The organism is Mesorhizobium sp. SARCC-RB16n (genome assembly GCF_008520305.1).
Taxonomy (GTDB): domain Bacteria; phylum Pseudomonadota; class Alphaproteobacteria; order Rhizobiales; family Rhizobiaceae; genus Mesorhizobium.
Genome location: NZ_ML703285.1, coordinates 1 through 56,357, shown reverse-complemented (window position 1 = coordinate 56,357; position 56,357 = coordinate 1). Strand labels below are relative to the sequence as shown.

At 62.2% G+C, this 56,357-nt stretch carries 54 protein-coding genes (1 of these 54 running past the window's edge); 22 read left to right on the top strand and 32 right to left on the bottom strand.

Annotation, left to right across the window (positions count from 1 at the left end; genetic code table 11):
* The 3 genes from C7I87_RS27315 to C7I87_RS27305 form a co-directional block, all read left to right on the top strand.
* Nucleotides 1-71 carry the end of a mannonate dehydratase gene (locus C7I87_RS27315; RefSeq protein ID WP_149907140.1) on the top strand. 1,045 nt of this gene lie to the left of the window's left edge, so 71 of the gene's 1,116 nt are visible here — the last part of the coding sequence; the start codon falls outside the window, past its left edge; the stop codon is at nt 69-71.
* Nucleotides 71-772: an RraA family protein gene (locus tag C7I87_RS27310; protein WP_149907139.1), complete on the top strand. Its 702-nt coding sequence runs from the start codon at nt 71-73 to the stop codon at nt 770-772. The genes C7I87_RS27315 and C7I87_RS27310 overlap by 1 nt, the downstream gene beginning before the upstream one ends.
* 125 nt (nt 773-897) lie before the next feature.
* The gene (locus tag C7I87_RS27305; RefSeq protein ID WP_149907138.1) at nt 898-1,647 is read left to right on the top strand and encodes a DUF1236 domain-containing protein; all 750 of its coding nucleotides are present in this window, start codon (nt 898-900) and stop codon (nt 1,645-1,647) included.
* 153 nt (nt 1,648-1,800) lie between these two features.
* On the opposite strand, the gene C7I87_RS27300 is transcribed toward C7I87_RS27305, so the two are convergent.
* Nucleotides 1,801-2,406, bottom strand: a complete 606-nt coding sequence (locus tag C7I87_RS27300) for an alpha-ketoglutarate-dependent dioxygenase AlkB (protein WP_149907137.1) — start codon at nt 2,404-2,406, stop codon at nt 1,801-1,803.
* Nucleotides 2,407-2,573: 167 nt separating this feature from the next.
* Here C7I87_RS27300 and C7I87_RS27295 point away from each other — a divergent pair, with 167 nt between their 5' ends.
* Nucleotides 2,574-3,011: a GFA family protein gene (locus C7I87_RS27295; protein WP_149907136.1), complete on the top strand. Its 438-nt coding sequence runs from the start codon at nt 2,574-2,576 to the stop codon at nt 3,009-3,011.
* Between the two features lie 44 nt (nt 3,012-3,055).
* On the top strand, nt 3,056-3,280 hold the full coding sequence (locus C7I87_RS27290; RefSeq protein WP_306440519.1) for a KTSC domain-containing protein: 225 nt from the start codon (nt 3,056-3,058) through the stop codon (nt 3,278-3,280).
* Between the two features lie 18 nt (nt 3,281-3,298).
* Here the strand turns inward: C7I87_RS27290 and C7I87_RS27285 are convergent, their stop codons facing one another.
* The 9 genes from C7I87_RS27285 to cyoA form a co-directional block, all read right to left on the bottom strand.
* On the bottom strand, nt 3,299-4,561 hold the full coding sequence (locus tag C7I87_RS27285) for a DUF763 domain-containing protein (RefSeq protein WP_149907135.1): 1,263 nt from the start codon (nt 4,559-4,561) through the stop codon (nt 3,299-3,301).
* A gap of 92 nt (nt 4,562-4,653) precedes the next feature.
* Nucleotides 4,654-5,262: a cysteine hydrolase family protein gene (locus C7I87_RS27280; protein WP_149907241.1), complete on the bottom strand. Its 609-nt coding sequence runs from the start codon at nt 5,260-5,262 to the stop codon at nt 4,654-4,656.
* Nucleotides 5,263-5,490: 228 nt separating this feature from the next.
* Nucleotides 5,491-6,027, bottom strand: a complete 537-nt coding sequence (locus tag C7I87_RS27275) for a response regulator transcription factor (protein WP_149907134.1) — start codon at nt 6,025-6,027, stop codon at nt 5,491-5,493.
* The gene (locus C7I87_RS27270; RefSeq protein ID WP_149907133.1) at nt 6,017-7,369 is read right to left on the bottom strand and encodes an ATP-binding protein; all 1,353 of its coding nucleotides are present in this window, start codon (nt 7,367-7,369) and stop codon (nt 6,017-6,019) included. The genes C7I87_RS27275 and C7I87_RS27270 overlap by 11 nt, the downstream gene beginning before the upstream one ends.
* Entirely contained in the window at nt 7,366-8,181 is an 816-nt protein-coding gene (locus C7I87_RS27265; protein WP_149907132.1) for an SURF1 family protein, read from the bottom strand. The genes C7I87_RS27270 and C7I87_RS27265 overlap by 4 nt, the downstream gene beginning before the upstream one ends.
* Nucleotides 8,178-8,555: a cytochrome o ubiquinol oxidase subunit IV gene (cyoD, locus tag C7I87_RS27260; RefSeq protein WP_149907131.1), complete on the bottom strand. Its 378-nt coding sequence runs from the start codon at nt 8,553-8,555 to the stop codon at nt 8,178-8,180. The genes C7I87_RS27265 and cyoD overlap by 4 nt, the downstream gene beginning before the upstream one ends.
* A complete protein-coding gene (cyoC, locus tag C7I87_RS27255; RefSeq protein WP_149907130.1) occupies nt 8,552-9,178 on the bottom strand; it encodes a cytochrome o ubiquinol oxidase subunit III in 627 nt (208 codons plus the stop codon). The genes cyoD and cyoC overlap by 4 nt, the downstream gene beginning before the upstream one ends.
* Nucleotides 9,179-9,187: 9 nt before the next feature.
* Nucleotides 9,188-11,185, bottom strand: coding sequence for a cytochrome o ubiquinol oxidase subunit I (gene cyoB, locus C7I87_RS27250; protein ID WP_149907129.1), 1,998 nt, complete (start codon nt 11,183-11,185; stop codon nt 9,188-9,190).
* Nucleotides 11,186-11,195: 10 nt separating this feature from the next.
* Nucleotides 11,196-12,377: a ubiquinol oxidase subunit II gene (gene cyoA, locus C7I87_RS27245; protein ID WP_149907128.1), complete on the bottom strand. Its 1,182-nt coding sequence runs from the start codon at nt 12,375-12,377 to the stop codon at nt 11,196-11,198.
* 207 nt (nt 12,378-12,584) lie between these two features.
* Here cyoA and C7I87_RS27240 point away from each other — a divergent pair, with 207 nt between their 5' ends.
* On the top strand, nt 12,585-13,907 hold the full coding sequence (locus tag C7I87_RS27240; RefSeq protein WP_149907127.1) for an MFS transporter: 1,323 nt from the start codon (nt 12,585-12,587) through the stop codon (nt 13,905-13,907).
* A gap of 77 nt (nt 13,908-13,984) precedes the next feature.
* Here C7I87_RS27240 and C7I87_RS27235 read toward each other — a convergent pair whose 3' ends face one another.
* Entirely contained in the window at nt 13,985-16,054 is a 2,070-nt protein-coding gene (locus C7I87_RS27235) for an oxidoreductase (RefSeq protein WP_149907126.1), read from the bottom strand.
* 225 nt (nt 16,055-16,279) lie between these two features.
* Here C7I87_RS27235 and argE point away from each other — a divergent pair, with 225 nt between their 5' ends.
* On the top strand, nt 16,280-17,437 hold the full coding sequence (argE, locus tag C7I87_RS27230) for an acetylornithine deacetylase (RefSeq protein WP_149907125.1): 1,158 nt from the start codon (nt 16,280-16,282) through the stop codon (nt 17,435-17,437).
* Between the two features lie 15 nt (nt 17,438-17,452).
* On the opposite strand, the gene C7I87_RS27225 is transcribed toward argE, so the two are convergent.
* Genes C7I87_RS27225 through C7I87_RS27205 form a run of 5 tightly spaced genes read right to left on the bottom strand, consistent with a single transcriptional unit; the run spans nt 17,453 to nt 22,382 of the window.
* Complete coding sequence (locus C7I87_RS27225; RefSeq protein ID WP_027144830.1) at nt 17,453-18,388, bottom strand: LysR family transcriptional regulator; 936 nt, start codon at nt 18,386-18,388, stop codon at nt 17,453-17,455.
* A 49-nt stretch (nt 18,389-18,437) separates the two neighbouring features.
* Nucleotides 18,438-19,928: an aldehyde dehydrogenase gene (locus C7I87_RS27220; protein ID WP_149907124.1), complete on the bottom strand. Its 1,491-nt coding sequence runs from the start codon at nt 19,926-19,928 to the stop codon at nt 18,438-18,440.
* 20 nt (nt 19,929-19,948) lie between these two features.
* Nucleotides 19,949-20,623 (bottom strand): DUF1028 domain-containing protein, encoded by a 675-nt coding sequence (locus C7I87_RS27215; protein ID WP_149907123.1) that lies wholly within the window; start codon nt 20,621-20,623, stop codon nt 19,949-19,951.
* Nucleotides 20,620-21,063 (bottom strand): RidA family protein, encoded by a 444-nt coding sequence (locus C7I87_RS27210; RefSeq protein ID WP_149907122.1) that lies wholly within the window; start codon nt 21,061-21,063, stop codon nt 20,620-20,622. The genes C7I87_RS27215 and C7I87_RS27210 overlap by 4 nt, the downstream gene beginning before the upstream one ends.
* 44 nt (nt 21,064-21,107) lie before the next feature.
* Nucleotides 21,108-22,382 carry a flavin-containing monooxygenase gene (locus C7I87_RS27205; protein ID WP_149907240.1) on the bottom strand — a complete coding sequence of 425 codons (1,275 nt, stop codon included), beginning with the start codon at nt 22,380-22,382 and terminating at the stop codon, nt 21,108-21,110.
* 388 nt (nt 22,383-22,770) lie between these two features.
* On the opposite strand from C7I87_RS27205, the gene C7I87_RS27200 reads away from it, so the two are divergent.
* Complete coding sequence (locus C7I87_RS27200; RefSeq protein ID WP_149907121.1) at nt 22,771-24,390, top strand: GMC family oxidoreductase; 1,620 nt, start codon at nt 22,771-22,773, stop codon at nt 24,388-24,390.
* A 118-nt stretch (nt 24,391-24,508) separates the two neighbouring features.
* Here C7I87_RS27200 and C7I87_RS27195 read toward each other — a convergent pair whose 3' ends face one another.
* From C7I87_RS27195 to C7I87_RS27185, 3 genes are all read right to left on the bottom strand, one after another.
* Nucleotides 24,509-25,267, bottom strand: a complete 759-nt coding sequence (locus tag C7I87_RS27195; RefSeq protein WP_246696428.1) for an ABC transporter ATP-binding protein — start codon at nt 25,265-25,267, stop codon at nt 24,509-24,511.
* 122 nt (nt 25,268-25,389) lie between these two features.
* A complete protein-coding gene (locus C7I87_RS27190) occupies nt 25,390-26,193 on the bottom strand; it encodes an ABC transporter permease (RefSeq protein WP_149907119.1) in 804 nt (267 codons plus the stop codon).
* Nucleotides 26,194-26,286: 93 nt separating this feature from the next.
* The gene (locus C7I87_RS27185) at nt 26,287-27,270 is read right to left on the bottom strand and encodes an ABC transporter substrate-binding protein (protein ID WP_149907118.1); all 984 of its coding nucleotides are present in this window, start codon (nt 27,268-27,270) and stop codon (nt 26,287-26,289) included.
* 441 nt (nt 27,271-27,711) lie between these two features.
* Between C7I87_RS27185 and C7I87_RS27180 the strand changes: the two genes are divergently transcribed.
* Together C7I87_RS27180 and C7I87_RS27175 are read left to right on the top strand one after the other, a co-directional pair.
* On the top strand, nt 27,712-28,128 hold the full coding sequence (locus C7I87_RS27180) for an HD domain-containing protein (RefSeq protein WP_149907117.1): 417 nt from the start codon (nt 27,712-27,714) through the stop codon (nt 28,126-28,128).
* Nucleotides 28,129-28,390: 262 nt separating this feature from the next.
* A complete protein-coding gene (locus tag C7I87_RS27175; protein WP_149907116.1) occupies nt 28,391-28,648 on the top strand; it encodes a hypothetical protein in 258 nt (85 codons plus the stop codon).
* Between the two features lie 47 nt (nt 28,649-28,695).
* Here C7I87_RS27175 and C7I87_RS27170 read toward each other — a convergent pair whose 3' ends face one another.
* Nucleotides 28,696-28,932 carry a DUF6894 family protein gene (locus C7I87_RS27170; RefSeq protein ID WP_149907115.1) on the bottom strand — a complete coding sequence of 79 codons (237 nt, stop codon included), beginning with the start codon at nt 28,930-28,932 and terminating at the stop codon, nt 28,696-28,698.
* Between the two features lie 200 nt (nt 28,933-29,132).
* Here C7I87_RS27170 and C7I87_RS27165 point away from each other — a divergent pair, with 200 nt between their 5' ends.
* Nucleotides 29,133-29,852, top strand: coding sequence for a Crp/Fnr family transcriptional regulator (locus C7I87_RS27165; protein ID WP_149907114.1), 720 nt, complete (start codon nt 29,133-29,135; stop codon nt 29,850-29,852).
* Nucleotides 29,853-30,118: 266 nt separating this feature from the next.
* Here C7I87_RS27165 and C7I87_RS27160 read toward each other — a convergent pair whose 3' ends face one another.
* The 4 genes from C7I87_RS27160 to C7I87_RS27145 all read right to left on the bottom strand — a co-directional run bounded on the left by C7I87_RS27160 (nt 30,119) and on the right by C7I87_RS27145 (nt 33,296).
* Entirely contained in the window at nt 30,119-30,322 is a 204-nt protein-coding gene (locus C7I87_RS27160) for a hypothetical protein (protein ID WP_246696425.1), read from the bottom strand.
* A gap of 90 nt (nt 30,323-30,412) precedes the next feature.
* Entirely contained in the window at nt 30,413-31,762 is a 1,350-nt protein-coding gene (locus C7I87_RS27155; RefSeq protein ID WP_188394013.1) for a PQQ-dependent sugar dehydrogenase, read from the bottom strand.
* Nucleotides 31,759-32,190 carry a DUF2231 domain-containing protein gene (locus C7I87_RS27150; RefSeq protein WP_149907113.1) on the bottom strand — a complete coding sequence of 144 codons (432 nt, stop codon included), beginning with the start codon at nt 32,188-32,190 and terminating at the stop codon, nt 31,759-31,761. Before C7I87_RS27150 ends, C7I87_RS27155 begins: the two co-directional genes overlap by 4 nt.
* Nucleotides 32,191-32,546: 356 nt before the next feature.
* Nucleotides 32,547-33,296 carry a Crp/Fnr family transcriptional regulator gene (locus C7I87_RS27145; protein ID WP_149907112.1) on the bottom strand — a complete coding sequence of 250 codons (750 nt, stop codon included), beginning with the start codon at nt 33,294-33,296 and terminating at the stop codon, nt 32,547-32,549.
* Nucleotides 33,297-34,459: 1,163 nt separating this feature from the next.
* Between C7I87_RS27145 and C7I87_RS27140 the strand changes: the two genes are divergently transcribed.
* The 6 genes from C7I87_RS27140 to C7I87_RS27115 all read left to right on the top strand — a co-directional run bounded on the left by C7I87_RS27140 (nt 34,460) and on the right by C7I87_RS27115 (nt 40,720).
* The gene (locus tag C7I87_RS27140) at nt 34,460-35,128 is read left to right on the top strand and encodes a helix-turn-helix domain-containing protein (RefSeq protein ID WP_149907111.1); all 669 of its coding nucleotides are present in this window, start codon (nt 34,460-34,462) and stop codon (nt 35,126-35,128) included.
* A 127-nt stretch (nt 35,129-35,255) separates the two neighbouring features.
* A complete protein-coding gene (locus C7I87_RS27135) occupies nt 35,256-36,803 on the top strand; it encodes an ABC transporter substrate-binding protein (protein WP_149907110.1) in 1,548 nt (515 codons plus the stop codon).
* Nucleotides 36,804-36,820: 17 nt separating this feature from the next.
* Nucleotides 36,821-37,837: an ABC transporter permease gene (locus tag C7I87_RS27130; RefSeq protein WP_149907109.1), complete on the top strand. Its 1,017-nt coding sequence runs from the start codon at nt 36,821-36,823 to the stop codon at nt 37,835-37,837.
* Nucleotides 37,837-38,721, top strand: a complete 885-nt coding sequence (ddpC, locus tag C7I87_RS27125; protein WP_149907108.1) for a D,D-dipeptide ABC transporter permease — start codon at nt 37,837-37,839, stop codon at nt 38,719-38,721. The genes C7I87_RS27130 and ddpC overlap by 1 nt, the downstream gene beginning before the upstream one ends.
* Nucleotides 38,718-39,713 carry an ABC transporter ATP-binding protein gene (locus C7I87_RS27120; protein ID WP_149907107.1) on the top strand — a complete coding sequence of 332 codons (996 nt, stop codon included), beginning with the start codon at nt 38,718-38,720 and terminating at the stop codon, nt 39,711-39,713. Before ddpC ends, C7I87_RS27120 begins: the two co-directional genes overlap by 4 nt.
* Complete coding sequence (locus C7I87_RS27115) at nt 39,710-40,720, top strand: ABC transporter ATP-binding protein (RefSeq protein ID WP_149907106.1); 1,011 nt, start codon at nt 39,710-39,712, stop codon at nt 40,718-40,720. The genes C7I87_RS27120 and C7I87_RS27115 overlap by 4 nt, the downstream gene beginning before the upstream one ends.
* Before the next feature lie 202 nt (nt 40,721-40,922).
* On the opposite strand, the gene C7I87_RS27105 is transcribed toward C7I87_RS27115, so the two are convergent.
* Nucleotides 40,923-41,531, bottom strand: coding sequence for a TetR/AcrR family transcriptional regulator (locus tag C7I87_RS27105; RefSeq protein ID WP_149907105.1), 609 nt, complete (start codon nt 41,529-41,531; stop codon nt 40,923-40,925).
* Nucleotides 41,532-41,607: 76 nt separating this feature from the next.
* Here C7I87_RS27105 and C7I87_RS27100 point away from each other — a divergent pair, with 76 nt between their 5' ends.
* Entirely contained in the window at nt 41,608-42,522 is a 915-nt protein-coding gene (locus C7I87_RS27100; RefSeq protein WP_149907237.1) for an SDR family oxidoreductase, read from the top strand.
* A 115-nt stretch (nt 42,523-42,637) separates the two neighbouring features.
* Here the strand turns inward: C7I87_RS27100 and C7I87_RS27095 are convergent, their stop codons facing one another.
* Nucleotides 42,638-44,107, bottom strand: a complete 1,470-nt coding sequence (locus C7I87_RS27095; RefSeq protein WP_149907104.1) for a M81 family metallopeptidase — start codon at nt 44,105-44,107, stop codon at nt 42,638-42,640.
* Between the two features lie 151 nt (nt 44,108-44,258).
* Between C7I87_RS27095 and C7I87_RS27090 the strand changes: the two genes are divergently transcribed.
* A complete protein-coding gene (locus tag C7I87_RS27090; RefSeq protein ID WP_149907103.1) occupies nt 44,259-45,518 on the top strand; it encodes an amino acid deaminase in 1,260 nt (419 codons plus the stop codon).
* A 137-nt stretch (nt 45,519-45,655) separates the two neighbouring features.
* Here the strand turns inward: C7I87_RS27090 and C7I87_RS27085 are convergent, their stop codons facing one another.
* The 5 genes from C7I87_RS27085 to C7I87_RS27065 all read right to left on the bottom strand — a co-directional run bounded on the left by C7I87_RS27085 (nt 45,656) and on the right by C7I87_RS27065 (nt 52,171).
* A complete protein-coding gene (locus C7I87_RS27085; protein WP_149907102.1) occupies nt 45,656-46,453 on the bottom strand; it encodes a M55 family metallopeptidase in 798 nt (265 codons plus the stop codon).
* A gap of 117 nt (nt 46,454-46,570) precedes the next feature.
* Entirely contained in the window at nt 46,571-48,241 is a 1,671-nt protein-coding gene (locus tag C7I87_RS27080; protein ID WP_149907101.1) for a serine hydrolase domain-containing protein, read from the bottom strand.
* Between the two features lie 17 nt (nt 48,242-48,258).
* The gene (locus tag C7I87_RS27075) at nt 48,259-49,131 is read right to left on the bottom strand and encodes an ABC transporter permease (protein ID WP_056570727.1); all 873 of its coding nucleotides are present in this window, start codon (nt 49,129-49,131) and stop codon (nt 48,259-48,261) included.
* Nucleotides 49,128-50,135: an ABC transporter permease gene (locus C7I87_RS27070; protein ID WP_246696422.1), complete on the bottom strand. Its 1,008-nt coding sequence runs from the start codon at nt 50,133-50,135 to the stop codon at nt 49,128-49,130. Before C7I87_RS27070 ends, C7I87_RS27075 begins: the two co-directional genes overlap by 4 nt.
* Before the next feature lie 101 nt (nt 50,136-50,236).
* Complete coding sequence (locus C7I87_RS27065) at nt 50,237-52,171, bottom strand: ABC transporter substrate-binding protein (RefSeq protein ID WP_246696421.1); 1,935 nt, start codon at nt 52,169-52,171, stop codon at nt 50,237-50,239.
* A gap of 110 nt (nt 52,172-52,281) precedes the next feature.
* On the opposite strand from C7I87_RS27065, the gene C7I87_RS27060 reads away from it, so the two are divergent.
* The 3 genes from C7I87_RS27060 (at nt 52,282) to C7I87_RS27050 (ending at nt 55,360) form a co-directional block, all read left to right on the top strand.
* A complete protein-coding gene (locus C7I87_RS27060; RefSeq protein WP_246696420.1) occupies nt 52,282-53,247 on the top strand; it encodes a LysR substrate-binding domain-containing protein in 966 nt (321 codons plus the stop codon).
* A gap of 239 nt (nt 53,248-53,486) precedes the next feature.
* The gene (locus tag C7I87_RS27055; protein WP_149907100.1) at nt 53,487-54,413 is read left to right on the top strand and encodes an ABC transporter ATP-binding protein; all 927 of its coding nucleotides are present in this window, start codon (nt 53,487-53,489) and stop codon (nt 54,411-54,413) included.
* Nucleotides 54,410-55,360, top strand: a complete 951-nt coding sequence (locus C7I87_RS27050) for an ABC transporter ATP-binding protein (RefSeq protein WP_149907099.1) — start codon at nt 54,410-54,412, stop codon at nt 55,358-55,360. The genes C7I87_RS27055 and C7I87_RS27050 overlap by 4 nt, the downstream gene beginning before the upstream one ends.
* Before the next feature lie 426 nt (nt 55,361-55,786).
* Here the strand turns inward: C7I87_RS27050 and C7I87_RS27045 are convergent, their stop codons facing one another.
* Entirely contained in the window at nt 55,787-55,975 is a 189-nt protein-coding gene (locus C7I87_RS27045) for an FAD-binding protein (protein ID WP_210250655.1), read from the bottom strand.
* Nucleotides 55,976-56,357 lie beyond the last annotated feature (382 nt).

Sequence of the window (56,357 nt, the reverse complement as noted above, 5' to 3'; positions counted from 1 at the left end):
TGGTGCAGAACGCCGCCGCGCTCGGGCCTTCCCGCACCACCCAATCCCCTGACTTTCGGAGGCTAGCCTGATGACCGGATCGACTCGCCTCTATGCCGACGACGCCGAAATGTATCGCCTGTTCGAGAGGGAACTCTTTGTCGCCGTGGTTGGCGACGTGATGGATACGCTCGGGCTGCAGCACCAGTTCCTGCCGCCCGTGTTCAAGCCGGTCGACGACAGGACGCGGCTGCTCGGGCGGGCCATGCCGGTGCTTGAAACAGACATTTTCCTGTCCGATGAACCGACACGCAATCCGCTGATGACCAAGCCGTTCGGGCTGATGTTCGAGGCGCTGGACGATCTCAAACCCGGCGAGATCTACGTCGCCAGCGGCGCCTCGCCGCGCTACGCCCTGTGGGGCGAACTGATGTCGACCCGCGCCAAAATCCTCGGCGCGCATGGCGCGCTGGTGGACGGCTTCGCCCGCGACACCGACGGCATCAAGGCGTTGGGTTTCCCGTGCTTCTGCACCGGCTACTATGCACAGGACCAAGGCGTACGCGGCAAGGTCATCGACTATCGCTGCGCGCTCGAAATCGGCGGTGTACGGATCGAGCCGGGAACGCTGCTGTTCGGCGACAAGGAAGGCGTTCTTGTCATCCCACGACAGGCCGAGGAAGACGTGGTGCGGCTGGCCTTGGAAAAAGTGCGTGGCGAAAAGCTCGTCGCCAAGGCGATCCGAGAAGGCATGAGCGCGGTGGAAGCCTACAGGACGTTCGGCATCATGTAATCGGTCCCGGAAGCCCGGGTCCTATCAGCATGGGGTGGTGGCATTAACGCAGCCAGTTCGGAACAAACTTTTTTGGTCGAAGTTTTACCCCTTGAAGGGACAAACCTCTCCGAAGGAGATTTCCTATGAAACATGTTCTCATTACCAGCATGCTTGCGATCGGGCTCGGCTGCGGGACGGCGATGGCTCAGACGCAGCAGCCCGCCGACAGCCAATCAGGAGCGGACACAAATTGCGCTTCCGGCACAACCAACTGCCAGAAGGGCTCGAAGATGAAAGAGCAGGCCCAGGGTACCAAGTCCCAGACTGACCAGCAGGCTCAGGGCAAGGCCAAGGCCAAGACGGACGAGCAGGCCCAGGGCAAGGCCAAGGTCCAGACGGACCAGCAGGCCCAGGGCAAGGCCAAGGTCCAGACCGATCAGCAGGCCCAGGGCAAGGCCAAGGTCCAGACCGATCAGCAGGCCCAGGGCAAGGCCGGCACCAAGATGGACCAGCAGGCCCAGGACAAGACCAAGGTCCAGACTGATCAGCAAGCCCAGGGCAAGGCCGGCGCCACGACGGACCAGCAGGCTCAGGGCAAGGCCTCCACACAGGATAAGACCTCGACGGCTTCCATCAACAATGTGACGGTTGAACAGAAGACCCAGATCACTCAGGTGATCAAGGAAACCAAGGTCGAGCCGGTAGCCAGCGTCGACTTCGACGTCTCCGTCGGCATCGAAGTTCCGCGGCACAAGATCAGGCTGCATCGTTTGCCGGCCCGCATCGTCAAGATCGTCCCGGCGTACGAGTCCTACGACTATTTCGTTCTTGCCGATGGCCGGATCGTCATCGTCGATCCGGATACGTACAAGATCGTGCTGATACTGACCTAGAGCAATTCCAGGAAAAGCGCGTAGCGGTTTTCCGTCCGGAATCGCTTAAAAACAATGGGATTGCTCAACCCACCTCGCCGCGCGCGGGGCGGGTTGAGCAATGCTGCGGACAGCTTTGCCGATCCTGGGAACGTCAGCGCATGCTCGGGGATTCTAGGACCGCAATGTCCGCAAGGTAATCGAGTAGCGGTGCTCGGCAAGCGGCGGGATGCTGTGCTCCCATTGCGACCGGGAAGGGCCCGTCATGAGATAGGCGGATCTCGGCTCGACAATGATGGTCTGGCGGTCCCATCCAGACCCATTCTTGCGTCGGAGGCGGAAATCGCAGGGCACCAGCAGCGAAACGCCCGCAACGTCTTCGAAATGAGGCTTGTCGCGGTGCCACCCGATGCCGGCGCCGGGCCGGTATTCATTGATCAAGACCTGCGCGAAGGCCTCGGCGGGCCGGCGTGCAAAGGCCGCGACCTTTTCGCGCAAGGGCAACAGAAAATCAGGTATCGGCGGTGCCTCGACGACTTCGCGCCGGTCATAATCGTAGCGAAGGCCAAAACCGACGACATGCCGGTTCGCCAGATGGCCGTGGAAGTCGAAGGCCTTGAAGGGCAGTCCTTCAAGCTGCCGGACGAGTTCGATTTCCTCTTGCGGCGTGATCAGTCCGGGCTGGTAGGCGAAACCGTCCGGCAGATCATCGTGAGCGGCGCCGAAGAGATCGTACTGGGGCGCGAGCCCGTGGCCGGCTGTTTTCGGTTTGAGTGACATTGTGCCTAGATGGTAAGGGCAGGATCACAAGGCAATACGGGAACCGCGCTTGCTGGCCTTGGACGCATCGCAAAAACGGGGCAACGGAACACCGAAGCGGCGTGATGGTTTAGGAAGCGGCGGCTCGGGCGGAGACCGCCGGACATGCTCGAGCCTTGGAGTGCCAAATGCCGCGCGTTGAAACGGGGGCCTGCTTTTGCGGGGCGATCGCCGCCGCCATGGACGGTGAGCCCTTCTGGATATGCTACGATCACGACGATGATTGCCGACGGGCGATCGGCAGTCCGCTCACCATCTGGGTAGGATATCGGCCGAGCCAGTTCCGCCTTTTGAAGGGAACGCCAAGGGGGTTCTCCAGGACGCCGGGCGTCGTCCGCACTTTCTGTTCCGACTGCGGGAGCTCGATGGGTTACAGCGACGAAGGCCTGCCGGACGAGCTCTATCTGACAATCGGCTTCTTCGACCGACCCGAAAGGCTGCCGCCCCAGGCCCATGCCTATTGGGACCTCAAGCTGCCCTGGATAGACTTTGCCGACAGACTACCGCGAATCGATCGATATTCGAGGCAGCGCGACGCGAAGTTCGGCAATCCACGCGACAGGTAGCGACTTCGGGCGGCACGGAACCGGACCATGCCTGGCGGGTTTATGTGGCTGAGCCGTCAGGTGCCACCATGCCGTCGACCGCGATCCGAAACACACAATACGATCCTGCGACCAGGACGCTCTCCGTCTGGTTCGTACCGAGCGGCAATCGCTACGACTATGCGGAAGTCGCACCGGCAACCTATGCCGCTTTCAGGAAGGCTTCCTCGAAGGGACGCTTCTTCAATGAATTCATCCGGGATCACTACAGCTACCGTCGCGTGGCGTGATGCGGTGCCAGCGGCCCGTCACGCCTTCTTGTTCTGCTCATCGGTCACCGCATCCGGTGCGGGTTCCCAACCAAGGACACTGCGGCCGCCAAGCAGATGCGACTGGTCGAACTCGCCGGCGACGATTTCCTTGAGGCTGGGGCCGGTGACGTAGCGCTCGACCTGTCGCGACTGATCGTCGAGCCGCTTCAATGCACCGATTTCCTCTTCGCGACCAAGCCTGGCCTTTTGCACGGCGGATTTCAGCACGCCGATCGTCTCGTCATAGACCTTGAGCGGAACAGGGAACGGATGCCTGTCCTTGCCGCCATGCGCCAGCGAAAAACGGCCCGGATCCGAGAAACGGCAAGGCGCGCCATGCACCACTTCGGCAACGAGGGCCAGTGCGCGCACCGTGCGGGCACCCACGCCGGGTACCAGGAGAAGCTCGGCAAAATCGGCGGGACCGCGTTCGGTGGCGGCCGCCATGTTGCCGTGAAGGCGATGCATCACGACATCGCTTTCACGAACATCATGGTGAGCCGGCATGACCAGATGCGGCAGCAATGGCTGCTCCGGAGCCGGTCTAGTAACGGGTTCCAAAGCGACGAGTTCCCGAAGGATGCGGTCCGGCCCAAGATCCTGAAGCAGGTTAAGCTGTCCCCGGCGCGACGCCTCGGCGCGCCGGTCGGTCAGGTTGACGATCTCACCCTGGTTGGCGCCTTCGATGGCGGCATGCGGCTGGTCGACGAAACTCTTCAAACCTTCGGACAGCCAATGGTAGCGGCGCGCCACCTTGCTGTCGCCGTTCATGCCTTGCTGCACCACCACCCAGTCACCATCGTCGGTGACGATGAAGCCGTGCAAATAGAGGTCGAAACCGTCCTGAACGGCGGCGCTGTCCACCTTGGCGACAAGCCGGCTGGCGGTTGCCAGACGCGCGCCGTCGAAGCCGATACGCTCGCCGATGGCGGCAAGCTCATGCGGGGTCTTGCGCGAATGCGCGCCACGGCCGCCGCAGACATGAATGCCAAGCTCGCCCGACAGCGGTGTGAGACCACGTTTCAAGGCGCCGACGACGCTGGTCGTGATGCCGGACGAGTGCCAGTCCATGCCCATGACGGCGCCGAACGACTGGAACCAGAACGGATGCGCCAGGCGCCGCAGCAATTCATTGCGGCCATAGTGATGGATGATCGCCTCGCACATGACGGCGCCGAGACGCGTCATGCGATCGCCCAGCCATTTCGGCACACGCCCGCCATGAAGGGGAAGATCAGCACTGCCCGATCGTTGCGCCACGTTTGTTGCCTGTTCCGGTTCCGCGATTGCAAGGAGATAAGTACTACAGACCCATCAGGGAAGGTTGAGCGTTACCGTCAGCGGCGAGCGCCTCAAGTCCAGTTCGAGAGAACCGTCTCCATCTCGACCGTCTCGACCTGCTGCGCGAACCGCTGGTGATAGACAGTAAGCAGCGCGTCATGCGTTGCGTCGGAAGAACTGCACAGCGCGTCGGTGACCAAAACCACGCGATAGCCGAAATCGATGGCGCCAAGCACGGTGGCCAGGACGCAGACATCGGTTTCGCCTCCCGTGATCACCAGCGTGTCGATATCGCGTTCCACCAGGAAGGCCCTCAGGTGCCCTTCAAACCAGGGTGAATAGATATGCTTGTCGATGACTGTCGCCGGCGGACAGCATGCGGCCAGTGCCGGCAACAGCTCGACCATCTCCGGACCGATATTGTCGATCGTCATCGGGGCCCAGCGCTCATAGTAGCGCTTCCATGTCCCTGCGCCCTGCCCCGGTTTTTGCGCGGGCAGGAATCGCGTGAAAACCGTTTGTGGCGCACGCCTTTCCACAAGCCTCTCGATCTGCGGAAGAACACGGGGGATCCAGGGCATCGCCCAAGGCGACGGTTCGGCGAACAGCCGCTGCATATCCACGCAGACATGCATGCACCGATAACCCAGTGGGCCGTATGCCAAGCCTGGCATGGACATCAAGGCCTCTCCGACCGGCGGTGTTTTCTCTTGGCTGCTCGCATTGCCGTCCCGGACATGGAACGCCGCATCCAAGGAACCGTTCCTGAGCGGCTGGCAGGAACCGCGCAGATTGTCGACGTTCCGCAGCCGTGAACGGAGGCGCTCACATGAGACTGTCGGGAGCTGTACGGCTGTATTTTCCAGGGTTGTGCCGAGAACGGCACCGTGGCTCGCCGAACCTTCCTGCTATCGCACCACACGCTTCTCGAGCTTGCGGGCCAGAGTGCGCCGGTGCAGGCCAAGCCGGCGCGCCGTTTCCGATATGTTGAAGCCGGTTTCGACCAGCGTCTCGTGGATGCGCTCCCATTCGAGGTTCTTGATCGAAGTGGGCCGGCTGGTGAGCGGTACGGAAACGTCGCCCTCGGCACGACCGAAGGCGTCTTCGATGTCATCGGTGTTGGCCGGTTTGGCCAGGTAATGGCTCGCGCCGAGCTTGATCGCCTCGACAGCCGTGGCGATGCTGGCAAACCCCGTCAGCACGACGATCCTGATCGAAGCATCGCGCGCGCTGAGCAGCTTGACGCATTCCAGCCCGGAGCCGCCAGCCCCAAGCTTGAGGTCGACGACGGCGTAAGCCGGAACAGCTGTTTCGAGGGCGCCGAGCAATGCTTCCCTGTCGTGGCAGACGACGACGTCGTAGTCACGCTTTTCGAAGGAGCGCTTCAACGTTTTCGCGAAGGTCGCGTCGTCCTCGACGATAAACAGCGATCGATCAGGCCTCACGATCTTCTCCGTCGGTCAGTGCCGCGAGCGGCAACGAAAGGATAACACAGGCGCCCTTCTCCATGTTGCGCGCCGAAAAATCGCCTCCCAGTTTCCGGACCACGTTGACGACGAGAAACAGGCCAAGGCCGCCGCCGGGCCGCCCCTTGCTCGACATATAGGGTTGGCCAAGTGCCGCCAGAATACCCTCGTCGAAACCCGGACCGCGATCGCGCACGGAGATCATCAGCTTGTCGCCCTGCCGCTCGGCAGTGACGCCGACCCAATCCTGCGACGCTTCCTGGGCATTGTCGAACACGTTGAAGATGACCTGCTTCAGCGCCGTATCGGACACGATCTGCTCGTCCGGGTCGAAATCGTTCTTGTAGTCCAGCTTGAACGGCTGGCGACTGATGCGCCATTCCTCGACCAGATCGTCGAGAAAACCGCGAATGGTCGTGCGTATCGTTCCCTCGCCTCTCGCCTGGCCGGAAGACATCAGGATCCCGGACACGATGCGTTTGCAGCGCTCGATCTGCGCCTGCATTTCGGCCACGTCGGCCGCCAGTTCGCGGTTGCGCGCAAGGGTGCGCATCTGGCGCCAGTCGGACAGGATGACGGATATCGTGGCAAGCGGCGTGCCGAGTTCGTGCGCGGCGCCGGAGGCCAGCAGGCCCATGCGAACGATGTGGTCCTCCTCGGCCGAGCGCTGGCGCAGGTCGGCGAGATAGGCGTCGCGCTCGCGCAGATTGCGGTTGATGCGCGTCATGAAGATCACGATCAGTCCGGCCGCCAGCACAAAGCAGATGAACATGCCCCTGATATGGAGGGACAGGAGATCGCTGCCGCCATGATGCGGGATCGCGATCGGCTGGAAGAGGAAGATGAGGAAGACGAAGCAGGCCGAGGCAGCCGCGACGAGTATCCAGGTAAACGCCGGCGTCAGCAGCGCCGCGCCGAGCGTGATCTGCAAGAGATAGAGCGATACGAACGGATTGGACGCGCCGCCGCTCAGGTAAAGCTGCGTCGTCAGTGCCGCCATGTCGAAGATGAGCGCGACGAAGAGCTGGGTGTTGCTGATAGGACTGATACCGCGCAGGACCAGCAGGCTGAAGATGTTGAGGCCCACCAGGAAAAGCACCACGCCGGCCATCTGCGCCAGCGGCAGCGGAATATCGAACCAGTATTCCGTTGCCAGAATGGTGAGCACCTGGCCCGCCACCGCCAGCCAACGCAGTTGGATGAGCAGGAGCAGGTTCTTCCTGTTCGTTGCATCGGGATGCGACACCGCCCCGTTCTTGCCGGCAAGGGACGCCGCCACCAGGGATTTGTCATGACCAAGCGCTTGCGTGGGAACGCTCATCTCGCGGGTCCTTGCCGTCGGCGGCGGCCGATGATCGGCCGGGCCAGGGCAATGGCGAGCATGGCAGCGAGCGCGAACCAGGTCAAAGCATAGACCAGGTGGCTGTTGCGGAAAGTCACGACCGTCAGGCCGCCGCGCGGCCAGCCATCGACGCTGGACGCTCCCGCATCGACGAAATAGGGAGCGGCGTCCGTCAGGCCGCGCGCGCGTGCGATGGCGGCGACGTCCCGCGAATACCAACGATTGCCGGCGGCGTCGTTGCTGCGCAGGAAACCGCCGCCGGGCTCGCTCATGCGCAACAGCCCATCGACGGCGGCCGGCGCGGTGAAACCACCGCTCTCCCGTTCGAACTCCGCCTTGCGCTCCTGGGGGATGAACCCTCGGTTGACCAGCACGACGAAGCCACGGTCGGTCCGCATCGGTGTCAACACCCAATAGCCGCCGCCAAGCTCCGTCACCGCCTGCACCAGCGTGTTGGCGCCGCCCAGATAGCGTCCCGCCAATCGCACATGGCTGTATTCGTAACCGGCAGCGGTAATGCCGTTCCAGCTCCGCGGGCCCGGCGCATCGACGATCGGCGCATGAATGCGTTGGTCGACACGGGCAATCAGGTCGAGCTTCCAGACCCGCCTTTCCAGCTGCCATATGCCGAGCCCGACAAATACCAGCACGCCGAGAAGCCCGAGCAGCACCAGGACAAGACGCGATGCGGACGATCTGCCGGCGCCCTCTTGCGGGGCGGGGCGCGGACCGATGCCGGCCTGCCCGATCGCCTCGATGGTGGTCCTCCCAGAGCCCGCCGCCGGGCTCATGGCATCTCGCGCATGTCGTGAATGCCCGGCATCATGTTGGCGTTCAGATGGTACATCACCCAGAGCGAGCCGGTCAGCACGATGACGACCAGGATCAGCGTGAAGATCAGCGCCAGCATCGACCATCCTCCCTCCGAGGTGGTGTTCATGTGCAGGAAGAAGACCATGTGGACCACGATCTGCACCGCCGCGAAGGCCATGACGACGATAGCCGTGGCCTGCTTGTCGTCGATGGCGCCGGTCATGACCAGCCAGAATGGGATGGCGGTCAGGATCACCGACAGGACGAAGCCGATCAGACAGCCCCTCAGCGATCCGTGCGCGGCTCCGCCATGCGCGTGGTCGTGATCGGCGGCATGATCATGAGCGCTCATCGCAACATTCCCATCAGATAGACGAAGGTGAAGACGCCGATCCAGACGACGTCGAGGAAGTGCCAGAACATGCTGAGGCACATCAGCCGGCGGCGGTTCGCCTCGATGAGGCCAAATCTCGCCACCTGCACCATCAGCGTCACCAGCCAGACGGTACCGAAGGTGACATGCAGGCCGTGCGTTCCCACCAAGGTGAAGAAGGACGACAGGAAGGCGCTGCGCTGCGGCGTGGCGCCTTCGTGGATCATGTGCGCGAATTCGTAGAGCTCGATGGACAGGAACGCCAGGCCGAACAGGCCAGTCACGGCAAGCCAGGCTTGCGTCGCCGCCACCCGGCCCTTGTCCATGGTCAGCATGGCAAAGCCATAGGTGATCGAGGAGAAAAGCAGCATGGCGGTGTTGACCGCCACCAGATCGAGGTCGAACAGGTCCTTGGGCGCCGGCCCGGCCGCGTAGTTACCGCCGAGCACGCCATAGGCGGCGAACAGCATCGCGAAGATGAGGCAGTCGCTCATCAGGTAGAGCCAGAAGCCGAGCATGGTGGAGCCGCCTTCGGCGTGCGCGTGCTCTTCTTCCAGGTGAAAGACCGGCCCGATGCCGGCGACGGTTGCTGTCGATGCCATGTTCAAACCCTAGCCCTGAGCGGCGAGGAGCGTCGTCCTCGCCTTTTCCGTCCGCGTGACTTCGGCTGCCGGAATGTGGAAGTCGCGATGATAGTTGAAGGTGTGGCCGATCGCGGTGGCGATGAGGCAGACGAAGCTCAGCGCCGCCAGCCACCAGATGTACCAGATCAGGCCGAAGCCGAGCGCCACGCTGAAGGCGGCCAGGATGATGCCGGTGCCGGTGTTGCTGGGCATGTGAATCGGCTTGAATCCGGCAAGCGGCCTGATGTAGCCGGCCTGCTTCATGTCCCACCAGGCATCGTTGTCGCGAATGACCGGCGTGAAGGCGAAATTGTAGGCGGGCGGCGGCGAAGAGGTCGACCATTCGAGCGTGCGGCCGTCCCAGGGATCGCCGGTGGGATCGGCAAGCGCCTCGCGCCTGCGGATGGAGACGAAGATCTGGATCAGGAAGGCGGCGATGCCGCAGGCAATCAGCACCGCGCCGAAGGCGGCGATGACGAACCATATCTGCAGCGAGGGATCATCGAACACACGCATGCGGCGCGTCACGCCCATCAGGCCGAGGATGTAGAGCGGCATGAAGGCGAACCAGAAGCCGACCACCCAGCACCAGAACGAAACCTTGCCCCAGAACGGATCAAGCTTGAACCCGAAGGCCTTGGGCCACCAGTAGGCAATGCCCGCGAAGAGGCCGAACAGCACGCCGCCGATGATGACGTTGTGGAAGTGCGCGATCAGGAACAGGCTGTTGTGCAGCACGAAATCCGCCGGCGGCACGGCAAGCAGCACGCCGGTCATGCCGCCGACGGTGAAGGTGAGCATGAAGGCCACCGTCCACATCATGGGCAGTTCGAAGCGGATGCGGCCCCGGTACATTGTGAACAGCCAGTTGAATATCTTGGCTCCCGTCGGGATCGAGATGATCATCGTGGTGATGCCGAAGAAGGAATTGACGCTTGCGCCAGAACCCATGGTGAAGAAATGGTGCAGCCAGACGAGATACGACAGGATGGTGATGACCACCGTGGCGTAGACCATCGAGGTGTAACCGAACAGGCGCTTGCCGGAGAAGGTCGACGTGACTTCGGAAAAGACGCCGAACAGCGGCAGGATGAGGATGTAGACTTCCGGGTGACCCCATATCCAGATGAGATTCACATACATCATCGGGTTGCCGCCGAAGTCGTTGGTGAAGAAGTTGGTGCCGACATAGCGGTCGAGCGCCAGCAGCGAGAGCACCGCCGTCAGCACCGGGAAGGAGGCGACGATCAGCACGTTGGTGCAGAGCGACGTCCAGGTGAAGACCGGCATGCGCATCATCGTCATGCCGGGCGCGCGCATCTTGATGATCGTGCATATCAGGTTGATGCCCGACAGCGTCGTGCCGACGCCCGCCACCTGCAGCGCCCAGATATAGTAGTCGACGCCGACGTCGGGGCTGTAGCCGATGCCGGAGAGCGGCGGATAGGCGAGCCAGCCGGTGCGGGCGAATTCGCCCACGAACAACGATGCCATGACGAGGATGGCGCCGCCGACCGTCATCCAGAAACTGAAATTGTTGAGGAAAGGGAAGGAGACGTCGCGCGCGCCGATCTGCAGCGGCACGACGAAATTCATCAGCCCGGTGACGAAGGGCATCGCCACGAAGAAGATCATGATGACGCCATGGGCGGTGAAGATCTGGTCGTAGTGATGCGAATTGAGGTAGCCCTCGGAGCCGTTGAAGGCGATGGCCTGCTGGAGCCGCATCATGATGGCGTCCGAGAAGCCGCGCAGCAGCATCACGAGGCCGAGCACCATGTACATGATGCCGATCTTCTTGTGGTCAACGCTGGTGAACCACTCGCGCCACAGATAGGTCCAGAGCTTGAAATAGGTGATGACGCCGAGAAGCGCGATGCCACCGAGCGCCACCGCGATGAAGGTGGCCACGACGATCGGCTCATGCAGGGGCAGGGATTCCCAGGTGAGGCGGCCGAAAATGAATTTGGTCAGCGTATCGGGCATCAGCTGTCTCTCACAATTCGCGCCGCAGCAGGCCGAGCGACGGTGCATCCGCCTCGGCGCGGCGGCTCTCGGTCCCGGGCCTGAGCAGCCCCGCCCCGCGCAGCGGGGAAAGATTCTTCGCCGGCCAATTCGCCGGCGTGGCATCGCTGGCCGCGCGCGAGACGGCAGCGGCCTCCTCAGCCGTGCAGATGCTGGCGACATAGGACGGATCGTTGCCGAACACCGCGCCGCGCCGGGCGACCTTGTCGTATTGCAGGGGCAAGGTGTTGCGCACACCCGCAAGACCGAGACCACCCTTGGCGTCGATCGACATCATCTCGTTCATGCACATCTTGCCTCGCTCGACGCACAGATTGAGGATGGCGCCGTAGAGATCGGGATCGACGGAGGCGTAGTGGCGGACCGGTTCGTTCTCGCTCGGCTTTTCGAGTTCGAGATAACTGTCGCGGCTGAGCGCCGCCGACGCGGTCCTGGCCTGTGCCACCCATTGGTCGAATGCCTGGTCGGACAGGCCGTGGAACGCGAAGCGCATGCCCGAAAAGCCGGCACCGCTGTAGTTGGCCGAGAAGCCGCTATAAGTGCCTGGCCGGTTGATGACGGCGTGCAGCTTCGTCTCCATGGCCGGCATCGCATAGATCTGGCCGGCAAGGGCCGGGATATAGAAGGAGTTCATCACCGCGGACGAAGTGATGCGGAAATCGATCGGCTGATTGACCGGCGCCGCCAGCTCGTTGACGGCGGCGATGCCGTAATCCGGATAGATGAAGAGCCATTTCCAGTCGAGCGCCACGACCTCGACCCTGAGCGGCTTGTGCAGCTGGGTGACGGGCTGGCCGGGTTCGATCCGGTCGATCCGGCGGTATGGGTCGAGGAGGTGCGTGCCGAGCCAGGTCAGCGCGCCAAGGCATATGATGATGAGGAGCGGTGCCGCCCAGATCACGAGTTCCAGTTTCGTCGAATGATCCCAGTCCGGCGCATAGGTCGCCGAGGCGTTGGACTGCCGGTAGCGCCAGGCGAAAAAGACAGTCAGCGCCATGACCGGTACGATGATGACCAGCATCAGCAGGGTCGATACCACCAGCAGGTCGCGCTGCTGGGCCGCGACATCGCCCGCCGGCGCGAGCACGACCATGTCGCAGCCGCTCAACAGCCCGGCCAGGGGAAGCAGAAGCAAGGCTCCAAATCGTTTCATCAGACGCTGCCCTCGATGGACCGCGGCAACAGGCTTAGGATGTTGCACTGCGGTATCGATCAAGGGCTACTGCCGGCGGCGTCGCGGTGACATTGGACAATTTGTCCAATGCCCAGCCGGGTTGGTCTGGCACAGTGTGCAGCGCACAATGGGATTGCCGCAATCGGGTCCCAAATATTTCATTCCACGCGGTGGCGACAGACAAAGATGGCTCAGACTTCGACTGGCGAAACAAACAGCGGGCTGATCGGCTCGGACCACGGCCAGGTCAGCGCGGGCGATATCGCGGTCGGCGTGATCGTGGGCAGGACGTCGGAGTTCTTCGACTTCTTCGTCTATGCGATAGCGTCTGTCATCGTCTTCCCCAAGCTGGTGTTTCCAACGCACGATCCGCTCGTCGGAACGCTCTACTCCTTCGCCATCTTCGCGCTGGCCTTCATCGCCCGTCCATTCGGCTCCGTCCTGTTCATGGCCGTCGATCGCGCCTACGGTCGCGGTGCGAAACTGACGATCGCGCTGTTCCTGCTCGGCACCTCGACCGTCGCCATCGCGTTCCTTCCCGCCTATGGCGATATCGGCGCGGTCGCGATCTGGCTTTTGGCGCTGGCCCGCATCGGGCAGGGCGTGGCGCTCGGCGGGACCTGGGATGGCCTGCCCTCGCTGCTGGCGCTGAACGCACCGCGGAACCGGCGCGGCTTCTACGCCATGATCCCGCAACTGGGCGCGCCGATCGGCCTCATCGTGGCCAGTGCCCTCTTCGCCTTCTTCGTCGCCAATCTGTCGGCCGACGATTTCCTTGCCTGGGGCTGGCGCTATCCCTTTTTCGTCGCGTTCGCCATCAATGTCGTGGCCCTGTTCGCCCGGCTGCGCATCGTGGTGACGCCCGAATTCTCGAAACTTTACGAGAGTGGCGACCTGCAGCCGACGCGCATAAGGGACACGATCAGGGCCGAAGGCCGCAACGTCATCGTCGGCGCCTTCGCGCCGCTGGCGAGTTTCGCCCTGTTCCACATGGTGACGGTGTTTCCGCTCTCCTGGGTCTTCCTGTTCACCAAGGAGGGGCCGGCACGCTTCCTGGCGATCGAGGCGGTGAGCGCGCTGTTCGGCATCGCCGCCATCGTCGCGTCGGGCCCGCTCGCCGATCGTATCGGACGCCGTGCGCTGCTCGGCGGTTCGGCGATCGCCATCGCGACGTTCAGCGGCTTTGCCCCGCAGCTTCTGGATGGCGGCACCGTTGGCGAGGCCCTGTTCATGGTGCTGGGCTTCATCCTGCTGGGGCTGAGCTTCGGGCAATCGTCTGGCGTCGTCGCATCGAGCTTTTCGCGACAGCATCGCTACACCGGTTCGGCGATAACCTCGGATCTCGCGTGGATGTTCGGCGCCGGTTTCGCGCCACTCGCGGCCCTGCTTTTGGCCGGCAATTTCGGCCTCATCGCGGCGGGCGCCTACCTGCTCTCGGGCGCGGCCTGTACCTTGCTTGCCTTGTGGATCGATGGACGGCGTTCGGCCGCGGACCGTCCGGTCGACTGAACGCGATAGATGGCGGGACAGTTCGGGCGCGGCATGTCACGCCCCGTTTCCCACAATGCAAGCATTCGCCGAACGTTCTATTCCGCCGCCAGTGCGGCGACTTCCCGCCGAAACGGCAATGCGTCGCCAATGTCGGGTTCGTCCAGCTCGCGGGCGAAGCGGTGGCCGGCATAGGTTGCCCAGGCGATGGGACCAGGTGCTTCTGCGTCGCCGATGACCTTGACCGAACGGATGCCGCTGTCGCCCCACTCGTTTTCCCGGGCCTTGAGGTCGCGCCATATGGCGTCGTCCTGATTGCGCGACGTGACCAGAACGACGGCATCGGCCGCCAGGTCGTGTTTCGCGCCGGTGTAGACGCAAGCCGTCACGACACCGCCTGAAGCGATACTCACGACGGTCCTGTTGAGCACGATATCGACCCCGAGCTCCGCCAGGCGGCGGTGAATGGCCCCCTGCTCCAACGTGTTGCGGGTCCAGTCCGAAACATAGGCCGATGTTGTCACCAAAGTCACCTTCGTCCCCTGACGCGCCATCAGCTCGGCGAGAACGCCGCCCATGTAATAGTGGTCGTCGTCGAACAGCACGACCTTGCCGGCCGGAACCTTGCCGTTCATCAGATCGTCGGGCGTGTGGACCGACATGGCGGCGTCGATCGGCATCGGCACGACATGGGCACGCGCGACGCCATCGCGGCGCCAGGTCGATCCGGTGGCGATGGCGATATTCTGGAAGCCGAAGGACAGGATGTCATCCGCCGACAACCGGCTTTCGAAATAGATGTCGATATCAGGCATCTGGCTGAGCTGATACTGCCGATAGTCGCGCACCCTGCCCCAGGCCGAGAGACCCGGCAGTCTGCTTTCGCGGGCGACGCGCCCGCCAAGCTCGGTGCCGGCTTCCGCGATGGCCACCTTATAACCGCGCAGGCCGAGCGCGCGGGCAGCCTCCAGTCCGGCAGGCCCGGCGCCGACGATCAGCACGCTGTCGCTTTCGCCCTTGGCCTGCATGCGCTCCGGATGCCAGCCCTTGCGCCATTCCTCCATGAAGGTCGGATTCTGCGTGCAACGCGAGATCGACATGGTCATGTCGCCGGTGATGCAGATGTTGCAGCCGATGCATTCGCGGATGTCCTCGATGCGGCCCTCCTCGACCTTCCTCGGCAGGAAGGGATCGGCGATCGACGGACGGGCGCAGCCGATGAAGTCGAGCGTCCCCGACCTGATCATCCTGACCATCACGTCAGGCGAAGTGAAACGGCCGACACCGACGACCGGCTTCGAGGTCAGCTTCTTGACGCCCGACACCAGGCTTTCCTGCGCCGCCTCTTCCTTGAAGCGTGATGGGCCCGAGCAATCCTCCCAGGCGCCGTGCGCGAGGTCCCACAGATCCGGCAGTTCGGCATGCATCTCGATCATCTCGCGCACTTCGGAGTTGGCAAAGCCGAGGTCGCCGATCATCTCGTCCAGCGACAGCCTGAGCGTCAGGCCGCACGTGTCGCCGATCGCATCGCGCCCTTCCTCGATCAGTTCGCGCATCAGCCGCGAACGATTTTCCAGCGAGCCGCCGTATTCATCGGCGCGCTGGTTGGTGGCTGTCGACAGGAAATGCTGGATGATGCCGAAGCCGTGCGCACCATAGAGGCATACCAGGTCGAAACCCGCCTGCTTCGCGCGCTTGAAGGCATTGCGGTGCCAGCGGCGCAAATCGCGAATATCCTGCTTGTCCATGGCGCGCGCCTGCACCGGATCGTTGGTGAAGGTACGGATCGGCAGGGCCGACGGCCCTCGCGGCACCTCCTTGGTGTAGAGGTTGGGGCCGTTGATCCCGGAATAGGCGAGCTGGATGCCGGCCAGCGCGCCGTGCTCGTGCATGGCCCTGGCCATCTTCGCCAAAGCCGGAATGTCGGCGTCGTCCCATAGCCGCAGTTCGATGAAGGGCGTGATCTCGGAGGTGTGGTGCATTTCCGTCTGCTCGGTGAAGATGACGCCCCAGCCGCCTTCCGACTTGATGCGGCGCATCTCTGCTGCCGCGGACGGATCGCGATAGCCGCCGCCATTGCAATGCGGAACCTGATAGAAGCGGTTCTTGGCCGTCACCGGACCGATCTTCATCGGCTCGAACAGGATGTCGTAGCGTGGGTCGCGCATGGTGCTTTCTCCGGCCCGGCCCGGCACCGCCGGTCGTGGCGAGACTACTCATAAGTTGGAGCCGGCGCGGGAAAACTACGGATTTCTTCTGTGCCGATTAGGACGCGCCTAATCGCGCGCGCTGGCGCGGATTAGTCTGTGTTGAACCGGGGCTGAGCGAAATGCGACTTCAGAGCATCGGCGGCATGATGCTAGACAGCCAGGACTCTACCGAGAGACAGGAAAATGGACAGTATCAGGATCCTCGAACGGCTGATCGCCTTCCCGACGGTAAGCCGCGACTCCAACCTCGACCTGATCGGCTACGCGGCCGACTTGCTGGAAGCGAACGGCGTTGCCTGCCAGATCGTCCACAGCGCGGACGGGCATAAGGCCAACCTCTTTGCCACCATCGGCCCGGCCGGCAGGCCCGGTGTCATGCTGTCCGGTCATACCGACGTCGTCCCCGTCGACGGCCAGAACTGGACGCTGCCGCCGTTCGAAATGACCGAGCGCGACGGCAAGCTTTACGGACGCGGCGCTGCGGACATGAAAGGTTTTGTGGCCTCCGCGCTCGCCGTCTGCGTCAATGCCTCTAGGATGGCGCTTCGGACGCCGTTGCATCTGGCGCTCTCCTATGACGAGGAGGTCGGCTGCCTGGGTGTGCGCGACCTGATCGAAATGCTGAGCGCGGCGCCACTACGCCCGCTGCTGTGCATCGTCGGCGAGCCGACAAACATGCAGGTGGCGACCGGGCACAAGGGCAAGCTTGCCGCTCGGGCCATCTGCAGGGGACGCGAAGGCCATTCGGCGCTCGCCCCACTGGCCCTCAATGCCATCCATCTCGGATGCGATTTCGTGCGCGCCTTGCGTGACGAACAGGAACGGCTGGCCCGCGACGGCGCCCGCGACGGCGACTACAACATTCCCTACACGACGGTGCATGTCGGCAAGATTAATGCCGGCGTCGCACTCAACATCGTGCCCAACCTCTGCCAGGTCGATTTCGAGATCCGCAATATTGCCGCCGACGATGCGTCCGGCATTCTCGACGGGCTGCGCGACGCCGCGGCGCGCATTGCCGAGGAGGCCGCTTCGATCGCGGCCGAGGCTGCGATCGACATCGAGATCACCAACACCTATCCGGGCCTCGATACGCCGGCCGCATCGGAGGCGGTGGCCTTCGTCAAATCGCTGACCGGTGCCAACGACACGATGAAAGTCGCGTTCGGCACGGAAGGCGGGTTGTTCAGCCGCGATCTCGGCACGCCTGCCGTGGTCTGCGGGCCAGGCTCCATGGCGCAGGGACACAAGCCGGACGAATTTGTCAGCGTCGAACAGCTGCGGCGTTGCGACGAGATGCTGAACAGATTGCTGGAAAGGCTCACGGACGGCTGGCCGTGAGCCGCACGGCAGCCCTCACTTCACGATGCGTTCGGTGCCGAAGACGCCCTGCTCGACGACGAAGCGGCGACAGTGGTCGATGAAGGCCTGCACCGTCAGCGTGCGATGCTCGGCGTTCGGCAAGGCAATTCCTATGGTGAGCGGCCTGAGGTCGCCCAGCAAAGGCACAAAGACCAGCAATTTGCCGTCCGGCGACATGGTGTTGAGCGGCCGCATATTGGCGATGCCGTAGCCGAAGCCATTGGCGACCATCGAGCGCATCACGGCGATGTCGCCGGTGCGCTCGACGATCTTGGGCCGCAGGCCCCTGGGCTGGAAAGCCGACAGGAAATATTCCCTGCTGTAGGGAAGATCGAGCAGCACCATCGGCTCGTCGACCAGTTCCTCGGGCGTGATGCCGGCCCTCGCGGCCAGGCGATGCGCCGCCGGCAGCATGACATAAGCCGGCAACTGCATCAGCGGCTCGAAGGTCATGTCCTGCGACAGTTCCAGATCGTAGGTCAGCGCGGCGTCTATCTCGCCACGCTGCAGCATCTCGAACAATTGTCCCTGGTTGCGTTCGAATTGCCTGACGCGCACATCGGGATAGGCGTCCTCGAATTTCTTGCGCAGCGCCGGCAGCACGATCTGCGCGAAAGTGAGCAGGCAGCCGATCGCCAGCGGTCCGCGCACCTTTTCGGCGATATCGCCGGCAATATCGTGTAGCGCGTCCGCATCGTTGAGCAGGCGCGCCGCTTCCTTGAGGAACAGGCGCCCGCCCGCGGTCAGCGCCAGGGCATGCGAATGCTTGCGCACGAAAAGCTGGACACCGAACTCGGCTTCGAGCTGAGCGATCGACGCCGAGATCGACGGCGGCGAGACATTCACCTGCTCGGCCGCCTTGGCGATCGAACCCGCTTCGCCAACGGCGACGAAATATTCAAGCTGTCTGAGCGTGAAGCGGAGCGGCATGGTGGCTATGTTGCCGGTTTGCAGCCGGTGATCAAGTCGCGGCCACTCCTCAGTACTTGATCCAGGTGGTCTTCAGCGCGGTGTATTTGTCGAGCGCATGCAGCGACAGGTCGCGCCCGAAGCCGGACTGCTTGAAACCGCCGAAGGGAGTCATCGGGCTCAGCGCATCGACGGTGTTCACGGAAACCGTGCCCACGCGCAGCCTTTCCGCGAGGCGATGCGCCCGCGACAGGCTGTCGGTCCACAGCGATGCGGCCAAGCCATAGACGCTGTCGTTGGCGATGCGAAGCGCCTCATCTTCGGTGTCGAAGGCGATCACCGACAGGACCGGACCGAATATCTCGTCGCGGGCAAGCGGGTCGTCGGGCGAGACGTCGTCGAAGATCGTGGGCTGCACAAAACTGCCGCGCCCGTCGACAGCGACCCGGTCGCCGCCGGTCACCAGCCGCGCCGACTTCTTGCCCCCATCGATGAAACGCATGACGGTCGCGGCGTGGCGCGCGTCGACCATCGCACCCATCCTGGATGCGGGGTCGAGCGGATCGCCGGGCTGGGTCGCCGTTGCCCGCTGCGCCAGTTTCTCGACCAGCGCATTCTTGATGCCGCGCTCCACCAGAAGCCGGGAATTGGCCGAACATACCTGCCCCTGGTTGAAGAAGATGCCGAAGGCGGCCATGTCGGCGGCCGCATCCAGATCGCCGCAATCGGCGAACACCAGATTGGGGCTCTTGCCACCGGTCTCCAGCCAGACCTGCTTCATGTTCGACTGGCCGGAATATTGCAGGAACATCTTGCCGACGGCGGTCGATCCCGTGAAGGCAAGGCAATCCACATCCATATGGCGGCCAACCGCCTGGCCGGCCGTCTCGCCGAGGCCGGGCACCACATTAAGCACGCCGGCAGGCAGGCCCGCCTCCACGGCAAACTCGGCCAGCCTGAGCGCCGAGAAAGGCGATTGCTCGGCAGGTTTCAGCACTACAGAATTGCCAGCGGCCAGCGCGGGCGCGCATTTCCAGGTCGCCATGTCGAGCGGAAAGTTCCATGGCACCACGGCGCCCACGACCCCAAGCGGCTCCCGCCGTACCAAAGCAAGATCACCCCGGCCTGTCGGCGCCACCTCGTCATAGACCTTGTCTATCGCTTCGGCGTACCACTGGAAGATCGCCGCCGATCCCGGCACGTCGATGGTTGCGGCGTCCTTGACCAGCTTGCCCATATCCAGCGATTCCAGCAGCGCCAGCTCCTGCAGATTCTCGCGCAGCAATTCCGCCAGCCGCAGCAGCACCTGCTTGCGATGCTGGGGGCTCGCTCGCGACCAGACGCCGGCTTCGAAGCTGCGTCGCGCCGCGGCGACGGCAAGGTCGATGTCCTCTTCGCCGCAGGACGCCACCTCGGCGAGCGTTGCTCCCGTCGCCGGATTGATGCTGGCGAATGTCCGGCCGGAGCGCGCCGTCATTGCCTTGCCGTCGATGAACGCCCCGTCTCGAAAACGGATCGCCGACGCCTTGCCGATCCAATCCTTATGACTGAGTTCGCTCATGCTGGCTCCAGATTGCCGGACTACTCGTCACCGGGAACGCCGTAGCTCGGCGCGCCAGACGGATTGAGGGCGCGCGTGACATAGGCATCGAGCTGGGGCTTGTAGATATCCCATAGCGTCGCCAACTGCTCGATCGGACACTCCTCGGTCCAGTCGCAACGCAGGTCGGCGACGGGCCATGACACATCGCGCACCAGCTTCATGCCGGCGGAGCGGACAGGTCCCGCCTCGCCGCCGGCCTCGAGCGCGGCTCGCATGGCGGCGATCAGCCGATCGCCAAGGTGGCCTTCGGACGCAAGGAAGGCGTCGACCATGGCCTGCGGGACACCGTCATTGGCCAGCAAATTGCCGCCGCAGGCGACGTCCTCGCCGCGCGCCTCGGCCCAGATGCCAAGCGCTTTCGGTCCCGAATGGATTGCGGTGCCGCCGGCCGCGTCGACCGCCAGGACCTGCCGGTATTCGCTGAAAGCGGCCGTACGCTTCAGGATCGCGACGGCCTCAGTGGCCGAGGCGCCCCGCGCCATCAGCTCCAGCGCTCGTGGCCCGAGCAGCGGGTCCGTGACGTTCTGGCTGGCAACCGCCCCAACGCCTGCCTGCGCATAAGCGCAGCGGGCCGCGACCGCGGGCGATGACGAGGATACCGCCACTCCGAACATGCCGGTGCGCCTGCACCGCGCGACGATGGAGAAGGTCATGGCGCCCGGTCCGGGATGATGGCATCATCCGGAATGACGGCGGTGCCGTCGATCTCGACCAGCCATTCCGGCCGTGCCAGGGCCGACACGACGAGGCCGGTCGAAACCGGATAAACGCCTTTGATGTATTCGCCCATCGTCCGGTAGACGGCTTCGCGATGGCGTACATCTGTCAGGTAGATCACCACCTTCACCAGATGCTCCATCGTCCCACCGCATTCCTCGATGAGCTGCTTGATATTCTGCATGACCTTGTGGGTCTGCTCGACCGGATCGTGGCTGCCGATGTTCTTGGCGGTGTCGAGATCCTGCGGGCACTGGCCGCGCAGATAGATCGTGCGGCCGCCCCGCGTGACGACCGCCTGGCAGAGATCGTTGTCGAGCTTCTGCTCGGGATAGGTGTCCTTGGTATTGAAGGTGCGAATTCGGGTATGCGCCATGTTGGTCTCCATCAGGTCAGGCTCGCAGCTTTCGTCGGCCTTGGTCAGGCGTCCACGGGCACGCGCTTCGCGGCGGCATGGTAGGCCAGATATTTTCGCTGCGTTGAGATACGGTCGGCCACGTGCTTGGCGTCGTGCCATACACCCCAGATGAAACTCGATCCTCTCCGCGACTGCCAGGGCAGCCCCAGGAAATAGATGCCGGGCTCGGTCGAGACGCCGCGCTGATGCCTCGGCCGGCCCTTCTCGTCAAAGGCGTCGACCTTCAGCCAGCTGTAATCGACGGCGAAACCCGTCGCCCAGATGATCGCCGTTATCCCGGCCTCGGCCAGGTGCAGTTCGCCGATCGGATTGGTCATGCATTCCGGATCCGGTTGGATCCGGCGGGCGGTGGGCTCTTCCGGAAGGTCGAGACCGTTGCGCGCGACATAGGCGTCGGCTTCATCCAGCAACGACATCAGATTGGCATCGCCGCGGGCAATGTTTTTCGCAAGATCAGGCGCGAAGCTCATCACGCCGTCCTGGTAGGTCCTTGTCATGCCGACCAGGGTAAGTCCCTGCGCGGCCAGACGGCGGAAATCGATCGTTTCACCGCCGCGCGCGCCGCTCACCGCGATTGTGACATGTTCCGTGCCAGGCCCCGGGGTTTCGAGGTCCCATTTGCCGAGAACGCCCAGCCACCAACAGAAGTCGCGCCCGCGATAGGCCCGCGGCGGGCGGTCGTGCGGGCCGACCGAAAGATAGACGCGCCTTCCCGCACGCTGGAGCTCGTCCGCGATCTGCACGCCCGACGATCCCGCCCCGACCACCAGCACGGCGCCTTTCGGCAATTGCGCGGGATTGCGATAGGCGCTGGAATGGATTTGCAGGATGCCCGCCTCCTCGGGGACAACGGGCGGAATGACGGGGATCTGGAATGGTCCCGTCGCGGCGACGATGCTGTTGGCCTCGATCACGCCATCGGAGGTCTCGACGCGGAAGCCGGGCCGACCGACATTTCTTTGCACGAGCCTGACCTCGACGCCGCTGCGGATCGGCGCATTGATCTGCTTTGCGTAAGCGACAAAATAGTCGGCAACCTCTTCCTTGGAGGGAAAGCCATCGGGGCCTGTCACGGGAAATTCCATGCCTGGGAAGCGGTCGTGCCAGGCCGGGCCATTGGCAACCAGGGAGTCCCACCGCTGCGTGCGCCAGCGCTCGGCAATGCGGCCGCGTTCGAGAACGAGATGCGGAACCCCGCACTTGCTCAGGTGCTCGCTCATGGCCACCCCCGCCTGGCCGCCGCCAACGACAAGCGTGTCTATCGTCTCAACCGACATGCCCAGTCCTTTTCTGACCATCCGACAGCTCCTGCCGCACGGGGATGAAACCGATTTCCGGCGGCTGGCAAACGCAGCCGGGGTGATCGATTTCGCCGTGTTCCGGATAAGCCGTTGCGCCATCCGGTCGTCTCGCTATTGGTGCTCACAAGTAGCAGCACGTGCCGGTGGGCGCCCATAACGAATCTCCGAAGTCACGCGTAACCATTTCCGAATTTCTCGCGCCGATAGACGCATCTAGAGTTTCAACGGTCGGATCCGCAGCGCCGCATGAGGTGGCGGGCGAAGCCGGGCATGGGTCGGCACGAAACCGGTTGCGGAACAGGATGCGCGCTCACAGCGGCCGGTTCCGCGATGTCTTAAGCGCCGGCATTCTCGAGGGGCCGGCATGAAGATTGAGAGCTATGATTACATCGTCGTCGGCGCGGGTTCGGCCGGCTGCGTCGTGGCCAATCGGCTGAGCGCCGATCCGTCGGTCAAAGTGTGCCTGATAGAGGCCGGCGGCAGCGACGACAGCCTGCGGGTAAAGGTGCCAGCAGGCATTCTGTCGCTCTATGGCAACCCGAATTACGACTATTGTTTCGTCGGCGTGCCACAGCCCCATCTCAACAACCGCGGCATTCCGGTCAACCGGGGCAAGGCGCTGGGCGGATCGAGCTCGATCAACTCGATGGTCTATATTCGCGGCGCTGCGCAGGACTATGACGAATGGGCCGGGCTCGGCTGCGCCGGCTGGGCCTACAGCGATGTGTTGCCCGTGTTCAGGAAGCTGGAGCGCAACCTGATCGCCCAGGACCCGCGCTATCACGGCACGGACGGCGAGCTTATGGTCGACAATCCGCGCGATCCGAACGCGCTTTCCGGCATGTTCGTCAGGGCTGGCGAACGTGCCGGCCTACCCGCCAATGAAGACTTCAACGCCGAGAGCCAGTTCGGCGTCGGGATCTACAACGTCACGCAGAACCGGGGCCAGCGCTTCAGCAGCTTCACCGCTTTCATGCGCCCGGTGCTCGATCGCAAGAACCTGACGCTGCTCAGCGCATGCGAGGTGATCGGCATCGTCATCGCCGAAGGGCGCGCGACTGGACTGCGCGTGCGCCATGACGGCCAGCAAAAAATACTCGCGGCCAGCCGCGAGATCGTGCTCTGTGCGGGGGCCATCAACTCGCCCAAAATCCTGATGGCGTCCGGCATCGGCCCCGCGGACGAGCTGCGGCAGATCGGCATCGACCCGGTTCTCGACCTGCCCGGTGTCGGCAAGAACCTGCAGGACCATGTCGACGGCATGATCACCGTGCGCTCCAGGAGCACCAGGACGCTCGGTCTGTCGCTTGCCAACCTGCCCCGCATCGCGGCAGCGCCCTTTCAGTACTTCGCGCGCCGCAAGGGCATGCTCACCACCAATTATGTCGAGGCCGGCGGCTTTGCGAAAACCAGGCATGCGAACGGTCTGCCCGACATCCAGTTCCACTTCGTGCCGGGCTATCGCAGCCATCGCGGCAGGCTCATCGAATACGGCCACGGCTACGCCATTCACACCTGCGTGCTCAGGCCGAAAAGCGTGGGCGAGATCAGATTGTCACGGGACAGTTCTCGCCGCGACGTTCTCATCGACCACCGCTTCTTCGCAGATGAAGACGATGCCAGGGTGCTTGTCGAAGGCATCAAGATCGCGCGCAAGATTCTCGCCGCATCCGAGTTCGATCCGGTGCGTGGCAAGGAAATGCTTCCGGGCAAGGATGTCCGCAGCGACGACGAGATCCTCGCCTATCTGCGCGCCGAAGCGCTGACCGTCTACCACCCTGTCGGGACCTGCAAGATGGGGACGGACGCGATGACCGTCGTTGATCCGGCGACGCTGAAAGTGCGAGGCGTGGACGGGCTCCGGGTCGCCGATGCGTCAGTCATGCCGAAGCTGATCGGCGGCAACACGAACGCGCCAAGCATGATGATCGGACAGAAGGCCTCCGAGATGATCCTGGGCTCGGCGCATCACGGCGAAAGATAGGGAGCGGCCTCACCTATCGGGCGGCTCAGCGTTTGGTCTCGCCGAACTGCGCCAAACCGAGCATGTCGTTCTCCCAAACCGCCGCATACCCTCGGGTCTGGCGTTTGGGCGACGTATATCAATGATCCTCGTCGATCTCGTCGTGCAAAAGGCCGAGGATGCGGCGCTTGAGCGCGATGAATTCGGGCTCGAGGATCACGTCCATCGAGCGCGGCCGGGGGATGTCGACCTTGATCTCGGCCTTGATCTTGCCGGGCCGGGCCGTCATCACCAGGACGCGATCGCCCAGGACGAGCGCCTCGTCTATATCGTGGGTAACGAACAGCACCGTCTTTTGCTGCCGCTCCCAGACGCGCAAAAGCAGTTTCTGCATGGTGCCGCGCGTCTGGCTGTCGAGGGCGCCGAAAGGCTCGTCCATCAACAGAACGGCTGGATCGTTCGCAAGGGCGCGTGCGATCGCCACGCGCTGCTTCATGCCGCCGGAAAGCTGAGCGGGGTAATGATCGGCAAACGGCGCGAGGCCGACTTCGTCGAGATACTGGTCGACGATCTGCCTGCGCTGCCCCGCCGGCAGGCCCTTGCGCTTGGGCCCATACTCGATGTTGGCGCGCACCGTGAGCCAGGGAAACAACGTGTAGCTCTGGAACACCATGCCTCTGTCGGGGCCAGGTTCGATCACTTCCCTGCCATCGACCTTGATGGTGCCAGAAGTCGCGTCATTGAGGCCGGCCGCAAGGTAAAGCAGGCTGGATTTGCCGCATCCCGAAGGGCCGACAATGACGCAGAATTCGTTCTTGGCTACCTTCAGCGACACATCATCCAGTGCCAGCACGCCGTTGGCGTCGCCGTAACGCAATGTCACGTCTTCGATGGCCATCGTCGTGCCGGTCGAGGGCGGATCGCCGGTCGTCGAGGCCGTGCCGGCCAGATCGTTCGCCTTGATGGACTCGCTCATTGCTACCCTTGATCCGACTGCGGTTTGCGAGGTTGCGTTCAAAATCAGGGTGCCCATGGCGCGACCCTCGCCCGGATAATGCGGAATGCCGTATCGGTGATGAGGCCCAGAAGCCCGATCGCGGCGATCGCCATGAAGATCACATCGACCTGGAAACCTCGCATCGCCTTCAGGCTGATATAGCCGAGGCCGCTCGACGCGGCGACGAGCTCGGCCACGACCAGATAGGTCCAGGCCCAGCCCATGGTGACGCGAAGCGTGTCGAGGATGGTTGGGAGCGCAGATGGGAAGATGACGTGCCACACGGCTTCGCTGCGCTTGGTGCCAAGAGTGTAGGAGGCGTTCACCAGATCCCTGGACACGCTGCGCGCGCAGTCGGAAATCATCACGAGCTGCTGAAAGAAGGTACCAAAGAAGATGACTGCTATCCGCTGTTCGATACCGATGCCGATCCAAAGGATGAACAGGGGAACGAAGGAGGTCACAGGCAGGTAGCGGATGAAGTTGACCAAGGGCTCCAGCGGCGCCTGCACCACCCGGTAGGTCCCCATCCACAGCCCGAGCGGCACCGAGATCAGCGAGGACACGATGAAGCCCAGGATCACCACCTTGGCGCTGGTCAAAGTGTGGTAGAAAAGGCTGCCGTCCAGGGACATGCGATAGGTCGTCTGCAGCACGGTTCCGGGTGTCGGCAGGAACATGTTCGGCACGACGCGGCCATAGGACAGCAGCGCCCAGCCGCCGATCACGACCACCCACATAGCCAGCGCGAGTGTCGTTGCCGTGCTGGCGGGTATGTTTGCGAATGGGGTCGTCAGGCGCGTCCACGCCGTCCGCCTCTGTGCCATGGGATGGCCTCCGTTGATCTTCCGAAGCGCGAAGCTTTGGCCTGTCGAGAAAATCGGGGCGGCCCAGGCGGACCGACCCGATTTCTCGAAGGCTCACTGTTCCCTGATGAAATCGGTGTCGAGGATGGTTTTCGCGTCGATCGTCATCTTGAGCTTGCCGGCCTTGCCCCAGATGTCTTGTGCGAAGCTCACCAGGTCGGACGCCTCGCTCTTCTGCGGCGTGCCGAAGAATTCCAGGTTGCGATCGCGGTCGTAGTAGCGCACGCCCTTGGCGCCGGCGGCGAAATCCTCGGGCTTTTCGAGATAGCCGCCAATGCCCTTGGCCATGATCTCATAGGCCTTTTCCGGATTGGCCTTGATATACTCGACCGCCTTGTAATAGCCCTTGACGAGGGCCTTTACGTCCTCGGGATGCTTTTCGATCAGATCGCATTTGAGGGCGATCACATCCACGATCAGGCCGGAGGTGGTCGTGGAATCGATCAGCACTTTTCCCTTGCCGCCCTTGCGGACTTCGGTGAGGTGCGGCTCCCAGGTCACGGCGGCGGGAACCTGCCCGGCGATGAAGGCTGTCGCCGCGTCATCGGCGGTCATGTTGGTGATGGTGACGTCGTCCTCGGTCATGCCTTCCTTTTTCAGGAGCACGTTGAACCAGAATTCGGAAACGGAACCCTCGTTCAGGGCCACCTGCTGGCCCTTCAGATCCTTGAGCGACTTCACGTCGGGCTGCGTCACGACGCCATCACCGCCGTGGCTGTCGTCGAGCGCCAGGACGTATTTGAAACAGAGATCGTCGGAGCGATATTTCATCAGCTCGTCGACGGTGGAGGCGGCGCCATCGAGGTCGCCGCCAGCGACCGCCGCCATGTAGAGCGCCGATTCTTCTATGACCTTCAGGTCGACATCGACGCCGGCCTCCTTGAAATAACCAAGGTCGCGAGCAAGAAACAGCGGCCCGTAGCCTACCCAGGTCGTCATGCCAAGACGAATGGCGCCCGCGTTGGCAGGAGCGGCAAGCCCCAGGCCCAGCAGGCCTGCGCCGACCGCGCTCATCAGGCAATTTCGGAATGTCTTCATTGTCGTGGTTCCCCTATGGCTGTTTGCCGGCATCGGCCTCAAGCGGCGTTTGCCGCTGTGTTTCGGCAGCCGCTCTTGTTTGGGCGTCGCCTCCCAGCGAGCCTTGCGTGTTCTTAGGTCCGCAAGAGAGCATCCGGACTGGATCGCAAAAAGAAGTCTTTTTCTGCCCATTGCTTCGTCGAAACCGAAGCGGGCCGATGGCTGATCGGCAGCCTGGTTCTAGACCCCCGGACAGTCCATTTCCGCCGGCCCCGTCGACGGAAGCGGCCTCGATGCCATGGAAAAGGCGAGCGCCCAGCGCGGGAACTCGCTCCTGCAAAACACAGGAACCGACGCCGGCGACCGGCGTTTTGCCGCGGCGTGGACTTGCCGCACCGCGAAACCTGGGAGCGGTGCCTGAGGGCAATGCGGCCCGCTGGGGACAGGGCGGAGATGGATGCGATGAGTATTTTCTATCGGGCGGCCAAGATTGCGGAGCAGGCGCATGCGTCGCAGCACGACAAGACAGGAAGACCCTATATCGACCATTGCCGTCGAGTGGTCGACGCCGTCGAGACGATGGACCAGAAAGTCGTCGCCTATCTGCACGACGTCCTGGAAAAGGGCGAAGGCTGGAGCCGGACCAGGCTCGAAGAGGCGGGCTTTGGACCGACGATCGCCACCGCCGTCGACGCCATGACGCGCAGAGACGGCGAGGACTATTTTGCATTCGTAAGGCGGGCCGCATCGAACCGATTGGCGCTGCCGGTAAAACGGGCAGACCTGACCGACAACATCTGGCAAGCGCGGCAGATCGGAGCACCCGCGGCCAAATACGAAGAAGCTCTGCGCATTCTCGATGACGAGTTCACCAGGTGACAGGAGCGCCCGGATGCTGACGGCAATCGCGCCATGGCACATGCGGCGTGCGCCAGGGGTCGATGCCAGTAGCCCGCGGTTTCAGGCAAGATGCGTGTGGATTACGGGAACTAACCCGCTTGGTAATTTTCGTACAGAGGTTTTTTCGTGACTCGCCGGCGCGAGCAGTTCTATGAATCCGGCGATCGATCCGCGTCCGGCATGCCTTCTGATGCGCAATGCCTGATTGCCTTCGGGCCGTTTCGAGACCAAGGTGACGCCCATGCGGGAATTGCCGAAAGACATTGACGCCGATGTGGTGATCGAAATCAGCAGATTGCTGGACGACAGCCCCCTTTTCACGCCTGTCCGGGTTCATCAACTTACAGCAAGGGTAAGGCAAAAAGTGAAGACCGGTTTGCCGGATCGTTCGATCGAAGAGCTGATCGTCGAAATGGCCTCCTTGCGTCAGCTGGCGATGGCCTTCGAGCTGCCCGGATCGGAGAATGTGGTGCAAATTCCAGAGCGTCTGCTGCGCTGACCGGGATGCGTTCGACTGAAACGGCTTCGAGGCTGTCCAGGTCTAGGTCATGCGCTCCATCCGGCGGTCAGGACAAGCGATGCCTCGAACACCTGGGCGCCCGCCTCATCGCGCACCTTGACGGTGATCTTGACCAGATCGCGATCCGGCATTTCGTCGCGAGCGACATCCTGCAAAATGCGAATGGCTTCCGCCCTAGCTTGTTCTTGCGATTCGAATGGCTGGCCATCGTCGTCCGATACGAGGCCATCACCGTTGTAAAGGTCGAAATAGTACCGTTTCATTTCGGGGCAGCCTTGGACACCTCTAGCGTGCTAAATACCTGGGGGCGCTGGTGGTTCCCTGCCCGCTCCGGCGCCAGCGCCAAAATACGCGGAGGCCGCCAATTGATAGTGTCCGCCATCTTCCGAAGGGTCCGGCTGCCATCCTTGCGTCCGAGACGACCGGCGATCGGCGTTTCAACCCCGATCGCTTCGAGGCTATCATGTTAGAGTCCCTCTACCTGCAACTCGGCCAGCACGACACTCTGTCGGATGACGAGAAGGCCTTGTTGGCCCAAACGGTTTGTTTCGGACGGGAGTTCGAAAAGGGGCAGGATCTGGTCGCAGTGGGGTCCCGGCCAAGCTATAGCACCATGCTGCTGGATGGCCTGGCGGCACGCTATAAGGTGCTTGAGGACGGCGGCCGGCAGTTCACGTCCTTGCAGGTGCCCGGCGACTTTGTCGATCTCCACGCCTTTTTGCTCAAGACCATGGATCACGGTATCGTCGCACTCGCCCCTTGCCGGGTGATGTTCGCGGATCACAACAAGCTGAAAGCCATCACCGAACAGGCTCCTCACCTGGCCCGGCTGTTGTGGCTCGACACGCTGGTCGACGGCGCCATTCATCGCGAATGGATCGTGGCGATGGGCCGCCGCTCCAAGACATCGCATCTGGCCCATCTCATATGCGAACTGTTCGTACGCCTGCAGGTGGTGAAACGCACCGACGGCATGAGCTTCCATCTGCCGCTGTCACAGGCTGAAATGGCCGACGTGCTCGGGTTGTCGGTTGTCCATATGAACCGGGTGATCGGTGGCTTGAAGAAGATCAAGGTGATCACCTGGACGAACCATACGGTCACTATTCTGGACTGGGAGCAACTTGCCGGGATTGCCGAGTTCGACCCCACCTATCTGAGCATGAACAGCGAACCGAGATAAACGGCCTTGGCCCAATTTGCGGCGCGGCTTTTCTCTTCAAAAAACTGAAACCTTCTCGGTGATCAAGCCCTTCAGATCTGCATCCGGTCGCTCTGTAGCGGCCCGCTCCCGCAGCGAGGCCATGGCGGCTTGCATCACGAAAAAGGGCTGTCCTGCAACTCGTCGAGAATGGCATCCACCGACGCGGCGACGTTTGTCGGTTCGGCATTTGCCGACACGGCCTTTGGTCCGTCCGAACTGCCTGCCCCTATTTGGCGTGGCAGGTATTAAAGGCGCTTGATGCCAGCCAGCTTCAAGCGAAGCCTTTGGCCCTCGGCGTAGGCCAGGGCGAAGGATTCAAGCTCGAATTGGCAGGTGGTTTCCTGACCGTCGCCGATCACGCGGACGAACCATTCGCCGCATCCTTCGACGACCTCGATCTGGGTTCCGACTTTGCTTTTGTGTTGGGCATTCTGCACGGCTTCCTCCAAGCATCAGCCAAGGCGGAATTTTCGCGCGAAACCGAGGTTCTGTCATTTAAATTTGATGACTTTGACGGTGCGATTTTTACCAGATCGTACCTACCGGGCAGCGGCGGTCACGCGCCAGACCGTGTTTCCAACATCGTCCGCAATCAACAAAGCACCCGACTTGTCGACGGCGACGCCCACGGGCCGCCCATGTGCCTTGTTGTCATTGTCAAGGAAACCGGTGACGACGTCCTGAGGCTTGCCGTCGGGATGACCTCCATTGAACGGTATGAAAACGACCTTGTAGCCGTTGAAACGCTTGCGGTTCCAGCTGCCATGTTCGCCGACAAACGCGCCATTGCGATAGGATTCAGGCAGGTTGGTGCCGGTGTAAAATGCCAGGCCCAGGGGCGCGACATGGGAACTCAGTGCATAGTCCGGGGGGATCGCCTTGGCGACTAGGTCCGGCCGCTGCGGCATCACCCGCGGATCGACATGCTGGCCATAGTAGCTGTAGGGCCAGCCATAAAATGCGCCGTCCTTGACCGAAGTCATGTAGTCGGGAACCAGATTGGGGCCGAGTTCATCGCGCTCGTTGATAACCGCCCAAAGCGCTCCGCTCTGCGGCTCCCAGCTCAAACCGTTGGGATTGCGCAACCCGCTTGCGAAAATACGCGAACGGCCTGTCGCCCTGTCGACCTCCCAGATGGCGGCGCGGTCCTTTTCCGCCTGGATGCCGTTCTCGGTGATGTTGCTGTTGGAGCCGACGCCGACGTAAAGCAGCGATCCGTCCAGGCTGGCGACGAGAGACTTGGTCCAGTGGTGATCGATCGGGCCGCCGGGCAGCGGCGTCAGCACGGTGCCTGGCGCGGTGATCTTGGTATCGCCTGGCGTATAGGGATAACGCACGATTGCATCCGTGTTGGCGACATAGAGGTCATTGCCGACCAGAGCCACGCCGAAGGGCGAATCGAGATGGTCGAGGAAGACGTCCTGGACATCGGGCACACCATCGCCGTTCGTATCGCGCAGCAAGGTTATGCGGTTGCTTCCCTCGGTGCTGCCACCGGAGGTCGCCATGGACTCGATCCAGCCCATGATCAGGTCCTTCGGACGCTTGATCGCAGCGGCGGGCGGCGCCACGGACTCAACCACGAGAACGTCCCCATTCGGTAAGGTGTAGAGCGAGCGCGGATGCTTCAATCCCTTGGCGAATGCCTGGATCTGCAAACCCTTCGCAACCGTTGGTTTCTCGTCCTGTTTCCAGCCAATGATCGAAGCTACATGCATCGGCGGAACCAGATATTGCGTCGGTTCAGGCAGTATCGGGTTCGGCCCGACCTGGCCGCTTGGGTCTGGGTCGTCGTTGCTGCAGGCAGGCAATGCCAGAAGCGATCCGCACAACAGGCCTAACCCTACGGCACGCCGGATGTGTGCGTTGGAAACCTGCATGGTGTTCATTCGACCACCTCCACGCGAGCGCGGCCGGTGCTCCATCCCAGAAGCCACACGAGAAGCAAGACGATCACGGCCGCTGCGGAGAGGATGAGCCCCGTCGGCACGACCGACGTCCAGGCGTCACGGCTATGCACCAGCGCGTTGAAGAACGACAGCACAAGCACCACGAGGCTGCCGAACAGATACACCCCGCGCACACGGAAAATACGACGGGTGAAGAAATCGACAAGTGCCGCAATCACCGCAAGCGCGCCCATCACCAGGCCAGCCAACAGCAGCCACGCCGAAAAATCGGCCCACATCATCTCAGTGGTTCGCCAATAGGTCAGGTCGGTCAGGAGCGTGCCGATGAAACAGGCATTGGCGACCGCCATTGGCGTCCGATGGATGGGACGCGCGGCGACCACCGGTATCGATCGCGAACTGACCATGCACCTTCTCCGCCCTGCTCCAGATGGAACCTGGGCTTCAAACAAACCTGGAGTTGAGTGGTTCCGGGAACAGTTTTCGTTCAAGGACTTGTGATTGCCTGACCAAGGCCGATCAATGACGGTTATGAACAGCGCCGGCGAAGCGTGGGCATGCAAAGCTTCGTACGCTTCTTACCAACCCTTTGACCTTTATTGTCAGTCATCCCTGGACGACTAGATTCGTTAGGCGGCGTCTCCAAATCATGCCGCAATGGCCGACGCGGGCTTAGGCAATGTGCCGTCACCGGCATCGTCGCGTCGGCCATTCCCGCAATTCCGGAAGGCAATCCCGGCCCGCAACCCGACAATGGTGGTGGTCAGCCGAGCGGACGGTCCTGCCTCGAAGGGTTCTTTGAGCCGAGGTCCCCGACCAGCCGGCGGTATTGCAGTTCGGGAGGACCGTAAGAGTCCCGCGCCAGCGTCATGAGACCTTGCCGGTCCCGGATGGTGATTTCGCCGCGGCGAGCACGGATGTAGCCGTAGCTCTCGATTGTCTGAAGCCCGACAGTAACTCCGGGGCGCCTGACGCCCAGCATGATCGAAAGGAATTCATGGGTTATCATAAGCCTGTCGCCGACGGTCCGGTCGCTGCACATCAGAAGCCATCTCGCCAGCCGGACCTCCAGGCTGTGCCGCGCGTTGATCGATGCCGTGTAGCTCGTCTGGATGTGGAGATACTGGACGTAGCGCAACAGGAACGGCCGCAAGGTAGGGCTGTCTTCCAAGGCTTCGACGAATGGCGCGGCGCTCATCCGTAGCGCTTCGCTCGTCGACTGGATGTAACAATCGAAACTTGCCAGGTCGTCGCCCATGATCAGCGCCGAACCGGTCATGCCTTCAAAGCCGATTATTCCCACCTCCGCTTCGGCCGTCGCCGAAGCCTTGGCCACGACCGATGCGATGCCACTCTCCAAGAAATAGACGGCTTCGATCTTTTGGCCTTCGTTCTCCAACGGCGATCGCAACTCCAGAAAAACACTCTTGAGATGCGGCCGCAGCCGCTCGAAATCGTCCGCGCTCATCCGGCGCAACAACTCGCTCTTGGCCTGCAAAGCCTTGCGATCCATGAGATGCTCTCCACTTGGGCAAGAGCACTATGATCTCTCGGCCGGCCGCGCCCCTCGAACGAGCGGACGGTGGCAAAACATAGACTGTCCCACCCGGCCAGCACTAGGCAGGCGGCCGTGTCGGTATGAAACCGACAATAGCTGCTGTGGAAAAATCGCAAGTTTGGTCGGCTATCCATCCTTCGCCAGAAGGCGAGCTTCCCTGAGGATAGAGGCGCGGTCGAACCCTACCAGCAACACTATGTCACGTATCTGCTGTTCCGTAGCGCCCGATTCCCGAGCAAGTGCACGCACGGCTTCGGTTGCTAGACTGGGGCGCTCAGGGTCTTTCGCCATGACATCCTAGCCTCACGCTGGGGCAGGAGTGCGATGGTCGCTCCCAAGCGTCAACGCCCGTATCGTGCTGCTGACGACCTCCTTTTGTACGCTTTCATACAGAACTTGGCGAATCAATTCGAACCGAGCCCGTTCGGCGGTTACATCGTGCCCGGCTTGTCTTCGCCCAGAAGCTCTTTGCAGACGACATCTGCCGGGCTTCGATCGGCTGGTGAATGCCCTGTTGCGCTTCCTGGCGCGGAGCGCATCGTCGCTGCGAAAAAGGGCTTCGAAGGAGGCCTCTGCCGAAGTGGCGACCATCGACGTCCCGCCCCGGCGATCACGGCTGCCGTCAAAACTCGACCGCACCCGGCGCGACGCAGCCAAAACGCGGTCGCACAGGATTAGGGTCAGTAGCGCTAAACAGAAAATTCAATAACTTAGGAAAGCCCGATGGTACCGTTGGCAGGGATCACCTCCTACCCTATCCCTCTGTTTTATTTGCTTTTTATCGGAACTCATGACCGATTTGTATCACAATACGCAGCACATTTACTGCTGCCTCGTGAGCGCAACCAGAGGTACGCAGTGGAACCCGCTATATAGTGGCTGTGCGGTCACGCCTTCTGGGCCTCATCGATCTCGGCCATCAACAAGCGCGAGGCGCCAGCCATGCCGCCGCCGATGATAAGAACGTCCCCCATAGCCTCTCTCGCGCAAGCGCCGGCAGCCAAGCAGAATTTTTCTGATCGGTCAAACCTCTTTCCTATGATAAAGGCGGCGCCGCTTGCGAGTCGACTTTGTTGGGTCTCAACCCTAGACTGTTGCCAATGTCGAAAGGGTCCGCCATGAGCGATTCGAAGCCAAGTCTGGGAGAATGCCTCAAAGTTTTGCGCCGGGAGCGGGGCTGGACACTGACTCAGGTCGCCCAGATGTCGGGGCTCGCCATCTCGACCTTGTCGAAGGTCGAGAACAACCAGATGTCGCTGACTTATGACAAGCTGCTGCAGCTTGCCCAGGGGCTCAAGGTCGACATAACCGAACTCTTCGGCGTGAGAAAGGCCAGCGTCTCTCCCATCGCACATGGCGCGCGTGCCGTCAGCCGGCTTGAGGACGGGCGGATCGTCGAGACTCCCAACTACGTCTATCGCTTTCTATGCACGGAGCTGTCACGCAAGGAAATGATCCCCATGCTGGGGGCGATCACCCAGCAAAGCATCGAAACGTTCGGGGAGCTCATCCGCCATCCCGGCCAGGAGTTTACTTATGTCCTCGAAGGCGAAGTCGAGCTGCACACCGACGTGTACGAGACGCTGAGGCTCAAGACAGGAGAGTCGGTCTACTTCGAAAGCACAATGGGACACGCCTATGTCAGCGTCGGCGACACGCCTGCCCGGATCCTGTGCGTGTGCACATCGACATCCGGCCAGTCTGAGCAGACCCTCATCAACGGTGCCAAAAACGTGCGCCCTCATGACGAGCGCGAGACTGGCGAACCGGAAATGACACTTGGCTAAATAGAAAATCGCTTTCCTATCAGAAAAATCGGCTTGCCATCCGAAATGCGGGTGTTAGCGTGGGCGAAAGGCATCCCTCGGTCCGTCCCGTAAGAGATGCAAAACACAAGCTCGAGGGGAGCGCATCATGTTGTTACGTCGCCTGCCGACTTTTGCGGCATTTGCCGCGTTGACAGCCTTGACCTTCGTGGGGCCGAGCTGGGCCACCGACAAGGATGTCCTGGTCATCGCCAAGGCCGAGGATCCGCCCACGGCTGACCCCGCCGTCGAGGTCAGCAACAACGGCTATACGCTGATCTTTCCGGCCTACGAGCGTCTGGTGAAATATGACGGCGCCAAGACCGAGGTCGTTCCGGAGCTTGCCGAGAGCTGGACCACGGCTCCCGACAACCTCAGCTGGACCTTCAAGCTGGCGTCGGGACACATGTTCGACGATGGTTCGCAGGTCGATGCCGCCGCGGTCAAATATTCATTCGACCGCGTAAAGAAGCTGGCGGCTGGCCCGGGCGACATGTTCCCGACTATCAAGGATGTTGTCATTGTCGACCCGCGGACCGTGAAGTTCGAATTGTCGGCGCCATTTGCGCCGTTCCTGTCGGCGCTCGCCACTTCGGCCGGGTCGATCGTCAATCCCAAGGCGCAAGAGCACGCGGTCAACGGCGACGACGCTAAGGCCTGGCTCGCCGAGCACAGCGCCGGCAGCGGCGCTTTCAAAATCTCGGGCTGGGAGCGCAACCAGCAGATCACACTCGATCCCAATCCCCACTATGCCGGCAAGGCGCCGGCTTTCAAGCAGGTCATCTTCAAGATCGTACGCGAGATGTCATCGCGTCGCCTGCAACTGGAGAACGGGGACGCCGACCTGATCGACCAGGTCCCGGTCGACCAGGCCGAGGCCATGAAATCAAACGCGGGGGTGGTCATCGAGAGCAATCCCAGCCTCTATGTCGTCTATCTCTATTTGAACAACAAGAAAGCGCCCTTCGACAATCCGAAGGTCCGTCAGGCCATATCCTATGCGGCCGACTACAAGGGGCTGGTCGATGGCGTCATGCAGGGCCAGGCCGAACAGATGCGCGGGGCTGTCCCGGACGGCATGTGGGGCCATGACCCGCAAGGCATGCAGTACAGCTACGATCTGGAGAAGGCCAAGCAGTTGCTTGCCGACGCCGGTGTTTCCAATCTGCACATCAGCTTCACCTATTCGCAGGCCGACTCCGCCTGGGAGCCGGTGGGTCTTGCGCTGCAGGCCTCGCTCGCCGAAATCGGCGTCACGATGGATATGAAGAATGTCGCCGACACGACCAAGCGCGAGCTGGTCGCCAAGGGCGACTACGACATCGCGACGGGCGCGTGGACGCCCGATTTCGCCGATCCGTTCATGTTCATGAACATCTGGTTCGACCCGACGAAGATGGGGGCTCCCGGCAACCGGGCCTTCTATGAAAACCCGAAAGTGACCGATTTGATCACCCAGGCGCTCGCGACCGTCGACCAGAAGAAGCGTGAGCAGCTCTATATCGACGCGCAGAAAATCACCAACGAGGATGCACCTTACGTCCTTCTGTTCCAGAAGAACGACATCTTCGCCATGCGATCCTCGGTGAAGGGGTACGTCTACAATCCGATGCTGATCCAGGTCTACAACATCGCCGATATGTCTAAGTCCGAATAGAAATCGGCGCCGAAGGCATGTCGCTTATTTCAACAATCCTTCGGCGCCTCGTCTTGCTGGTCTTCGTGGTGGCCGGCGTCGCGGTCATCACCTTCACGATTTCGCATTTGATCCCCGGCGATCCGGCGCAGCTGATCGCCGGCGACAAGGCTTCAGCCGAGACGTTGGCGCATGTGCGCCAGGAGCTTGGTCTGGACAAGCCCGTCACCCAGCAGTTTGTCATATACGTCAAGCAGCTCCTGTCGGGCGATCTCGGCCAGTCCTTGCGGACGCGGCGCCCGGTGGCCGGCGATATTGCCCTGTTCCTGCCCGCCACGCTTGAGCTCGGCATCGCCGCGCTGGTGACGGCGATCATGATTGGCGTGCCGCTCGGTGTGCTTTCGGCAATCTACAAGGACGGACCGGTCGACCAGGCGGCGCGTGTCGTGTCGGTTGCCGGCATTTCAATGCCGGTATTCTGGTTCGGGCTGGCGCTCATCCTCCTGTTCTATGTCAAGATACCGATCCTGCCGGGCAGCGGCCGCATCACGCTTGGCATCGCCGCGCCGCCGCGCATCACCGGCTTCTTCCTGGTCGACTCGCTTGTCGCCGGCGACCTGAAAGCTTTCTGGTCGTCGCTCTATCACCTCATCCTGCCGGCCTTTGTCCTCGCCTTCGCCAATCTCGGCATCATCACGCGCCAGATTCGGGCCTCCATGCTGGATGTCCTGCAGGAGGATTATGTGCGCACCGCGCGGGCGAATGGTTTGTCGCGATCGGCGGTCATCCTGCGGCACGCCCTGCCCAATGCCCTGATCCCGTCGGTGACGCTGCTTGGCCTCGCCTTCGGTGATCTGCTCTACGGCGCGGTGCTGACCGAAACGATCTTCGCCTGGCCAGGCATGGGGAGTTATGTGGTGTCATCGATCCAGACGCTGGATTTTCCCGCGATCATGGGCTTCACCATCGTCGCTTCGCTGGGCTACGTGCTGATCAATCTCGCGGTCGATCTGAGCTATATGGTGCTCGACCCACAGATCAGGGAACTCGGCTGATGGCGGCGGATGGCATCGTCACATCGCCCCGGCCGGCTGCGCGGATTCGCGTGGGACGGTTGTGGTATCGGGTGAAGGAAAGTCCTCTCACTCTGGTCGGCGCCGCGATCGCGCTGGCGGTGCTGTTTGTGATCATGGCCGCGCCCCTGCTCGCACCCTACCCGCCGGACAAGATCTCACTTGCCGCACGGCTTGCCGCGCCCAGCCTGCAGCACCTCTTCGGCACCGATGAGGTTGGGCGCGATCTGTTTTCGCGGGTGCTCTTCGGCGCGCGCGCGTCCTGCGGCATCGCCTTTGCCATCGTCATCATCTCGACCTTCATCGGCTCGATCATCGGCTGCCTGTCCGGCGTTGTCGGCGGCATCGTCGATACCGCGATCATGCGGCTGATGGATGTCTTCCTGGCGCTGCCGGCACTCATCCTCGCCATGGCGCTGGCCGCGGCGTTGGGACCGAGCCTGTTCAACGCCATGCTGGCCGTCGCCGTGGTGCGGGTGCCCGCCTATGTGCGGCTGGCGCGTGGGCAGACGCTGTCGCTGCGCAACCGCACCTATGTGAAGGCATCGCGCAGCTTCGGGGCTTCGCCCGCCTATATGCTGCGCTGGCACATACTGCCTAACGCCCTCTCACCCATCATCGTTCAGGCGACACTGGATCTTGGTGGCACCATCCTGACGGCCGCGGCTTTGAGCTTCATCGGCCTCGGCGCCCAGCCGCCGACGTCTGAATGGGGCTCCATGGTGTCGAGCGGGCGCAACTATTTCCTCGACCAGTGGTGGTATGTCACCTTTCCCGGCCTGGCCATTCTGATCAGCGCGATGGGTTTCAACCTGCTGGGTGACGGATTACGCGACATGCTCGATCCCAGGCTGGGTGGCCGATGACCGAACCGTCCGGCGACGTCCTGCTCGAAATCACCGACCTGTCGCTCGAGTTCCGCACCTATCGCGGGCCGATCAAGGCGCTGAACGGGGTCAGCCTCAATGTCCGTGCCGGCGAGATCGTCGGCATCGTGGGAGAATCCGGGTGCGGCAAATCGGTGACCATGATGGCGGCGACGCGGCTTTTGCCCAAGGGCAGCGCGCACATTACCGGCGGCGGCATCCGTCTGTTCGGCAACGATCCGATGACGCTCAGCGAGCGTGAACTCCAGCATGTGCGCGGGCGGCTGGTGTCGACCATCTTCCAGGAACCGATGAACGCCCTCAACCCGACCCGACGGATCGGCGAGCAGATCGTCGAAGTCATCCGCCGTCACCAGCGTCTCGACAACGCGGCCGCGACGAGCAAAGCCTCAGGCCTGCTGCGCGACATGCTGATCAGCGAGCCGGAGCGGATCATGCAAGCCTATCCGTTCGAGCTTTCCGGAGGCATGCGACAGCGCGTGCTGATTGCCATGGCCTTCTCCTGCGAACCCAAGCTCATAATCGCCGACGAGCCGACGACGGCACTCGATGTGACGGTGCAGGCGCTGATCCTGGGCCTCATCAAACACAAGGCGATGAGCACGGGAACGGCCGTTGTTTTCATATCGCATGACATGGCCGTGGTGTCGCAGCTTTGCGACCGGCTCTACGTGCTCTACGCGGGACGGGTCGCGGAAGCCGGAACGACCGCGTCGGTGCTGGCAGCGCCAGCCCATCCCTACACGCGCGCCTTGATACGCTGTCTGCCGGGGCTGGCACCACCCAAGCAGCCGCTGGAACAGATTCCCGGCACCTTGCCCGACCTGCTTGACCCGCCTGCCGGCTGCCTCTTTCGAGCGCGCTGCCGCGAGGCGAATGACCGTTGCGTGTCGGTGCCGCCGCTGGCTGCCATGGAGCCGGCCCGCCGCGCCGCCTGCTGGCGCCGTATCGAGGAGACGCAAGCCGCGTGACCAAGCCTCCGCTCCTCTCCGTCGAAGACCTGGAAGTCCGCTACCGTGTCACCTCGGGCTGGTTCGGCGGCGCCGACGTCCATGCCGTCAACGGCGTGTCGTTCAGCGTGGCCGAAGGCGAGACGGTCGGCATTGTCGGGGAATCCGGCTGCGGAAAAACGACGCTTGGGCAGGCGATCCTCGGCCTGACCGACATTTCCGCCGGTGCCATCAAACTCAGGGGAACCGAACGGGACCGCGCACGGCGCACCCAATTGCAGATCATCTTTCAGGATCCCCAATCGTCGCTCGATCCGCGTCTTCCGGTCTGGCGCCTGATCACCGAACCTCTGCACATTCGCGGCGGCTACACCCGCAAACAACTGATCGGGCGCGCAACCGAACTGGCCGTCTCGGTCGGCTTGCGGCCGGAGCATGTCGATCGCTATCCGCACGAGTTCTCGGGCGGCCAGCGCCAGCGCATCGCGATTGCCAGGGCACTGGCCGTTGAACCGGCGCTGCTGGTCCTCGATGAGCCGACCTCGGCGTTGGACGTGTCGGTGCAGGCGCAGATCGTCAATCTGCTGCTGTCGCTGCAGGCGGAGCGCAAACTATCCTACGTGCTCATCTCGCATGACGTGTCGCTGGTGCGCCACGTGGCCGATCGTGTCGCCGTCATGTATCTGGGCCAGATCGTCGAGGAAGGCCCGACGCTTGACGTGCTTGATGCTCCCAGGCATCCCTATACCAAGACGCTCCTCGATGCCGTTCCGAGTTTCGACCGTCCACTGACCTCGATCGCACCGCGCGCCGGCGAATTGCCGAGCAACCGAACACTGCCGACCGGCTGCTTCTTCCGGGAGCGCTGCCCCTCCGCGACGACCGGCTGCGAACTGCCGCAGGTTTTGGCACCCGCCGACGGATTGCGAACAGTCCGCTGTCATCTGGTCACACGCGCAAACGATACGGCGGTGCCGCGCACGGTGCCGCGACCGGTATTTTCCTCCCCGAATGACGCGATTGCTTAGAGCAATTCCAAGAAAAGTGCTTAGCGGTTTTCCCGGGAAAAGCGCGTAGCGCTTTCCCTTGGGAATTGCGTAAAAACAAGAAGTTAGAGCGGGCCGGGCGATTCTTTTAAACGCTGAACCGCTCTAGGGTCTGGACTCAATCAGCTTAACGGTGGGCACGGCATCCGACCCAGTGCGGGCGCCGTAAGGGTGCAATTCCGGGCTATCGATGAGAGCGAATCTCCTTAGCGGCACTGCCGAATATTTCCTCCAGGAGTTCGATCATGGGCCGTGTGCCCTTCTCCTGGGTGAAGATGTCTGCTGCAACTCGCAGAGCGCCGACCGAGATCATCGCGACGGTGCGCAATGCTGTTGATCGTTCGGGCTCCGGCCACCGCTCTTTGAGCGCTGCGTAGATTTCACCTTCCTGCTCTACGTAGAATGCCTGCTTGCGCGCCTGCACGCTCGGGCTGGTCCGCATCAGTTGGTCCAGCTCAATCATATCGTTGGCTGGAATAGCGTCACAAACGCTGACGACCGCATTCCATACTGCGTCTATTGGCGTGGAGCCTGCGGGAGCGCTTCGCACCGCATCTGTCAGCAGCTCACCAATCGCACTTAGGACGGACAGCAGAATCTCGTCCTTTGACGTGAAGTAGTAGAAGAAGGTTCTGCGCGAGATTCCGGCTGCAGCAGCGATTTCGTCGAGTGTTGTCTGATCGATGCCACGCTTGAGGAAAAGAGCGATGGCCTTCTCCGTGATGCGCTTCTTCGTCTCGCGCTTTTTCCGCTCCCGCAGGCCACCGCCCTCTGTACGCCCGGAGTTGTCCAACTCGGCCCTCTTGCAAAATTACACTCGGTGCGATATTTATCTTACACCAAGTGCGAAAATTATGAAAGGACGCAAGATGGCAAAGTGGAACGCCGGTGATATCCCCGATCAGCATGGACGAACCGCGATCGTAACTGGAACTGGTGGGTTAGGATTGGAGACGGCCCTCGCGCTCGCCCGAGCAGGATGTGACGTGACCATCGCGGGCCGCGACCCTCAAAAGGGCGCCGACGCGTTGTCCCACATCGAACGCGCGGTGCCGGGTGCGACTGTGCATTTCGGGAAGCTCGATCTGGCGGATCTGTCCTCGGTTGCCGCATTCGCAAAGCAGATGGAGAACGAGAAGCAGAGCCTGGACCTTCTGGTGAACAACGCCGGCGTCATGCTCCCGCCGCAACGGCAAGAGACCAGAGACGGTTTCGAACTGCAGTTCGGTACGAACTACCTCGGCCACTTCGCCTTGACGGCTCGTCTGAAGTCGCTCCTCTCGAAAGGCAAGGACGCCCGCGTCGTCGCGCTTTCAAGTCTCGCTGCAAATGGTGGACGGATCGATTTTGACGACATCAATCTCCAAAAGAACTATCGCCCAATGGCTGGTTACAGCCAATCGAAGCTCGCATGCTTGATGTTCGCCCTTGAGCTTGATAGCCGCAGCCGCACTGCTGGATGGGGCTTTTCGGGCATGGCAGCCCATCCCGGCGTCTCGCGGACCGATCTCGTGCACAACACGCTTGGTCGGCGAAGCCTTGCGGGGTTGGCGCGGTCACTTTTGTGGTTCCTGCTCCAGCCCGCATCACAAGGTGCGCTGCCCTCGCTATACGCGGCTACGTCCGTCCGAGCGGAGGGAGGTGGCTATTACGGCCCCGACCGGTTTCGTGAAACTCGTGGACATCCGCATCCTGCACGTATTCCCCCGCTGGCATTAGATCCGGTGGTCAGACGAAGATTATGGGAAATTTCTGAAAGAATGACCGAGGTAGCGTTGAGATGACGTTCAGTCCGAGCGGTCGTATTCGAATACGAGCAGCTTTACCGCGTGAAGCTAGTGCATTCGGTGATTGCAGCGTCCGTGAAGAACTCGCGACCATCGTTACAGCGCTTGGACTCTAAGCCGCGTCGGCCGCGAATGGGTCTTCCACCTTCGGCCAATAGGGCGTCTTGAGCTTTGTGTAGGGGATCGCGGCGAAGTTGGGCTGGGTCGCACCGGGCGGGGCGCAGAACAGGATGCGCTTGGCGATCGGTGCGAAACCAGCCTGGAAATGGTAATTGGATTTGACGATGACGATGCGCCGCTCGCTTGGATTGAGACCGAGCGCGGTCATGCAGTCAGGATGGAAGACCTGCGTGCGTACCGTGTTGATGATCAGGTCGATGCCGCCGTCGGTGGTAACCCATGCCGCATCCCCGAGCGGCCAGGGCATGGTGCCGAACAGCTGCGTCAGCTCGCGACCGAGGCCTTTTACCGTAACGCGCAGATCGACAGGCATGCCCGAGAACACGCCACACTTGCCGCCGACCCGCAGGTTTATGGTACCGCCGATCCCGGCCTCGACGCAGAAGCGATAGGCGATCGGGTCCCAGTACATGGCGCTGGCCACGTTCCCGATGCCGCGCTCTGTCAGCCGGCGCAGGATGTAGGTGGAGTCCCCCGGCGCGCCACCGCCGGCATTGTCCGAAACATCCGCGATGACGACCGGCCCTTGCGGCTCCGCGAGCGCGATATCGAGCGCCTCGTCGATGCTGAGGAATTTCGGGATCAGGTCGTTGCGCAATGCGAAAAGCTGCTTGCCGAACCTTTCGGCGGTCCGCTCGGCAAGCGACTTGTCACCGTCGGTGACGACCAGCATGCGGGCTCCGACATCCTCGACGTCGCCATGCGGAAAGCCATGTCCGAGCGAGACTGACAATATGCCAGGCTCGGCTTCGGCGGCGATCATGCCATCGACGAAGCCGCGCATCGGCTGCTCCTGCACGCGGAAGGTGCTGATCATGCGGCAGTCGTAAAGCGCCATCACCGGCCTGACCTTGCCCTCCACCGCGTCGACGACAATGCGGTAGAGCTCGCCGGCACGGTCCATGATGTCGGTGTGCGGATATTCCTTGTAAGCGACGATGGCGGTGGCGTTGTCGACCATCTTCTGGGTTGTATGGCAGTGCAGATCGAGCTCTGCCCCGATCGGGATGTCGGGGCCGACGACAGCTCTGACATGCGCGAGAAGATCACCCTCGGTATCGTCATAGCCTTCCGCCACGAAAGCGCCATGCAGCGCCAGAAGCACGCAGTCGACCGGCATGGCGGCCTTGAGCTCGTCGAGGATCTCGTCGCGGAACTGCTCGTAGACATTGCGGATGGTTATGCCTCCGGGCTCGGCGCAGACGCACAGGCTTTCCACGATCTCGTGGCCGTCGGCTTCGCCGCGCTGACGCCACACGAACAGCTGGCAGGACGGCTCGTTCAATGCCTTCGAGGTGGCGTCGCCCCGCGCAATGCCCATTTCCTCGAAACTGTGGTAGCCGGTCGGGATGGGCGCGAACGTGTTGGTCTCGGTGTCCATGCCCGCTATGAAAATGCGCATTCTTTCGTCCTCAACCCATCTTTCGTTTAAGAAAAATCTTTTCTCATCATCAAACTATTATATGATTTCCGCAAGCACCTGGACCATGTAAGAGCTGCGCCAGACCGCGTTCACGCGGCATCCGGCGGGTGGCACAGAATCGGAAATTCGCATGCATCTTCACCCGCTCGACGATCTGGTGCTGGACGAAACCACCAAGGCCATTCCGCCTGGCGTTGCGGTCCGTCTTCATGATGTCGGTTCGATGGGCTGGAACCTCCTGCGCGGTGATGTGCCGCTGCCGGCAGCGATCATCAGAGAGTCCGCGCTCGACCACAATTCGCGTTGGATGCAGCGTTTCCTGGCGAAGCGCAACGCGATCATCGCGCCGCATGTCAAGACGACGATGTGCCCTCAGATCATGCAGAGGCAGTTGCGCGACGGCGCCTGGGGCGTGACCGTCGCCACGCTGCACCAGATGAAGGTTTGCCGTCGGTTCGGCATCGATCGCATCGTGCTCGCTAACCAGCTGGTCGGACGGCTGGAACTGGACGCCCTGGTCGCCGAGCTGAACGCTTCGCCCGGCCTCGACTTCTACATGCTGATCGACAGCCTCGATGCCGTGCGCCTGGCGAGCGAGGCGGTCGGGCGCTCCGGAACGGCCTCGCGGCCGATCCAGGTGCTGATCGAGCGCGGCTATCCGGGCGGCCGGACCGGTTGCCGCGACAACGACGCGGCGCTTGGGGTCGCGCGTGCCGCGCATGCGGCGCCGCAACTGCGGCTCTGCGGCGTCGAGGCTTTCGAGGGATTGATCAAGCCGAAGGACGGTGGCCCGGCGCATGCAGTCGCGGATTTCGTCGACGAGATCGGCGCGCTCTACGAAGCATGCGCCGGCGAAAACCTGTTCGAGCGCGCGCCACCGGTCGTGACGGCCGGCGGTTCGTCGTTCTACGACATCGTGCTCGATCGCCTCTCCGGCAGCGGCGCGCAGGTCATGACGCGCAGCGGCTGCTATGTCAGCCATGACAGCGGCATCTACCAGGCCGAGCAGAAGCGCATCCTCGCCGCGACGGGCGAGAACGAAGGTCTGGTCAACGCGCTGGAGGTCTGGACCCATGTGCAGTCCTGCCCGGAACCCGGGCTGGCGATCCTGACCGCCGGCAAGCGGGATTTCGGAACCGACTCCGGACTGCCGGTGCCGCTTCTCGTGTCGCGCGATGGTGGCTCGCCCGAAACGCTGGCGGGCTGCGAGATCTTCGCAAGCAACGACCAGCACGCCTATATGCGCGTTCCGGCGACGGTTTCGGTAAAAGTCGGCGATCGCATCGGATTGGGCGTGTCGCATCCCTGCACAACCTTCGACAAATGGCAGATACTCTTCCTAGTCAACGACGCCTATGAGATCGCCGGCGCGCTCAAGACCTATTTCTGATCGGAAGCCAGCGATGGCACCGCGATCATCGCGCCGTCGAAACGACTCACTCTACTCTGACGACATGTCGGAACAGCCCGTCGACGACCGAACGGGCCGCGCTGGGAACAAGTCGATGTCACACTGGCGAGGCTAGCTCATACTACAAACCGTATCGCGCGCTGGATGTCGAAGAAATTGTCTGCCTCGAAGCGAAGCGTGCGCGCGGCGGGATGTTCGATGCCCGGGTACCAGCTTCCCCTGTAGGCCTCGATAGGCGTGGTGTATTCGACGATGAGCTCGAACCGGTCGGCCAGCTTCAGCAGGCATTTCGACAGATCGCGCGAAAGCGAGGCCTCCACGGTCTCGCGTATGGCCTTGACCGAGCCTTGAGGCGAAAGGGACGACGTCGCCGGCCCAAAGCCTTCGCTGGTTGCAACGGTTGATATCTCGGGCACCAGCGCCCTCGCCTCGCCGCACATGCCGGCATCACCAGACAGAAACACCGACGGCACGCTGTGACGGGCAGCGCAGTGCGCGTTCAGCGTGTATTCGGATGCCACCTCCCCGTTGATCAGCATCCTGGACACGGTGCCGGTCAGCGTGTGTGCCAGCGGATTCGTGTCGGTGCCGGCTTTGTTGTGATAGCCGGTATAGAGAGCGGCATCGAAGGTGTCATCGATGCCGAACATCATCGCATCCGGATGGCCGCTCCAGCCGCGCACGATGCGGACATAGGCTGGAAGCTTGGACAGGATAAGGTTGCGCGCCGTCGAATGGGCGTCCTTGACGACGACTTCGGTCGCACCCGCCGCCTTGGCGCCTTCGCAGGCTGCGACCAGTTCGTCGGTCATGTATTCCCGGAACTCGGCATAGTCGGGATTGCCCTTGCGCGCCTCATCCCAATTGGTGATGCCAGCCGTGCCTTCGATATCGGCGCTGATAAAGACTTTCATGTGCTTGCCTTTTCGATTTCAGAGAAAGTCGTCGTTTCGCCGCGCACGCCGCTTCAATGCGTCCGGGCTCTTGCGGTGGAGGCCCCGCGCAGCGATGGCTGCCCGGGCCGAGGCGTCTCAGGCTGCCATTTCAGCCCGCCGCCGCTCCAGGAACATGGGACCGACGCGAATGCCACGGCGTCCATTGTCGTCGAGGGCGTCCAGTTCGAGGATCTCCTCCTCGTAGAGCAGCCCGTGCATGCGGAACCGACCGGCATCCACGGGCTCGCAGGTATGGGTGCAGAAATACTCGATCAGGCATTTCAGCTGGCCGTGGCTGTAGGTCAGATAGGTGATGTTGAAATCCGGTCCGTACTCGCCGAGGTGCGGCGCGATCTCCGGCGGCACCTTCTCGACAGGCAGACTATCGACGCGCGACCAGTTCGCCCCTTTCCAGGTCAGCCGGTTGGCCTTGGAGAAGGAGAGATTCATATGCGCGTAGTCGGCGCCGCGACCGTAGATGCGTCCGTCGATGACAAAGTCGTTGCCCGAGACCGGGCGGATCTGCAGCGGCACGCCCTCCCCCATCAGATACAGCTTACCGTCCTTGCTCTTCACCTCGACGACCTCGCCGCCCACCTCATGACGATAGAGGCCAGGCAGGCGCGCGAACTGATCCTCCGTGATGGGCGGCGGGGTCTGGCTGCGCTCCGGCATGCGTCCCATACCGCGATTGGCAAGGGCGATCCGAAGGCCATCGCCTGCGAGCCGAGAGGCTATCTGATTAGCGAAATCAAGCGTGGCGAAAATCAGAACGCCCAAACCGGCCCTGGGCAGGATCATCATCTGCGAAGCATACCCATAGACCGCGCCGCCATGCCCGACTGAGGTCCACCCGTCCATGTCGCCGACGCCGAAGCACAGACCATAGCCGTTCAGGTCCTTGTTGTGACCTTCGGGACGCTTGCCGATCGGGGTCCACATCTTGCGAAGCGACGCCGGACCGACGATGGAGTGGCCATTGGGCGCAAAACCGCCCCTCAAGAGGCATTGCGTATAATTGGCCATGTCAGATGTGGTGGAGAAGATATTGCCGGCGGGCGACCCACCGAGATTGAAGACCGGCGCGGGGCTGTCCCCGTCCAGCGTCCACATGTCGGCCGGCGCCAGCCTTTCACGGACGCCGGGGGCCATGCCTGACGACGTGTCGTTCATGCCCAGCGGTTTCAAGATATTCTCGGTGATGTAGTCGGAGTAGCTCTTTCGCGTCACCCGCTCGATCACCATGCCGACCACGGCAATGCCGGCATTGGAATAATGCATGATGCCGGCGCTGGGATCCTGCTTCAACGTGGATGTGGCAAGCTCGGCGACAGTGTCGGCCAGCGGCGGCTTGCGTGAATCCAGGTAGTGTCCGCTCTTGGGTTCGCGCACGATCCCGGCGGTGTGGCTCATCAGCTTGCCCAGGCTGACATGCGAGCCGTGGGGTCCGCTTTCACGCCCGGCGAACGGATTGACCGGGTGAAAACCGGGCAGATACTCCGAGACATCAACATCAAGGTCGACCAGTCCCTTCTCCACGAGTTGCATGATGGCAACCGATGTGAAGGTCTTCGTGATCGAGCCGATGCGGAAACAGGTGTCATCCTTCATGTCGAAGTGGCGATCCTGCCGCTGTATGTGGCCGTGCGTCATGAGGCCGTCCCTGTCGACCAGGGCATAGGAGATCGACGGGATCGCTTTGTCCTCCACCTCGTGGCGGATAAGATCTTCAAGAAGCTCGATGGCGTGGGGGGAAAGCGAAGACACGGGGATACTCCCTGATTTCAGTTTGTATGGCGGGGATCGAGAATGTCGCGCAGTGCGTCGCCGACTAGGTTCCATGCCAGCACGAACAGGAAGATCGCGGCTCCGGGGAAGGCGAGCGTGTACCAGTACTGGAACGGATTGCCGGGCTGGCCGACGATCCAGTTACGCGCATAGGCGATGAACTGCCCCCAATCGGCGTAGCCTTCCTCCGTGCCCACTCCGAGGAAGCTCAGGGCGGACGCGGTCAGCACCATCGAACCCGTGGCCATGGTAGCCAGAACCAGCACAGGGAAGAACGCGTTGGGCAGGATGTGGAACACGATCAGCCTGAAGTCGCCGGCGCCGTAGCTTCTCGCCGCATTCACGAAATCCATCTCCCGAATCCGCAGGATTTCACTGCGCACCACGCGCGCATAACCCATCCATCCGAAAGTCGTCAGCGCGACGGTTATCGGTCCGAGTCCTTTGCCGAGCAGGGCGGTCAGCACCATGGCGGCGATGAGGAAGGGAACCGCCATGAAGACGTCGACGATACGCATCAGCACTTCGTCGACGATGCCGCCGTAAAAGGCCGCGAGCGATCCGATGATCGTGCCGATCAGCACTGAGATGGCGACGACGCCCAGGCCGATCTTGAATGCCGTGCGGGTGCCCCAGATCACGGCGTAGTAGATGTCGTACTGGCCTTCGGTTGTTCCGAAGATCGCCTCGGGCGAAGGCGGTTGCGGCGTTGCCAGAAAGCCCGCTCTCGGCGTGTCGTATACCGACATCTGGAATTCCTGCGGCGGCGCAAGCACCGGCGCGAAAATCGCGATCAGCACGAATGCCAGCAACAGCAGCACCCCGACCAGCGAGATCGGATTACGCTTCAGATAGCCAAGCGCTCTCATCGCGTCTTTACCCTCGGATCGAGCAGCGGATAGATCATGTCGACGGCCAGGTTCAGCACCACGAGAACGACCGCGAAGTAGAGCCCGAAGCCCAGCACGGCCGGAAAATCCAGGTTGGCGGCCGTCTTGGCCGCGAACTGGCCGAGGCCCGTATAGTCGAAGATAGTTTCGGTAATGACGACGCCACCCATCATGGCGGCGAGCTCCATTCCGGCGATCGTCGTGACCGGAAGCAGCGCGTTGCGCCTGGCATGATGCAGTTCCACCACGCGCCGGGGCATACCCTTTGCGCGTGCCGTGCGGACATAATCCTGGCGCAGCGTTTCCAGCATCGACGTGCGCATGACACGCGTCATGTTGGCAAGATTGACGTAGGTCAGGGTGATGACGGGGGCAGCGAGATGCCTGAGCGAATCCCAGAAAATAGGCAGATTGCTGTTGAGCAGCGCATCGATCGTGTTCGCGCCGGTGTAGCGGGTGAAGCCGGGCGAGGTGACGGCAGCCTGGGCCCACTGGCTGAGACGCCCGGGCGGGAACCAGTCGAGCGCGGAGTAGAAGATCAGCAGCATCAGCAGTCCGAAGACATAGACCGGGAATGACCAGCCAAGGATGGTGAAGATGCGGATCACATGGTCCGGCCAACGGTTGAGATGGATGCCTGCACGCGAGCCCAGGTAGATGGCGAGCAGAAAGCCAGGAATGAACGCCAGCAGGACCAGTTCCAGCGTCGCAGGCAGCAGGGAAGCCAGCGCGTGAGCAACAGGCTGGCGCGCGGTCTCGGACCAGCCCAGATTGCCCGTCAGGATGTTGCCGATCCAGCGTCCGTATTGAATGTAGAAGGGATCGTTCAGCCCATACTGCTCGATCATCCTGCGAATGCTGTCCTGGCCGCCCTTGAGGAAGTCCGGGGACGGCGCATACGCCGCCAGGCGCTGTGTCGGCGACAGCGACATCTGCAGCGCGAAAAGCATCAGCGACAGGGCGAAGAGAACGACGGGCAACATCAGGAGCCGCCGCAAAGCATAGTTCAGCACATCAGCATCCGCACCATGAGGAATAGCCGTTTCGCCGGGCGACGATGGCGCCCGGCAAAATCCGAAGCTCTTTAGTCGGCCTTCTTGGTGACGGGATAGAAATCCCAGGCGCCGTAGAGGATCATGTTGTGCACGTAGCCGTCGATGTTGCGGCGGGTGACGATGTAGCCGAAGTCCTCCCAGAGGAACTGCGTGGTGGCATAGTCGTAGGACATGTCCTGCAGCTTGGCGTAGATCGGTTCACGCACGGCGGGATCGCTTGAGGCCCATGCCTGGTCGAGAAGCGGCTTGAACTTCTCCGTCATCAGGTCACGGTAGCCCTGGCCGAGCATGCCGCCGACAAGACCGGTCGGGGACAGATAGTAGGTCGCCGCACCCAGCGGACCACCCGGGTCGGAATAGTCCGGTCCCCAGCCCATATAGGTGAGCGGCGAGGCAGGCTTTTCACGGTTGTTCAGCTTGTCCGAGATCGACGCCCATGGCAGCGACTGGATCTTCATCTTGAACTTCGGGTTGATCCGCTGCAGCCCCTGCTGGAGCGCGGAAAGTGCGGCCGTGCCTTGCGGCGTTCCTTCCTGCACATAGGCCGTGAAGGTGAAGCCGGTATCCCACAGCTTGCCGCCGAAAGCCTTCTTGAAGTGCTCCGCGGCCTTTTTCGGATCGTAGCTGTAGATCGGCGAGTCTGCGCGGTAGCCCATGATGCCGCGAACGGTCGGGCCGCGCGCCTGGACGGTCTTGCCGAGCAGCGCCTGCTTTATCAGCGCATCGTAATTTTGAGCGTAGTTGAAGCCCTGACGAACATCAATGTCGGAGAAGAAGTCCGGCGGGACGCCGTTGCCGTCCAGCTTGCCGCTGCCGATGGCGGGGTTGTCGGCATCATCCAGGGGCCACGCGAAATAGAGGCCGCGGCTGAACACCTTGGGCAGGCCGTCGACGACCTTGACACCGTCCGTCTTGCTGAGTTCGTCCAGGAACTCGACGGGCGTCGTCACGAAATCGGCATCGCCAGAGAGCAACTGCAGGCGACGCGTGGTCCATTCCGGAACCGTGCGCATGACCACTCGCTCGAGCGAGGCCTTGCCCATGAAGTAGTTGTCGAAACGCTTCAGCGTGATGCGGCGATCGGTGCGATCCCATTCGTCGAGCATGAACGGACCGGTCCCGTTTTCCTGGGCGAACAACGGATCGTCACCGAGTTCGGGACGATAGTACTTCTTCCAGGTGTCCCCGTCGCCATCCCACCCCCCGACGGAGGCGACCCATTCCTTGTCGACGATCGAGGCACCGAACGGCAGCGCCAGAACGCCAAGCGTGGCGGGGAAGGATTTCGGCAGCTTCAGCGTGACATTGTCGCCCTCGACGGTGATCTGCGATGCGAGTTCGTCGTATACCTTCCGTAGCGCTTCGGGGCTGGCATCCTTGATGTCCGCCACCTTGCCTTCGGCTTCGACCCATTTGGCGACGTCGGTGTACTTGCTCGCCGTCACCACCTCGGTGATGGCGTTCGACATCCAGGATTGGCCCATAAGGATCGCGCGCAGCAGTGAGTAACGCACGTCGTCGGGCGTGATCTCGCCATAGCCTGGTTCAATCTTGGCCTTCTGCTGGCTGGTCAGTCCGTCATAGTACTGCCAGGTGATCTTGCCGTCGTCGCCCTTGATGCCGACTTTGTGGGCGTGCACGCCCTTGCGGATCGGGAATGTATAGCTGACCGAACCGTCGGTGTTCTGCTTGATCAGGCCGTTTTCCAGGCTAGGCACCTGCGACGATAGGGACGGCACGAATTCGGAGATCTGCGAGCCGTTATAATTCAACAAGCGGCTGTAGACGTTCAAAACACCATATGAGCTCGGCGTGTTTGCGATATAGGCCGGATCGAAGGACTGAACATCGTCAGTCCAGAGGAACACGAATGTCCCGGGATTCTTGGTCTCTGCCATCACCGGCGACGTAACGGCGCCAGCGCCGATGCAGATTGCTAATGCCAAGGCACGTTTGATTTTCATGAAGCTGTTCCCACAATTGAACCGACGTCTTTTTATCGTTGCTAGGAAAGCTAGGAGGAGGGTTGCACCACTGTCCAATGCGTAGATAGGATCGGTTATGCGAATTGCGCATGAGGCTGATGATGGAACTGGCGTGGTTTGAAGATTTCCTCGAAATCGCCGCGACGCGGAATTTTTCCACGGCCGCAGCGTCGCGAAATATTTCTCAGCCGGCCTTCAGCCGCCGTATCAAGGCGCTGGAACAGTGGGTCGGCGCCGAACTCATAGACCGCAGCACCTATCCGGTGCACCTCACCAGCGCCGGAAACCTTTTCGTTCCGCGCTGCCAGGAAATGGTTCGCGACCTGTACCGTTTGCGGACCGACTGCCGCAACGCGGCCGGCGCCAGTTCACGGCTTCTGACTTTCGCCGCGCTTCATACGCTGGCCATCTATTTTTTCCCCAAGTGGATCAGCCATCCCGAAATGCCCAGTGCACCTGTTCGCAGCAGCATGCACACCGGCGATTTCCTGGAATGCGTTGAACATTTGTCGTCCGGCAAGTGCGACTTCGCCATCACTTACGATCATCCCGACGGCCCGCCCGTGCTGGAAGGCGGCCCTTTCGAATCGCTTCAAATCGGCAGGGATCGCCTCGTTCTGGTATCCGGCGTCGGTTCCACGGGAGCGCCGCTCTTCGATGTCGATGTGCCGGAGGGAACCAGAATCCCCTATCTCGCCTATTCCTGGAGCGACGGCTACCTGGGCAAGTTGATCTCGCTTATCCAGTCGCGCTGGCGGCGCCCGCTCAATCTCAGCATCGTCTACCAGTCATCGCTGGCTGAAGGACTGAAGCAGATGGCGATCGCCGGACAAGGCGTGGTCTGGTTGCCGCAGATCTGCGTCCAGAAATCGGTCGCGCAAGGTGAATTGGTTCAGATCGGCGGGCATCAGATGTCGCTGGAAATCGAGATCAGGATTTTCCGGCGCGTGGGAACGCGCAGCCGAGACGGCGAGGCGCTATGGAGGTACCTTTCGCGTACCGCGGAACAGGCGAGCGGACGCAATACGGCCGACCCCGCTCTGGCGATGCGCTAGCGATCCGCTACTAGGCCAGGGTCATGCGAAATCCGACGGAGCAATGCGAATTTTGCATAACTTTGAAGGATTGGTCGCAAACGCCAATATTCGCCCGGCAGTCGATGCGCATGGAGCCCTCTGGGGATATCGTCCGCGCTGCGGTTGCGACCCACCAGCGCGTCCCGGCCTATTGACAGCACTGAGGCTGACTGCGTTCGATACCGGCTGTCGAGAACGAATGCGCCCGGAGTGCTTTGTTGACTGCCAAATCCGCCGCCACCGCGAGCCTCCCGGAGGACGTCATATTATCGGTCGAGAACCTTGAAGTCCGCTTCGGGTCAAGGGCCGCTAACGCGGTGCGGGCGGTTCAGGGCGTGTCATTCCAGATCAAGCGCGGCGAGACGGTTGCATTGGTGGGCGAATCGGGTTCGGGCAAATCCGTGACCGCCATGACAGTGATGCGGCTGACCGAATACGACGGCGCCAGGATCACAGGCGGGCGCATCCTGATGAGGCTCAAGGACGGCGGCGCCGTCGATCTCGCGAAGCTGTCCGAGAAGCGCATGGAAGGGCTGCGCGGTTTCGAGTTCTCGATCGTGTTTCAGGATCCGATGTCCAGCCTCAATCCGGTATTCACCGTCGGCGACCAGATCGCCGAAGTGGTGACGCGACATCAGGGCAAGTCGTCTCGCGAGGCGCGCGAGATCGCGCTGAATGTGCTCAAGCTGGTGCGGGTGCCGGACGCCGCCCGGCGACTCGACCAGTATCCGCACCAATTGTCCGGCGGCATGCGCCAGCGCGTCATGATCGCCATCGCATTGGCGTGCCGTCCTTCCCTGATGATCCTCGACGAACCGACCACCGCGCTGGACGTCACCATCCAGGCCCAAATCCTGGATCTTGTCCGCGCGCTGCAGCGCGAGATCGACATGTCTGTGCTTTTCATCACGCACGACATGGGCGTCGTCGCCGAAGTCGCCGACCGCGTCTGTGTCATGCTGAAGGGCGAGATCGTCGAATCGGGCTCCGTGAATCAGATCTTCGCCGATCCCCAGCACCGCTACACGCGGGCGCTGATTTCGGCGGTTCCACGGCTGGGCAGCATGGCCGACAAGGATGCGCCCGAGAAGTTCCCGCTTGTCATCTACAATGCCGAAGTCTCGCAGCCGGAGGTTCCGGCATGAGCGGACCGACAGCAACCGAGAGGAAGCCCCTGGTCGAAGTGCGCGACCTGGTTACGCGTTTCGATCTCAAGGGCGGCATCTTTGGCGGCATCACCGGACGGGTTCATGCGGTGGAGGGCGTCTCCTTCGATATTTTCCCCGGTGAAACGCTGGCTCTGGTGGGAGAATCGGGATGCGGCAAGTCGACCGTGGCACGCAGCATCATACAATTGGACAAGCCGCTATCGGGTTCCATTCGCTATGACGGCAAGGAGATCATCGGCGCCAGACGGGCCACGCTGGCGGGCCTCCGGCGCGAGGTGCAGATGGTCTTCCAAGACCCGTTCTCCTCGCTCAATCCGCGCATGACGATCGGGCAAGCCCTGGCAGATCCCATGCGCGTCCACCGCATCGCGCGCGGCCCAGCGTTGCGCAAGCGGGCTGCGGACCTGCTGGCCAAAGTGCATCTGCCACCGGAACATCTCGAACGCTATCCCCATGCCTTCTCGGGCGGACAACGGCAGCGCATCTGTATCGCCAGAGCATTGGCGCTGGACCCGCGCCTGCTTGTCGCGGATGAGGCGGTCGCCTCGCTCGACGTCACAATCCAGGCCCAGGTCATCAACCTGTTGATGGATCTGCAGCGCGACATGGGTATCGCCATTCTGTTCATAAGCCATGACATGGCCGTGGTCGAACGCATCGCGCATCGCGTCGCCGTCATGTATCTGGGCGAAATCGTGGAGATCGGCGACCGTCGATCGGTGTTCGGCAATCCCCAGCATCCTTACACGCGCAAGCTGCTTTCGACGGTTCCCGTCGCCGATCCGACGCAACGCCCGGTCGGACGCGAACCGCTGTCGGACGAGATCCCCAGCGCGTTGCGCGACGTTGACTTTGTCCCGGTCCGACGTCCGATGAATGCCGTTTCACCCACCCATTTCGTGCGCGAGACATCACCGGCCTGATCGGGCCATCACGGCCTCAGATCAGTCACGCGCTACGGCACCGATGCTGCCATCGCCACGGACGGCACTATCACCGGCGGTACCTCCAAGTCGCCTCCCCTCCCGCTCATACGAAACCTCTCGTCAGCCAACCAAGGCAAGCGGCGCCGAGAGCTCACCACAACCGGGCGTTATGAAACGCAGCTCGACGATTTCAGGGTTGATCGCTTCAGCAGCGTCGCCATAGGCGTGCACGAAACGATTCTCGCGCGCAACGGGACGCCGATTTAGACGCCAAATCCCTCTATGCAGATCAATGGGGTTTGTTTTTAAAGGACGATGGTCAGAGATCTTCGTCTTGTTTTGTACGCGATCACCTGTTCTGATGCAGGATCGTCGGCCGCGATGAAGCCCCAGGTCAGGTCGGGGCCGAGCGTGGTACCGGCCCTAGGCGCGCGTACCGATCGGGTTGGCCATCGCAAGCCCTGCCGCGTAAAGGCCGGGAATGATCGAGCCGTCCGGTTTCACCACCTGCGCTCGCTCGTTGGTGCGGGCGCCGCCCTTGGTGCCGAGAATAGAGCTTCTTGAGTCAATTCGGGCGAACCGCTTCGTAACCCATTGACAAATAACGATCATGTTAGTTGCTGAGAGTGTGAGACTCAAAAGGAAAATCAATGGCTTACGGGACGGTTCGCCAAGCCGTTTCCTTCGTATTCTCTCGTATGGTCTGGCGAACCTAAGGATCAAGAGGAGGACGAGTTTTGAATGCAAGCGGTGTGTTTGATCTGAATTGACGTAAATTAGTAATCACTAATACAGAATACACTCCTATTCTATGTGGCAATAGGACATGTGCTGGAGAGTTCGAGCCGGGTCCATCCGGTTCGGCCTCAATAGGGGGTACAGATTGCGAAGGCACGCTGCTGTTGCTGGATGCAAGCCGAAGACGGCGGCGCCGCAGAGGATTGGGGCTCGCTCGGGGCGTTGGTTGCGTGCTGTGCTTCAGGCCCCTTCTCTC

Coding starts and splice junctions, on each gene's coding strand:
- C7I87_RS27060 (WP_246696420.1), top strand. CDS start 52,282: ATGAGGCTGATGATGGAACTGGCGTGGTTTGAAGATTTCCTCGAAATC.
- C7I87_RS27090 (WP_149907103.1), top strand. CDS start 44,259: ATGCATCTTCACCCGCTCGACGATCTGGTGCTGGACGAAACCACCAAG.
- argE (WP_149907125.1), top strand. CDS start 16,280: ATGGACAGTATCAGGATCCTCGAACGGCTGATCGCCTTCCCGACGGTA.
- C7I87_RS27095 (WP_149907104.1), bottom strand. CDS start 44,107: ATGCGCATTTTCATAGCGGGCATGGACACCGAGACCAACACGTTCGCG.
- C7I87_RS27195 (WP_246696428.1), bottom strand. CDS start 25,267: ATGGCCATCGAAGACGTGACATTGCGTTACGGCGACGCCAACGGCGTG.
- C7I87_RS27100 (WP_149907237.1), top strand. CDS start 41,608: ATGGCAAAGTGGAACGCCGGTGATATCCCCGATCAGCATGGACGAACC.
- C7I87_RS27165 (WP_149907114.1), top strand. CDS start 29,133: ATGTTAGAGTCCCTCTACCTGCAACTCGGCCAGCACGACACTCTGTCG.
- C7I87_RS27155 (WP_188394013.1), bottom strand. CDS start 31,762: ATGAACACCATGCAGGTTTCCAACGCACACATCCGGCGTGCCGTAGGG.
- C7I87_RS27065 (WP_246696421.1), bottom strand. CDS start 52,171: ATGAAAATCAAACGTGCCTTGGCATTAGCAATCTGCATCGGCGCTGGC.
- C7I87_RS27210 (WP_149907122.1), bottom strand. CDS start 21,063: ATGGCGCATACCCGAATTCGCACCTTCAATACCAAGGACACCTATCCC.
- C7I87_RS27145 (WP_149907112.1), bottom strand. CDS start 33,296: ATGGATCGCAAGGCTTTGCAGGCCAAGAGCGAGTTGTTGCGCCGGATG.
- C7I87_RS27220 (WP_149907124.1), bottom strand. CDS start 19,928: ATGAGCGAACTCAGTCATAAGGATTGGATCGGCAAGGCGTCGGCGATC.
- C7I87_RS27205 (WP_149907240.1), bottom strand. CDS start 22,382: ATGTCGGTTGAGACGATAGACACGCTTGTCGTTGGCGGCGGCCAGGCG.
- C7I87_RS27305 (WP_149907138.1), top strand. CDS start 898: ATGAAACATGTTCTCATTACCAGCATGCTTGCGATCGGGCTCGGCTGC.
- C7I87_RS27295 (WP_149907136.1), top strand. CDS start 2,574: ATGCCGCGCGTTGAAACGGGGGCCTGCTTTTGCGGGGCGATCGCCGCC.
- cyoC (WP_149907130.1), bottom strand. CDS start 9,178: ATGGCATCGACAGCAACCGTCGCCGGCATCGGGCCGGTCTTTCACCTG.
- C7I87_RS27265 (WP_149907132.1), bottom strand. CDS start 8,181: ATGAGCCCGGCGGCGGGCTCTGGGAGGACCACCATCGAGGCGATCGGG.
- C7I87_RS27310 (WP_149907139.1), top strand. CDS start 71: ATGACCGGATCGACTCGCCTCTATGCCGACGACGCCGAAATGTATCGC.
- C7I87_RS27215 (WP_149907123.1), bottom strand. CDS start 20,623: ATGACCTTCTCCATCGTCGCGCGGTGCAGGCGCACCGGCATGTTCGGA.
- cyoA (WP_149907128.1), bottom strand. CDS start 12,377: ATGAAACGATTTGGAGCCTTGCTTCTGCTTCCCCTGGCCGGGCTGTTG.
- C7I87_RS27045 (WP_210250655.1), bottom strand. CDS start 55,975: ATGATCGTTATTTGTCAATGGGTTACGAAGCGGTTCGCCCGAATTGAC.
- C7I87_RS27270 (WP_149907133.1), bottom strand. CDS start 7,369: ATGAGCGTTCCCACGCAAGCGCTTGGTCATGACAAATCCCTGGTGGCG.
- C7I87_RS27070 (WP_246696422.1), bottom strand. CDS start 50,135: ATGTTGCCCGTCGTTCTCTTCGCCCTGTCGCTGATGCTTTTCGCGCTG.
- cyoD (WP_149907131.1), bottom strand. CDS start 8,555: ATGAGCGCTCATGATCATGCCGCCGATCACGACCACGCGCATGGCGGA.
- C7I87_RS27150 (WP_149907113.1), bottom strand. CDS start 32,190: ATGGTCAGTTCGCGATCGATACCGGTGGTCGCCGCGCGTCCCATCCAT.
- C7I87_RS27235 (WP_149907126.1), bottom strand. CDS start 16,054: ATGCGCGACCCACGCTACGACATCCTGTTCGAGCCGATGAAGATCGGT.
- C7I87_RS27190 (WP_149907119.1), bottom strand. CDS start 26,193: ATGGCACAGAGGCGGACGGCGTGGACGCGCCTGACGACCCCATTCGCA.
- C7I87_RS27120 (WP_149907107.1), top strand. CDS start 38,718: ATGACCGAACCGTCCGGCGACGTCCTGCTCGAAATCACCGACCTGTCG.
- C7I87_RS27200 (WP_149907121.1), top strand. CDS start 22,771: ATGAAGATTGAGAGCTATGATTACATCGTCGTCGGCGCGGGTTCGGCC.
- C7I87_RS27140 (WP_149907111.1), top strand. CDS start 34,460: ATGAGCGATTCGAAGCCAAGTCTGGGAGAATGCCTCAAAGTTTTGCGC.
- C7I87_RS27185 (WP_149907118.1), bottom strand. CDS start 27,270: ATGAAGACATTCCGAAATTGCCTGATGAGCGCGGTCGGCGCAGGCCTG.
- C7I87_RS27170 (WP_149907115.1), bottom strand. CDS start 28,932: ATGAAACGGTACTATTTCGACCTTTACAACGGTGATGGCCTCGTATCG.
- C7I87_RS27300 (WP_149907137.1), bottom strand. CDS start 2,406: ATGTCACTCAAACCGAAAACAGCCGGCCACGGGCTCGCGCCCCAGTAC.
- cyoB (WP_149907129.1), bottom strand. CDS start 11,185: ATGCCCGATACGCTGACCAAATTCATTTTCGGCCGCCTCACCTGGGAA.
- C7I87_RS27050 (WP_149907099.1), top strand. CDS start 54,410: ATGAGCGGACCGACAGCAACCGAGAGGAAGCCCCTGGTCGAAGTGCGC.
- C7I87_RS27180 (WP_149907117.1), top strand. CDS start 27,712: ATGAGTATTTTCTATCGGGCGGCCAAGATTGCGGAGCAGGCGCATGCG.
- C7I87_RS27075 (WP_056570727.1), bottom strand. CDS start 49,131: ATGAGAGCGCTTGGCTATCTGAAGCGTAATCCGATCTCGCTGGTCGGG.
- C7I87_RS27240 (WP_149907127.1), top strand. CDS start 12,585: ATGGCTCAGACTTCGACTGGCGAAACAAACAGCGGGCTGATCGGCTCG.
- C7I87_RS27130 (WP_149907109.1), top strand. CDS start 36,821: ATGTCGCTTATTTCAACAATCCTTCGGCGCCTCGTCTTGCTGGTCTTC.
- C7I87_RS27135 (WP_149907110.1), top strand. CDS start 35,256: ATGTTGTTACGTCGCCTGCCGACTTTTGCGGCATTTGCCGCGTTGACA.
- C7I87_RS27280 (WP_149907241.1), bottom strand. CDS start 5,262: ATGTCCATGCCAGGCTTGGCATACGGCCCACTGGGTTATCGGTGCATG.
- C7I87_RS27085 (WP_149907102.1), bottom strand. CDS start 46,453: ATGAAAGTCTTTATCAGCGCCGATATCGAAGGCACGGCTGGCATCACC.
- C7I87_RS27225 (WP_027144830.1), bottom strand. CDS start 18,388: ATGCCGCTCCGCTTCACGCTCAGACAGCTTGAATATTTCGTCGCCGTT.
- ddpC (WP_149907108.1), top strand. CDS start 37,837: ATGGCGGCGGATGGCATCGTCACATCGCCCCGGCCGGCTGCGCGGATT.
- C7I87_RS27175 (WP_149907116.1), top strand. CDS start 28,391: ATGCGGGAATTGCCGAAAGACATTGACGCCGATGTGGTGATCGAAATC.